This window comes from Frankia sp. AiPs1, from assembly GCF_023716945.1.
Classification (GTDB): Bacteria; Actinomycetota; Actinomycetes; order Frankiales; family Frankiaceae; genus Frankia.
In genome coordinates, this window is the sequence record NZ_JAMQQF010000002.1 from 1 (window position 1) to 57,671 (window position 57,671).

General features: G+C 69.3%; 44 protein-coding genes and 11 pseudogenes (1 of these 55 running past the window's edge). 26 read left to right on the forward strand and 29 right to left on the reverse strand.

The features are described from left to right. Window positions 1–357: 357 nt before the first annotated feature. The 6 genes from ND748_RS00520 to ND748_RS00545 all read left to right on the forward strand — a co-directional run bounded on the left by ND748_RS00520 (window position 358) and on the right by ND748_RS00545 (window position 9,242). Entirely contained in the window at window positions 358–1,056 is a 699-nt protein-coding gene (locus tag ND748_RS00520) for a TetR/AcrR family transcriptional regulator (protein ID WP_251743311.1), read from the forward strand. 66 nt (window positions 1,057–1,122) lie between these two features. Then, entirely contained in the window at window positions 1,123–2,307 is a 1,185-nt protein-coding gene (locus ND748_RS00525; RefSeq protein ID WP_251743312.1) for an acyl-CoA dehydrogenase family protein, read from the forward strand. 39 nt (window positions 2,308–2,346) lie between these two features. Further along, the gene (locus ND748_RS00530; protein WP_251743313.1) at window positions 2,347–3,615 is read left to right on the forward strand and encodes an acyl-CoA dehydrogenase family protein; all 1,269 of its coding nucleotides are present in this window, start codon (window positions 2,347–2,349) and stop codon (window positions 3,613–3,615) included. A 110-nt stretch (window positions 3,616–3,725) separates the two neighbouring features. Next, window positions 3,726–6,158 carry a CaiB/BaiF CoA transferase family protein gene (locus ND748_RS00535; RefSeq protein ID WP_374215816.1) on the forward strand — a complete coding sequence of 811 codons (2,433 nt, stop codon included), beginning with the start codon at window positions 3,726–3,728 and terminating at the stop codon, window positions 6,156–6,158. Between the two features lie 51 nt (window positions 6,159–6,209). Further along, window positions 6,210–7,136 carry a LysR family transcriptional regulator gene (locus tag ND748_RS00540; protein ID WP_251743315.1) on the forward strand — a complete coding sequence of 309 codons (927 nt, stop codon included), beginning with the start codon at window positions 6,210–6,212 and terminating at the stop codon, window positions 7,134–7,136. Between the two features lie 561 nt (window positions 7,137–7,697). Beyond that, window positions 7,698–9,242: a carboxylesterase/lipase family protein gene (locus ND748_RS00545; protein ID WP_251743316.1), complete on the forward strand. Its 1,545-nt coding sequence runs from the start codon at window positions 7,698–7,700 to the stop codon at window positions 9,240–9,242. A 126-nt stretch (window positions 9,243–9,368) separates the two neighbouring features. On the opposite strand, the gene ND748_RS00550 is transcribed toward ND748_RS00545, so the two are convergent. The 3 genes and pseudogenes from ND748_RS00550 to ND748_RS00565 form a co-directional block, all read right to left on the reverse strand. Further along, window positions 9,369–9,899: a hypothetical protein gene (locus ND748_RS00550; protein ID WP_374215813.1), complete on the reverse strand. Its 531-nt coding sequence runs from the start codon at window positions 9,897–9,899 to the stop codon at window positions 9,369–9,371. A 445-nt stretch (window positions 9,900–10,344) separates the two neighbouring features. Next, a pseudogene (locus ND748_RS34830) lies at window positions 10,345–10,889 on the reverse strand (kinase). Between the two features lie 155 nt (window positions 10,890–11,044). Continuing rightward, window positions 11,045–11,376 (reverse strand): annotated as a pseudogene (locus tag ND748_RS00565) (hypothetical protein); the annotation flags it as partial. 180 nt (window positions 11,377–11,556) lie between these two features. On the opposite strand from ND748_RS00565, the gene ND748_RS00570 reads away from it, so the two are divergent. Continuing rightward, window positions 11,557–11,817, forward strand: a complete 261-nt coding sequence (locus ND748_RS00570; RefSeq protein ID WP_251743319.1) for a hypothetical protein — start codon at window positions 11,557–11,559, stop codon at window positions 11,815–11,817. Between the two features lie 486 nt (window positions 11,818–12,303). Next, window positions 12,304–12,714: a hypothetical protein gene (locus ND748_RS00575; protein WP_251743320.1), complete on the forward strand. Its 411-nt coding sequence runs from the start codon at window positions 12,304–12,306 to the stop codon at window positions 12,712–12,714. A 91-nt stretch (window positions 12,715–12,805) separates the two neighbouring features. Here the strand turns inward: ND748_RS00575 and ND748_RS00580 are convergent, their stop codons facing one another. Beyond that, the gene (locus tag ND748_RS00580) at window positions 12,806–13,123 is read right to left on the reverse strand and encodes a hypothetical protein (RefSeq protein ID WP_251743321.1); all 318 of its coding nucleotides are present in this window, start codon (window positions 13,121–13,123) and stop codon (window positions 12,806–12,808) included. A gap of 289 nt (window positions 13,124–13,412) precedes the next feature. Here ND748_RS00580 and ND748_RS00585 point away from each other — a divergent pair. Next, a pseudogene (locus tag ND748_RS00585) lies at window positions 13,413–13,675 on the forward strand (transposase); the annotation flags it as partial. Window positions 13,676–13,842: 167 nt separating this feature from the next. Here ND748_RS00585 and ND748_RS00590 read toward each other — a convergent pair. After that, entirely contained in the window at window positions 13,843–14,310 is a 468-nt protein-coding gene (locus tag ND748_RS00590; protein WP_251743322.1) for a hypothetical protein, read from the reverse strand. 288 nt (window positions 14,311–14,598) lie between these two features. On the opposite strand from ND748_RS00590, the gene ND748_RS00595 reads away from it, so the two are divergent. Then, entirely contained in the window at window positions 14,599–15,018 is a 420-nt protein-coding gene (locus ND748_RS00595; RefSeq protein ID WP_251743323.1) for a hypothetical protein, read from the forward strand. Here ND748_RS00595 and ND748_RS00600 read toward each other — a convergent pair. Beyond that, on the reverse strand, window positions 14,985–15,683 hold the full coding sequence (locus ND748_RS00600) for an SDR family NAD(P)-dependent oxidoreductase (protein WP_251743324.1): 699 nt from the start codon (window positions 15,681–15,683) through the stop codon (window positions 14,985–14,987). The two genes, ND748_RS00595 and ND748_RS00600, sit on opposite strands and share 34 nt — an antisense overlap. A 103-nt stretch (window positions 15,684–15,786) precedes the next feature. On the opposite strand from ND748_RS00600, the gene ND748_RS00605 reads away from it, so the two are divergent. Together ND748_RS00605 and ND748_RS00610 are read left to right on the forward strand one after the other, a co-directional pair. Beyond that, window positions 15,787–16,617, forward strand: a complete 831-nt coding sequence (locus ND748_RS00605) for a helix-turn-helix transcriptional regulator (protein WP_251743325.1) — start codon at window positions 15,787–15,789, stop codon at window positions 16,615–16,617. Between the two features lie 75 nt (window positions 16,618–16,692). After that, a pseudogene (locus ND748_RS00610) lies at window positions 16,693–16,842 on the forward strand (transposase); the annotation flags it as partial. Between the two features lie 340 nt (window positions 16,843–17,182). Here the strand turns inward: ND748_RS00610 and ND748_RS34835 are convergent. After that, a pseudogene (locus ND748_RS34835) lies at window positions 17,183–17,284 on the reverse strand (transposase); the annotation flags it as partial. 757 nt (window positions 17,285–18,041) lie between these two features. Here ND748_RS34835 and ND748_RS00615 point away from each other — a divergent pair. Together ND748_RS00615 and ND748_RS00620 are read left to right on the forward strand one after the other, a co-directional pair. Further along, entirely contained in the window at window positions 18,042–22,982 is a 4,941-nt protein-coding gene (locus ND748_RS00615; RefSeq protein WP_251743327.1) for an RHS repeat-associated core domain-containing protein, read from the forward strand. Between the two features lie 129 nt (window positions 22,983–23,111). Next, window positions 23,112–24,134, forward strand: coding sequence for a hypothetical protein (locus tag ND748_RS00620; RefSeq protein WP_251743328.1), 1,023 nt, complete (start codon window positions 23,112–23,114; stop codon window positions 24,132–24,134). 343 nt (window positions 24,135–24,477) lie between these two features. Here ND748_RS00620 and ND748_RS00625 read toward each other — a convergent pair whose 3' ends face one another. The 9 genes and pseudogenes from ND748_RS00625 to ND748_RS33675 all read right to left on the reverse strand — a co-directional run bounded on the left by ND748_RS00625 (window position 24,478) and on the right by ND748_RS33675 (window position 30,304). Then, window positions 24,478–24,717, reverse strand: coding sequence for a helix-turn-helix domain-containing protein (locus ND748_RS00625; RefSeq protein WP_251743329.1), 240 nt, complete (start codon window positions 24,715–24,717; stop codon window positions 24,478–24,480). 609 nt (window positions 24,718–25,326) lie between these two features. Then, entirely contained in the window at window positions 25,327–26,211 is an 885-nt protein-coding gene (locus tag ND748_RS00630) for an alpha/beta fold hydrolase (protein ID WP_251743330.1), read from the reverse strand. After that, window positions 26,208–26,711 (reverse strand): His/Gly/Thr/Pro-type tRNA ligase C-terminal domain-containing protein, encoded by a 504-nt coding sequence (locus ND748_RS00635; protein WP_251743331.1) that lies wholly within the window; start codon window positions 26,709–26,711, stop codon window positions 26,208–26,210. Before ND748_RS00635 ends, ND748_RS00630 begins: the two co-directional genes overlap by 4 nt. Window positions 26,712–27,024: 313 nt before the next feature. Then, window positions 27,025–27,219, reverse strand: a pseudogene (locus ND748_RS00640) (DDE-type integrase/transposase/recombinase); the annotation flags it as partial. Between the two features lie 43 nt (window positions 27,220–27,262). Beyond that, window positions 27,263–28,012 (reverse strand): DUF6461 domain-containing protein, encoded by a 750-nt coding sequence (locus ND748_RS00645; RefSeq protein WP_251743332.1) that lies wholly within the window; start codon window positions 28,010–28,012, stop codon window positions 27,263–27,265. Between the two features lie 28 nt (window positions 28,013–28,040). After that, on the reverse strand, window positions 28,041–28,391 hold the full coding sequence (locus ND748_RS34840) for an integrase core domain-containing protein (protein ID WP_374215814.1): 351 nt from the start codon (window positions 28,389–28,391) through the stop codon (window positions 28,041–28,043). Further along, window positions 28,291–28,818: pseudogene (locus ND748_RS00650) on the reverse strand (transposase); the annotation flags it as partial. The pseudogene ND748_RS00650 and the gene ND748_RS34840, both read right to left, overlap by 101 nt. Window positions 28,819–29,309: 491 nt before the next feature. Further along, complete coding sequence (locus ND748_RS00655; RefSeq protein WP_251743334.1) at window positions 29,310–30,185, reverse strand: NAD(P)-dependent oxidoreductase; 876 nt, start codon at window positions 30,183–30,185, stop codon at window positions 29,310–29,312. Beyond that, window positions 30,182–30,304, reverse strand: a complete 123-nt coding sequence (locus tag ND748_RS33675; protein ID WP_285901410.1) for a hypothetical protein — start codon at window positions 30,302–30,304, stop codon at window positions 30,182–30,184. Before ND748_RS33675 ends, ND748_RS00655 begins: the two co-directional genes overlap by 4 nt. 351 nt (window positions 30,305–30,655) lie before the next feature. On the opposite strand from ND748_RS33675, the gene ND748_RS00660 reads away from it, so the two are divergent. Next, window positions 30,656–31,459, forward strand: coding sequence for an aminoglycoside adenylyltransferase domain-containing protein (locus tag ND748_RS00660; RefSeq protein WP_251743335.1), 804 nt, complete (start codon window positions 30,656–30,658; stop codon window positions 31,457–31,459). A gap of 155 nt (window positions 31,460–31,614) precedes the next feature. Here the strand turns inward: ND748_RS00660 and ND748_RS34845 are convergent. Continuing rightward, window positions 31,615–31,728, reverse strand: a pseudogene (locus tag ND748_RS34845) (MerR family DNA-binding transcriptional regulator); the annotation flags it as partial. A 431-nt stretch (window positions 31,729–32,159) separates the two neighbouring features. Then, window positions 32,160–32,834 carry a peroxiredoxin-like family protein gene (locus ND748_RS00670; protein WP_251743337.1) on the reverse strand — a complete coding sequence of 225 codons (675 nt, stop codon included), beginning with the start codon at window positions 32,832–32,834 and terminating at the stop codon, window positions 32,160–32,162. 101 nt (window positions 32,835–32,935) lie between these two features. On the opposite strand from ND748_RS00670, the gene ND748_RS34400 reads away from it, so the two are divergent. Continuing rightward, window positions 32,936–33,892 carry an AraC family transcriptional regulator gene (locus tag ND748_RS34400; RefSeq protein WP_251743338.1) on the forward strand — a complete coding sequence of 319 codons (957 nt, stop codon included), beginning with the start codon at window positions 32,936–32,938 and terminating at the stop codon, window positions 33,890–33,892. Window positions 33,893–33,937: 45 nt separating this feature from the next. On the opposite strand, the gene ND748_RS00680 is transcribed toward ND748_RS34400, so the two are convergent. Then, entirely contained in the window at window positions 33,938–34,447 is a 510-nt protein-coding gene (locus tag ND748_RS00680) for a CGNR zinc finger domain-containing protein (protein WP_251743339.1), read from the reverse strand. A 244-nt stretch (window positions 34,448–34,691) separates the two neighbouring features. Between ND748_RS00680 and ND748_RS34850 the strand changes: the two are divergent. The 3 genes and pseudogenes from ND748_RS34850 to ND748_RS00690 form a co-directional block, all read left to right on the forward strand. Then, a pseudogene (locus ND748_RS34850) lies at window positions 34,692–35,051 on the forward strand (GNAT family N-acetyltransferase); the annotation flags it as partial. A gap of 75 nt (window positions 35,052–35,126) precedes the next feature. Then, on the forward strand, window positions 35,127–36,089 hold the full coding sequence (locus ND748_RS00685) for a GNAT family N-acetyltransferase (RefSeq protein WP_374215817.1): 963 nt from the start codon (window positions 35,127–35,129) through the stop codon (window positions 36,087–36,089). Between the two features lie 597 nt (window positions 36,090–36,686). Next, on the forward strand, window positions 36,687–38,990 hold the full coding sequence (locus ND748_RS00690) for a WD40 repeat domain-containing serine/threonine protein kinase (RefSeq protein ID WP_251743341.1): 2,304 nt from the start codon (window positions 36,687–36,689) through the stop codon (window positions 38,988–38,990). Here ND748_RS00690 and ND748_RS00695 read toward each other — a convergent pair. Then, window positions 38,956–39,456, reverse strand: coding sequence for a hypothetical protein (locus ND748_RS00695; RefSeq protein WP_251743342.1), 501 nt, complete (start codon window positions 39,454–39,456; stop codon window positions 38,956–38,958). The two genes, ND748_RS00690 and ND748_RS00695, sit on opposite strands and share 35 nt — an antisense overlap. A gap of 43 nt (window positions 39,457–39,499) precedes the next feature. On the opposite strand from ND748_RS00695, the gene ND748_RS33690 reads away from it, so the two are divergent. The 3 genes from ND748_RS33690 to ND748_RS00715 all read left to right on the forward strand — a co-directional run bounded on the left by ND748_RS33690 (window position 39,500) and on the right by ND748_RS00715 (window position 44,557). Continuing rightward, window positions 39,500–43,075 (forward strand): CHAT domain-containing protein, encoded by a 3,576-nt coding sequence (locus ND748_RS33690; protein ID WP_285901411.1) that lies wholly within the window; start codon window positions 39,500–39,502, stop codon window positions 43,073–43,075. A gap of 119 nt (window positions 43,076–43,194) precedes the next feature. Then, complete coding sequence (locus ND748_RS00710; RefSeq protein WP_251743343.1) at window positions 43,195–43,620, forward strand: hypothetical protein; 426 nt, start codon at window positions 43,195–43,197, stop codon at window positions 43,618–43,620. A gap of 7 nt (window positions 43,621–43,627) precedes the next feature. Beyond that, window positions 43,628–44,557 carry a hypothetical protein gene (locus ND748_RS00715; RefSeq protein ID WP_251743344.1) on the forward strand — a complete coding sequence of 310 codons (930 nt, stop codon included), beginning with the start codon at window positions 43,628–43,630 and terminating at the stop codon, window positions 44,555–44,557. A 169-nt stretch (window positions 44,558–44,726) separates the two neighbouring features. Here ND748_RS00715 and ND748_RS00720 read toward each other — a convergent pair whose 3' ends face one another. Together ND748_RS00720 and ND748_RS00725 are read right to left on the reverse strand one after the other, a co-directional pair. Then, entirely contained in the window at window positions 44,727–45,479 is a 753-nt protein-coding gene (locus ND748_RS00720; protein ID WP_251743345.1) for an SDR family NAD(P)-dependent oxidoreductase, read from the reverse strand. A 107-nt stretch (window positions 45,480–45,586) separates the two neighbouring features. Continuing rightward, on the reverse strand, window positions 45,587–46,420 hold the full coding sequence (locus ND748_RS00725) for a helix-turn-helix transcriptional regulator (protein WP_251743346.1): 834 nt from the start codon (window positions 46,418–46,420) through the stop codon (window positions 45,587–45,589). 519 nt (window positions 46,421–46,939) lie between these two features. Here ND748_RS00725 and ND748_RS00730 point away from each other — a divergent pair. Continuing rightward, complete coding sequence (locus ND748_RS00730; protein WP_285901412.1) at window positions 46,940–48,364, forward strand: NAD-dependent succinate-semialdehyde dehydrogenase; 1,425 nt, start codon at window positions 46,940–46,942, stop codon at window positions 48,362–48,364. A 108-nt stretch (window positions 48,365–48,472) separates the two neighbouring features. On the opposite strand, the gene ND748_RS00735 is transcribed toward ND748_RS00730, so the two are convergent. Together ND748_RS00735 and ND748_RS00740 are read right to left on the reverse strand one after the other, a co-directional pair. Next, window positions 48,473–49,645, reverse strand: coding sequence for a zinc-dependent alcohol dehydrogenase (locus ND748_RS00735; protein WP_251743348.1), 1,173 nt, complete (start codon window positions 49,643–49,645; stop codon window positions 48,473–48,475). Window positions 49,646–49,747: 102 nt separating this feature from the next. Further along, window positions 49,748–50,701, reverse strand: a complete 954-nt coding sequence (locus ND748_RS00740) for an SRPBCC family protein (RefSeq protein WP_251743349.1) — start codon at window positions 50,699–50,701, stop codon at window positions 49,748–49,750. Between the two features lie 559 nt (window positions 50,702–51,260). On the opposite strand from ND748_RS00740, the gene ND748_RS00745 reads away from it, so the two are divergent. Then, window positions 51,261–52,517 carry a Vms1/Ankzf1 family peptidyl-tRNA hydrolase gene (locus ND748_RS00745; RefSeq protein ID WP_251743350.1) on the forward strand — a complete coding sequence of 419 codons (1,257 nt, stop codon included), beginning with the start codon at window positions 51,261–51,263 and terminating at the stop codon, window positions 52,515–52,517. Between the two features lie 14 nt (window positions 52,518–52,531). Here ND748_RS00745 and ND748_RS00750 read toward each other — a convergent pair whose 3' ends face one another. Then, window positions 52,532–54,244, reverse strand: a complete 1,713-nt coding sequence (locus ND748_RS00750; protein ID WP_251743351.1) for an FAD-dependent oxidoreductase — start codon at window positions 54,242–54,244, stop codon at window positions 52,532–52,534. Between the two features lie 402 nt (window positions 54,245–54,646). Next, window positions 54,647–54,910 (reverse strand): UBP-type zinc finger domain-containing protein, encoded by a 264-nt coding sequence (locus tag ND748_RS00755; protein ID WP_009739177.1) that lies wholly within the window; start codon window positions 54,908–54,910, stop codon window positions 54,647–54,649. A gap of 120 nt (window positions 54,911–55,030) precedes the next feature. Here ND748_RS00755 and ND748_RS00760 point away from each other — a divergent pair. Continuing rightward, window positions 55,031–55,321 (forward strand): annotated as a pseudogene (locus ND748_RS00760) (transposase); the annotation flags it as partial. Window positions 55,322–55,487: 166 nt separating this feature from the next. Here ND748_RS00760 and ND748_RS00765 read toward each other — a convergent pair. Together ND748_RS00765 and ND748_RS33695 are read right to left on the reverse strand one after the other, a co-directional pair. Beyond that, a complete protein-coding gene (locus tag ND748_RS00765; RefSeq protein WP_251743352.1) occupies window positions 55,488–55,661 on the reverse strand; it encodes a hypothetical protein in 174 nt (57 codons plus the stop codon). A gap of 135 nt (window positions 55,662–55,796) precedes the next feature. Further along, window positions 55,797–56,072: a S1C family serine protease gene (locus tag ND748_RS33695; RefSeq protein WP_285901413.1), complete on the reverse strand. Its 276-nt coding sequence runs from the start codon at window positions 56,070–56,072 to the stop codon at window positions 55,797–55,799. Between ND748_RS33695 and ND748_RS00770 the strand changes: the two are divergent. Beyond that, a pseudogene (locus tag ND748_RS00770) lies at window positions 56,051–56,715 on the forward strand (IS701 family transposase); the annotation flags it as partial. The gene ND748_RS33695 and the pseudogene ND748_RS00770 sit on opposite strands and share 22 nt — an antisense overlap. Window positions 56,716–56,920: 205 nt before the next feature. Here the strand turns inward: ND748_RS00770 and ND748_RS00775 are convergent. Continuing rightward, window positions 56,921–57,671, reverse strand: the 3' portion of a protein-coding gene (locus ND748_RS00775) for an acyl-CoA dehydrogenase family protein (RefSeq protein ID WP_251743353.1). The gene runs 440 nt beyond the window's last position; 751 of the gene's 1,191 nt are visible here — the last part of the coding sequence; its start codon lies beyond the right edge, outside the window — the gene reads right to left on this strand; its stop codon occupies window positions 56,921–56,923.

The following is a 57,671-nucleotide window of genomic DNA, read 5'->3' on the forward strand; positions in this document are numbered from 1 at the left end:
CGATGCCGGCGTCGGTGACCGCCCGCCGGGCCGCCGCCGCCGCCAGTTCCACCGCGGACAGCCGCGCGTAGCCGGGCTGGTCGGGCTGCTCGGCGTGCTGGCCGACACCGACCAGCACCGGCGTCGCAGGATCGAGATCATTGAGGGCGCTCATAATGTCTGCCTGACCTCACTGGATGGGTGGCCGTACAGGTGCGCGACGGCTTCGGGTGGCGTGCCCTCGAACGTTGGTCGACCTTCGGCGGCCCGAGGACGGGTGAGGTTCGACAGCGACCACAGCAGGATAACTTAGTGCACCTGCACGCCCGAGGGCTCGGACCTCGAGGTGGATCTTTGCTGGACGATTAGCCTTGGGCGATGGTGAACGGTCGGTTGCCGCGGGGGTCGCTCGGCTCCGAGGTGATCCTGATGGCGGCGGAGCGGTTGGCCGCGGAGGCGGGTCTGGCCGAGGTCACCATCCGCAAGGTGGCCGCGGTCCTCGGGGTGCAGCATCCCGCGGTTCACTACCACTTCCCTCGGCGGCACGATCTTGTCGACGCGCTGCTGGGGCGGGCGGTGCGGCGGTTCAACGAGGCCCTGCCGGTGATCGACTCCGACGACTGGGAGACGCACCTGCGCGGCTACTGGGAGGGCTACCGGGCGGTGCTGCGTTCCGATCCGGCGCTGTTCGAGCTGGTGGTGGGCCAGTGGGCAACCATGGGCCGGTCACAGCAGGCGCTCGACTCCAGTTACGGGCGGATCGACGCGCAGCTCGGGGTGCTGCTGCGGGCGGGCTTCACGCCCGAGCAGGCGGGATACGCCTATCACCTGCTCTCGACCTACACCCGTGGATGTCTGGCGAGTGAGCACCAGTTCGCCCGGGTGCTGGGCTCGACCAGGGACGACGCGCTGGAGGGGTCGCGAGTGAACCTGCCCGGCGACCTCGACCAGTTCCCGAACCTGCATGCGGTCACCATGCGCGGCTGGTCCTACACGTTCGCGACCGACGCCGACTTCGACCACGGTCTCACCGTCATCATCGCGGGGCTGCGGGCCTGGTTGCAGGCAGCGGACTGACGAGCCGAGCCGGCACGGCCGTTCACTGGACATCCTGACCATCGGTCAGTAACGTCCGTCCCGAAGATGCTGACCACTGGTCAGTACCTGGGTTCGACCGGTCGTCTGGAGGCCACCGTGGGCACGTTCGAGTTCACCGACGATCATGAAGCGCTGCGGTCGACGGTGCGGGCGTTCGTCGAGGAGACCTTCCCCGAGGCGCAGGTGCGTCGGCTGATGGCAGCACCGTCGGCGCTGGAGCGTCCCGTCTGGGAACGGATGGCCCGCGAGCTGGGGCTTCAGGGGCTGGTGGTGCCCGAGGAGCACGGCGGCGCGGGGGCCGGCCCGGTGGAGTTGGCGATCGTGCTGGAGGAGTTCGGACGCCGGCTGGTGCCGGTGCCGTTCCTGTCGACGGCACTGGCCACGATCGCGCTGACCGGCGGCGACCGGGCGGTGACCGCGGGCTACCTCGAGGCGGTCGCCGAGGGCCGGGTGGTGGCCACGGTCGCCCTCGCCGAAGACGACGGCGGCTGGGACGCGGCCGGGGTGCACTGCGCCGCGGTCAGCGACGACGGGGACGGGGGCGCCGGGGACAGGGGCGGGTGGCGGCTGACCGGGACGAAGTCCTTCGTGCCCGACGGCATGGACGCCGATCTTCTGGTGGTGGCGGCGCGCACCCCGGCGGGTGTCGGGCTGTTCGCCGTCGACGGTGCCGCGGACGGGGTGTCGCGCAGCGAGCTGGAGGTCTTCGACCTCACCCGGCGCCTCGCCCGGGTGCGCCTGGACGGTGTGGCCGCGACCCCGCTTTCGGCCCCGGCGGACACGGCCGCGTTCGACCGTTTCCTCGACGCCGCTCGGGTCGCGGTGGCCGCGGAGCAGGCCGGCGGCGCCGATTTCACGCTCGCGATGGCCGTCGGCTACGCCAAGGAGCGGGTGCAGTTCGGCCGGGCGATCGGGAGTTTCCAGGCGATCAAGCACCTGTGCGCCGACGCCCTCGTCGACGTCGAATCCGCCCGCTCGGCCGCCTACTACGGCGCGTGGGCCATCGCGCAGGACAGCCCGGAGGTCGCCACGGTCGCGCCGTTGGCCAAGGCGTTCTGCTCCGACACATTCTTCGCCACGGCCCAGACGAACATGCAGGTGCACGGCGGAATCTCCTTCACCTACGAGCACCCGGCCCACCTGTACTACCGGCGCGCCAAGTCCGGCGCGCAGCTCTGGGGCAGTCCCCGCGCAAACCGTGACCTGCTGGCCACCCGGATCGGTCTCTGACCAGAACCCCGGGTTGACGCGAACGACGAGGAGGACCCGATGACCGCGAGGGCAGGGGCGGACGTACCGGTGGAGGCGTCGGTGGAGCAGGTGCGCGCGCAGGTGGCGGCGTGGCTGGCCGAGAACTGGCAGCCCGGCGGCGGCGGCCCGCAGTGGCGGGAGCGGCTCGTCGACTCGGGGTGGGCGGCGCCGACCTGGCCGGTCGAGTGGTTCGGGCGCGGCCTGCACCGCGATCTGCGCCGGGTGGTCGCCGAGGAGTTCACCCGGGCGGGGGCGAAACCGGCCGCACTGGATGTGACGCAGCTGTTCGCCAACACGATCCTGGCGCACGGCACCGACGAGCAGAAGAGGTCGTTCGTGCGGCCGCTGGCCCTCGGTGAGCAGCAGGGCTGCCTGCTCTACAGCGAGCCCGGCGCCGGCTCCGACCTCGCGGCGCTGCAGACCCGGGCCGAACGCGACGGCGACACCTGGGTGGTCAACGGACAGAAGGTATGGACGTCGGGAGCCCGCGAGGCGACCCACGGCTTCCTCGTCGCGCGCACCGACTGGGACGTGCCCAAGCACCGCGGACTGACGTTCTTCTGGCTCCCACTGGACCAGCCGGGGGTCGACATCCGGCCGATCCACCAGGTCACGGGCGGGTCGGAGTTCAACGAGGTGTTCCTCACCGACGCCGTCGTGGCCGACTCCCACCGCCTCGGCGAGGTCGACGGCGGCTGGCGGGTGCTGCAGACCGCGCTCGGCTTCGAGCGGCTGATCATGGGGGCCGCCGCCGGCGGCAGTTCCCGTCAGCGCCGGCCGGCCGGCGGGGGCGAGACGACCCTGGCGGACCGGCAGTCGCCGTGGACCCGGCAGATCGGCGGCGCCGACTACGTCGAGCTGGCGAAGAAGGTCGGCAAGGCCGACGATCCCGTCACCCGCCAGGAGATCGCCCGGCTGTACACGCTGGAGAAGGTCAACGCCTGGAACGGCCTGCGGGCGCGGGCGGACGCCGGGCGCGGTGCGTCGTCACCGCTGGCGTCCATCGGCAAACTCGCCATGTCCCGCATCGTCCACACCGGCGTGAGCGTGACCACGAACCTGCTCGGCACCTCGTCCGTGCTCGACGGCGACACCGACCCGGTCGCCGCGGAGGTCAACCGCTCGTCGTTCGCCGCTTTCGTCACGTCGATCGGCGGCGGCACCGACCAGATCCAGCGGAACATCATCGGCGAGCGGGTCCTGGGCCTGCCCAGAGAACCCGAGGTCGACAAGCTCGTTCCGTTCCGCGAGGTCCGCAAGGCCCAGGCCACCAGGCGGTTCAGTTGAGCACCGCCGACACCTCGACCACCTCCGTCGCCTCGGCCACCCCCCTAGGGTCGACCACCCCAGTTGCGTCGACGACTGCGGAGCCCGCCGGGACGGGCGAGCCGCTCGACCTGCCCCTGTCCGGCGTGCGGGTCCTCGATCTGACCACCGGGCCGCTGGCGGCGATCGGCCGTCACCTCGCCGAATGGGGCGCCGACGTTCTACGCGTCGAGCCGCCCGGCGGCGCCGCCGACCGTCGCACCGGGCGCCGGGTCGCCGGGGTCTCGCTGGGTTTCGCCGCCGCGAACCTCGGCAAACGCGCCGTGTCGCTCGACCTCTCCCGGCCCGCCGACCGGGAGAGGTTCACCGCACTGCTCGCTGACGCCGACATCCTGCTGGAGAGCACGCCGCCGTCCGGCCCGGAGGCGACGACGCTGGACGTCGAAGGGATCCGGCGGGAGCATCCGTCCCTCGTCGTCCTGTCCGCCACGCCGTTCGGCCGGACCGGTCCCCATGCCGGCTGGCAGGCCACCAGCCCGGTGCTGCACGCCTTATCCGGCGAACTGTCCCGCTCGGGCATCCCCGGCCGCGAGCCGCTGCTGCCGCCCGGCGACCTGCCCTACGACTGTGCCGCGGCGCAGGCGGTGTTCGTGGTGCTCCTCGCCTACCTCGAACGTCTGCGCACCGGTCTGGGCGACCACCTCGACTTCGCCGTCCTCGACGGCGCGGTCGCCGCACTCGATCCCGGCTACGGCATCGCCGGCAGCGCCACCGCGGGAGTACCCGCCAGCAAGCTTCCCAGGGGCCGCCCCGAGGCCCGCCACCAGTACCCGATCATCCCCTGCGCCGACGGGTTCGTCCGCCTGTGCATCCTCGCCCCGCGCCAGTGGCGCGCCATGTTCGGGTGGATGGGACGCCCGGCGCAGTTCGCCGACCCCTCCTACGACAAGCTTTCCACCCGCTTCGCCTCCACCACCCTCCTGCCGGCCATAGCACGGTTCTTCGCCGACAAGACACGAGCGGAACTCGAACAGGCCGGGCAACGCCACGGCGTCCCCACCGCCGCCGTCCTCGACCTCGCCGAGGCACTGGATTCCGAGCAGGTCCGCGCCCGAGGCGCCTTCACCCCCGTCGAACTCGCCCCGGGGATATCGGCCCCCTTCCCGAACGGCGTGCTCGAACTGGACGGACACCGCGCCGGCATCCGAGGCCCGGCGCCCACGCTTCCCCCCGACTCCGCAGCGGCGCGGAGCTGGGCCACTCGACCGGCCCCGGCCCCGGCCCCGGCGCAGGCGCAGGCCCCGATATCGGGCCCGACTCCGGGTTCGGGGGACGCCGCCGCCGATCCGGGCGGCCGGCCGCTCGCCGGGCTGCGTGTCCTCGACCTCGGGGTCATCGTCGTCGGCGCCGAACAGGGACGCCTGCTCGCCGACCAGGGCGCCGACGTCATCAAGGTCGAGAACAACGCCTTCCCCGACGGCAGCCGCCAGGCCCGCGACGGCAGCGCCATCACGGTGACCTTCGCCGCCGGCCACCGCAACAAACGCAGCCTCGGCCTTGACCTACGGTCGCCACGGGGCAGGGACCTGTTCCTGCGGCTGGTCGCCGACACCGACGTCGTGCTCACCAACTACCGTCCCGGCACCCTGGAATCCCTCGGACTCGGCTACGACGTCCTGGGGAAAGCCAACCCGGCCGTCATCGTCGTGGACAGCTCGGCGTTCGGTTCCACCGGACCGTGGAGCCGCCGGCTCGGCTACGGACCGCTGGTCCGCGCCTGCGCCGGCCTGACCGCGCAGTGGCGCTACCCCGGCGAGGCGGACGGATTCTCCGACGCGCTGACCGTCTACCCGGACCACGTCGCCGCCCGCATCGGCATCGCCGGCGTCCTCGCGCTGCTGATCCGCCGCCGCCGCACCGGCACGGGCGGAACGGTGAGCGTCAGCCAGACCGAGGTCATGCTCGGCCACACAGCCGCGACAGCCGCCGACAAGGCCCTCCTCCGCGCCGGCGCCGAGGTCGACGGGCCCACCGGACCCGATGCGCCCTGGGGTGTGTTTCCCACCGCAGGCGACGACGACTGGTGCGTCGTCACCGTCCGCGGCAACGATGACTGGCAGGCCCTGTGTCGCGTCCTCGGCCGCCCCGACCTCGCCACCGAGCCCGCCCTCACCAGCGCGAACGGACGCGCCGGCGCCCGGGATCGGATCGACGCCGCCCTCACCGACTGGCTCGCCCAGCACAGCGTCGTCGAGGCCATGACCCGACTGCAGGCGGCCGGCATACCCGCCGGAGCGATGCTGCGCGTCTCCGAGCTGCCCTCGTTCCCCTACTACGCCCAGCGCGGCGTATTCCGGCTGTCCGGACACCCGCATATCAGACAGACCTTCTACCTGGAGAACGCACCCGTCCATTCCGACCGACTGCCCGACCCACCCGACAACCCCGCCCCCCTGCTCGGCGAACACACCGAACAGATTCTCCGGGCGGAACTCGGCCTCACCGACGCCGAAACAGCCGAGCTGCTGTCCGCCGACGATCGGATAGCCGGCGCCTCCCGCTGATCCCGCCCTGGTCGGTTCGACCGGAGGAGGCGCCGGCCGCGGAAGGGGGCGGTGTCCATCGATATACACAACTTAAAATGCTTTATTGCTGTCGCGGAGGAGGCGAGCTTCAGCCGGGCGGCCGAGCGCCTGCACCTCACTCTGTCGCCGGTCAGCCGGGCGGTGAAGGACCTCGAACGAGAGCTGGAAGCAGATCTGTTCGTCCGGAGCTACCGCCGGGTCGAACTCACACCGGCGGGACGGGTGATACTTCGGCGGGCCCGGAGCCTGATCGACGAGTGGGATCAACTGCGGTCCATCGCGCACGCCGGCACGAGCCCCTCCGTCCGGATCGTCCGGATCGGTGGAACGCATCTGGCGCCGCCGGTCCTGTTCGACCGGGTCCTGACCGTGGCGGGGGAGGCGTTGCTCGGGAATCAGGTCGAGGCCCGTTTCGCTGCCTCCTCGGAACTGCTGCCCGCTGTGCGATCCGGTGCCCTCGACCTGGCCCTGGTTCATCCGCCGGTAGAGGTGCCGGAGTTGGACACCCTGATGGTGGCCCGCTACCGATTCTTGATCGCGATGCGTTCGGACGATCCGTTCGCCCGGGCCGCGGAGCTCGACCTCGCCGAGCTTGCGCATCGTACGGTCGTTCTGGTGCCGCCGAAGCTGCAGCCCCTCGCTGTCGGTCGACTGCACCGGCACCTCGCCGGGGCCGGTATTGCCGATATCGTCCATCTGTCCGAAAACGATTCCATACTGCTGGCGACGCACGTACGCCGTAACCGGAGCCTCACCCTCACCCTTGCGCCGGGGGCCGGCGGCGCGGCGTCAATCTTCGTCCCCCCTGATTTCGCGGTTGTTCCCCTGCGCGACGATGGATTCACCTTCTCCGTCGGTGTGACCTGGCGGCGCGACCGCGTCGAATCCGAGGTCGAGGTTGCCGCGATGGTATCGGCCATGCGCGAGGTGTGGGAGGGCCGGACGGAGGTGTTCTGAACCGCCCGGCCACCGGCGGCAAGCACTTTCGGGCCTGTCGCCGACGCCGACGGCTCCGAGATGGCCGGCGCTTTCGGGTGATCGCGGCTGCCGTCCAGGAACTGACCGGCGCTGGTGCGCGAGTAGTCCGGTCGAGGGTCGAGGGTGGCCTGGTATGAGCCCCTCGCTGTTCTCTCGCGTCGTCGCTCTCTCGCCCTCCTCGGCTGTCGTACCGCCAGAAGTCAAGACGGGGGGCGTTGCCGAATACGGCGGGAACACCTCGCGGAGACAGCAATGGTCCTCCGGGTGATGGTGGGTGTTCGCTTCGACGTGGCTGGTTACCGCCCCCTGCACCGCGACGCGGTCCACACCGGTCGGAAAAGCGTCTCTCGCCGTGGTCTCGAGTCCGGACCGCTGATCGGCGGAGCGGACGGTCCGAGGTACTGAGAGAGGTACGCGATGAAACGCGTTCTACGGAAACTGGTCACCGTGCTCGATGATGCCCGGCCCCGAAAGCCGTGGTCGCCCGGATGTCGGCGGTCGGCATCACGCCGGCCGGGCGTGGCCTTATGGGTCCTACCGGTGTCCGTGATCCTGGCCTTCTCGGCCGCCGCGCTGATGGTCGCCGGGCCGGCGGAGGCGACCGGCCCGGCCGGCAGTCCGACAGTGCGCGTCCGGCAGGGGTCGCTGGCGGGCAGCGTCGTGGCGGGAGTCGACCGGTTCGCGGGTGTGCCCTACGCGGCGCCGCCGGTGGGTGCCCTGCGGTGGCAGCCGCCCAAGCCGGCTCCGGCCTGGACGGGGGTGCGCGGTGCCACGGCCTTCGGCAGCCAGTGCCCGCAGGCCACCGGCGGGGTCGAGGACTGCCTGTACCTGAACGTCTACACCCCGCCGGACGCGGCGGCCGGGCGCAATCTCCCCGTCATGGTCTACCTCCCGGGTGGCGCGTTCGTCGTCGGCGCGGGCTCGGACTACGACCCGACACCACTGGTGACCCGCGGGGACGTCGTGGTCGTGACCATCAACTACCGGCTCGGCCTGCTCGGCGCGCTGGCACTGCCCGGCCTCGACGCCGAGGCCGGCCCGGCCGGGTCCGGGGCGTACGGCCTGCTCGACCAGCAGGCCGCGCTGAGCTGGGTGCGGCAGAACATTCGGGCCTTCGGTGGTGACGACCGCAACGTCACCCTGTTCGGAGAGTCGGCCGGAGCCACCTACACCTGTCTGAACGTCGCCTCGCCGACCGCCGCGGGCCTGTTCGACGCGGGCATCTCCGAAAGTGGCTGCGGGCTTCCGACCACCCCGATGGCGAAGGCCCAGCAGTTCGGGCTCGCCCTGGCTCACCAGCTCGGCTGCACGACCGCGGACGGTGCCGCGGACATCGCCTGCCTGCGGTCAAAGTCATCCGACGCGGTCAACGCGGCCGCGGCCGCGGTGGGCGGCAACCCGTCCGCGGTCCAGCTGGCTTCGATCCCCGCGGTCGGCGGCGGCGCGCTTCCGCTCAGCGTGGACGCGGCGTTCCAGCAGCGCAAGGTCAACAAGGTGCCGCTCGTGATCGGAACCAACGCCAACGAAGGCCGGCTCTTCGTCTACGGTCAGGTCTCCGGGCCCATCCCGACCGACCAGGCCAGTTATCTCGCCACCCTGCAGATCGTGGTGACCAGCACCTTCGGCGTGCCCGCCGCCACCGTCGCCGCCGAATACCCCCTGGCCAACTACTCCAGCCCGGCGGAAGCCGTCTCCGCCGTCATCGGTGACTCCAGCTTCTCGTGTAACTCGCTGCGGGAGGACGGCCTGGCCGCGGCCGCGGGGGTACGCCTGTTCGGCTACGAGTTCACCGAACCGCACGCCTCGCCGCTCGGCGCCAGCCACGGTTCCGAACTGCCCTACCTCTTCGCCATGCCAGCGACCGCCCAGTTCGACGCCACCCAACGGAACCTCGCGAACCAGATGATCGACTACTGGACCTCGATCGCCCGGACCCACCAGCCCAACCGGCCCGGACTTCCCGTCTGGCCGCCGTACTCCCCGGCCACGGTGCTGCAGAACATCGCGGCCGGCGCGATCGGACCCGTATCGACGGCGACCTTCGCCCAGAACCATCACTGCGACTTCTGGAAGAACGTCACCTGAGGACCGCCGGACCACGCCTCGCGGGCGCCATCGCAGCAGCGAGGCGCCCGCCGGGCTCCGGAGTCAGCGACCCGTGCCGACCGCCTGTGGGGTGCCAGAGTCGGCCGCCGGCGTTGACCTTGAGGCTTACGCAGAAGTCTGATTCACCTTCAGAACATCGGGATGCGCCCGAGTTGGAGAGCAACGGCTTCTACCCCCTGACTGCCACCTCCGAAAATGCCGGACGGGCATGACCTGTTGCGGGCGCAGCTCGGCTCCAGATGGCCGACGTCGGAGCCTGCTTCTCGCGGCTCGCGGTGACCTGCAGGGCTTGAAGGAGATCGGGTCCGATGTGGGACAGCCGATGAGCAGGCAGCAGCCGACGGCGTCGAAGGCGGCGCGTCCATAGTGGCCTTCGATGATCGGTTCTGCGGTGTTGAGGGCGAAGGTGGCGAAACTGCAGAAGATCAGGAGGCGTTGTGCGGTTCGGATCTGTGCTCGGTTGGCGCCGGAAAGGGCGAGCTGGCGGGTGGCGACAAGTAGGGCTACGACGGAGAGATCAACGGCGGGGGCGACCAGCGGGGCGATGTAGGCGGGGACGCCGAGCCGGATGCCCAGTGCCCAGACGTTGCCGAGCCCGAACAGGAAGCTCAGCGCGACGACGCTTGCGATCAGCATGGTGACCGCGCGAAGCGCGAATGGCCGTGCCTTCTGGCTCGCAGGTGGAGTGGCAGGCGTGTCGTTCACTGGTCCATTCCCGCGTGGCCTGCGAGAATGAGTTCACCGGACAGGGTGACCGGTGGTGGGGTAATGGTTCGAGTCCCCTCCCGGACACAACCTAACAAGATCAACATGGTCTCTGAGCTGCGCATATGGGGCGTGGGGGTTCACCTACCCCGGTCGATACGTACCATCACCCCACACGCGCCCTACCTGCACTTTTGCGAGTTCAGGTACATGTACCGCTTCGTAATGGCGCTGCTGCCCACCCCCGGGCTGTGAGCGACTCGCTACTGGTGACGTCCGCTGGCGAACTTGCGCCGCGCCGGAACGAGACCGGCAGCCGTGACCTATGGGAGCCGAGCGTGTCCGCCGCTGCCGCCGACTGTTCCCGCTCGCGGGATCAGCGTGCGGGAGTGTGCGCTTCCAACCCGCCGGTGGAAGAAGGCACCAGTCCGGTGACGGCTTCAATGAACGCGACGGTCCGATCGAGCGAGAAGTGCTCCGGGACGACCTGCTCGCAGTCGACCCCGAGCAGGTCCCGGGGCAGGTACCAGCCGCGCATGTCCTGCCCACTGAACTCGGCCGACTGCGGGCGGGTCGCGTGCCGACGCAGAGTCTCCTCCAGCGACACGTCAAGGTAGAACACGAAACTGCGGCCCCGATGGGCCCGAAGCAGACTGCTGATCATGGCGTCGTGGCGAGGATGCCCTCCAGCACGACGTGATAGCCATGATCAAGACAGAACCGGACCGTCTGATCGATCAGCGCAGGAGCAACACCGCCTGGCTGATCCCATTCCCGCAGGAGGATACGGCGCAGATAGTCCTGTTCCACCAGCGCGACACCACGCCCGGACCGCGCCCGCACCGCCCTCGCGACCGAGCTCTTTCCCGCGCCCGAGTTACCCCTGATCACCACCAGTGTTGTCGCCGTCGACCCGACCATCGAACCATCCGGCATAGACGCCGATGCTGCCAGCACGGGCCGCGACAGCGTGCGAACCGCCGAGCCAAGTTGCGTCTCTCCGCACGGCGAGCCCCGCGGTTCAACTCGTGCTCGCCGGAGCCAGCGTGCATTCGCTCCCTGCCCTCTGGGATTTCAACTGACGTGCCCGCGTGTGGCCCCGGCGGACCGTCGTCGCGGCGGTCCGCGATGTTCAACGCGAGGGTCACCGTGCTGGAGAAGATGAGCAGACGTCGCGCCGACCACACCACCTCAGCCGGCCCGCCGTGCAGCGCGAGGTGGCGCGCGCCGAGCAGAAGGCCCACGACCGACAGATCGACCGCCGGCGCCACGAGGAACGCGACGTACGTCGGAACTCCCAGACGGACACCGAGCGTAGCGACGTTGCCCAAGCCAAACAGAAACGTCAGTCGACCACGATCCCCACGATCACGGTCACCAGGCGGACCGCAGCATCCGGACCCGCCAGGTCTGCGGAACATGCGTTCGAGTTGGTGGCTGATGTTGCTCACCGGACATCGTCTCTGGTCTGGACCCGCGTGGAGACCGGGCGGATGGTGATTTCGGGGCCTTTAACCAAGATCAAACGGTTCTTATTGTGTTGCGTTAGGTCCAGCTCTGCGCCGCCGCCGTCTACACCGAAGCCGGCATGCCCGACCGGGCCGCCGGAATCTTCGCTGACATCCTGGCCAGGGACGCCTTGTCGCGGCGGGATACCGCGCTGTTCAGCGCCCGTCGGGCTGCGGCGCTGGCGCTGAGCGGGCATCCCGACGAAGTTGCTGCCGTCGCCCTCAACGCCTTGCAGATCGCGCGGGCCACCAACTCTGGACGCACTTCGGCCATCCTGGCGGACGTGGCGCAGAGCCTTGGCGCCGTGGCGCTCGCGGCCGGGGCCGCGGGAGTTCCGTGAAGCGATGCTGGCGTAACAGGCAGCGCACGTCCTGCTACCTGGGTGAGTCTCGTATGTGGCTCCAGGTCAACAGCGTATACGGGCCGTATCCGAAGGTGCGGTGTACTAGCTTGCTTAATCAACGGATAGCCAACTTGGCTATTGCTTGCGTAGCGCATCGGAACGGACGCTCAGTGCATGGTCCGGTTCAGGTGTGGAGGGACTACCCAGCGCGGCACGAGTTGTAGAAATCCCGTCAAGGAGGCCGGTCTGCGCTGTAGGCATCACCCGTCGTGGTCGGCAGTTCAGGCCCGTCCGCGTCGTAGCACGGCACGCACACCAGCGGCGCCTCGCCCAAGAACCGCGTCATCAGCGCCACGCCGTTCAACGTCGCCGCCTCCGAGCCGTGAGGAGCTGCTGGGGGTACGCTCCGCCGCCGAGGCGTGCATCGGCCTGATCGCCAGCTCCAGTTCTCAGGAAGTCGTCATCGGGCGCGCGACCGAGTACGTGAGTGACGAGATGTGGCAGCGGCTTACTCGTAGCTGGTCAGGACGCCGGTGCAGTGCCCTCGCCAAGCTGGCGCGGACCATCCTGGATGCGCAGGACCGGCTCCGGGAAGGGCTGGTTGAGGTCACCGACCGGACGCTCAAGCTGCTCAATCGGCCCTCCGTCGAGCGGCAGTTCGCGGCAGAGCTGGTGAAGCGGTTGCCACTGCCGGCGGTCGGCGAGAACTTGATCGTTACCGCCCGAGGGCTCCAGGTGACCGGCATCGTGGTGTGCGTGGCAGAAAGTCGCCCGCTGAAGGATTGCGCATGCTTTACCGACGTCGTGCGCGTGGAGGGCCAGGCCAAGGTCAAGTCTTTGATCACAGCCGGGACGGCGGACTGGGCGGGGTTGGGGACGCTCGACGCCCGCTGAGCGCCGCCGTCGCGCTGCTGCCAAATCACGCGCATACCTGGTCCGCGTACTGCCCATACCTCGGGCGCATAGCCCCACTCCCTCTCCGCGGTCACCGTTGCCGTAGGCGTCCCGGGCCGGGTCGAGCCGACTCCTCGGTTCGGGACGTCGCCACCTCGACGGGATCGAGGGGATCTATGTCCGCCACGTGTTCGGTTACATCCGGCTGGAAGACGACGATGAAGCAGAAGAAGACCGCCTCCACGACCGCCTCGTAACTCCTGCCGTAGCCGAGGGTATGGCCCTGGCCGACGTGCACGTGGACCGGCACATGCCACCGGCCCGCATCATGCGCCCCTGCCTGATCGAGCTGCTGGCGAGGCTCCAGCGCGCCCAGGGAAGCGGCGTCCTGGTCGCCACGGCGGACCATCTCTCCACCCCCTTGCCGGTACGCGAGGCCATCGAGGTGGAGATCGGCAACGCTGGCGGCAGGGTGCTCCCCAGCAGCTGCGCGACGCGCTCGCGCGCGCCCTCGGCGAAAACCGCACAGCCGACATCCTCGGCCGCCCTAACACCCAAGACACGCCGAAGAAAAAGCCCGGCAGACTCGTCGGACCACACTGAGGCGAGACAACCCAGCCACGTCGAGGACACCGTCCTCGACGCATCGCCCCAGCACAGAATGGTGATCATTTCGCTGGCTAAAGACAACCGAGGACGACTTCACCCAGAACCAGATCTGGTGCCAGATCGTCGCGCTCGCCTGCGACCTGGTCGCCTGGACCCGGATGCTCGCCCTCGCCGGCCAGCCCGCCCGACGCTGGGCACCGAAACGACTACGCCACCGGCTGTTCTGGATCGCGGGCCGGCTCGCCCACCACGCCCGCCGAACCACTCTGCACCTGCCCGCCCTCCACCCTTGGGCGCCGGACTCGCCCTCCAAGCGATCACCATCCTGCGCGCACTACCCGCCCCCGGATAGCCCGCGGCCACAGACCTCCCACCCCAGCGACCAGAAAGAAACACCGCCCCGGACGTGGACCGGGCGCCTACCCGCGCGACAGCAGGGGCACTCCGCCACGGCCACACCCAGACCAGCGACACAACTCAACATCAACAAGGGTGGGAGGCTGCACGTCGACCGGGTCGTCAGCCGATGCGATCCCATTCCTCGAAGTAGTCGTAGACGATCCCATCAGTGTTGGAACGGCCGTACAGCTGCATGTTGTCGCCGCTCAGCACGAAGTGTTCGGAGCCGTGATAGAGCCCGTTCGGTTCGTAGAACGCATCGGAGACGAGGTCGTCGCGGAGCAGAGAGAAGGCGATGTACAACGCGGGACTGCCGTCGTCGTCCCAGATCATCGGTCGAGGCCTGCCGTCAAACGCCCCGTCGAAGGTGAAGCTGCGCTTCTTCCCGTTGCCGAACGTCTGCGCGATCCGGAAATTCAGCCTGTCCCCGTCAACCGTGACCACTTTGAGCTGGGCTGCCCAGGCGTTCTGGTGGACCGGATTGTCGAACCTCGCTGTCGCTGCGTTCCACTGCCACCGTCCCGTCCAGGCGTCCACGTTCGCCGGAGGCGCGGCCACGGATCGGGCTGTCGGGTTCTCGGTCGTCATTGCATCTCCTAGCGGAAGCGGGAGCGTGGTGGTTTCGCACGCCGACGTCGTTGCCTCGCTCGCGACGAGCGACCCTGATGCGCATGAGGGCGCGGCGAACGGCCAGCGTGGTGGCCTGCGGTGTGACTGCCGCGGTGATGCGCGCCGAGCCGGATGTGGGGCTGGCTGCTGGTTCGGGATCACTGCCTCCGCAACCTACGACGGCGAGTCCAATCGCGAGCATACCAACAGCGGCGGTGTGTGTTTCATATTTCCCCCTGGTGAGGGGGCCACGGCAGCGAGTTGCCTTTGGCAACCTTGCGGGACTGCTTCGCGCTCCTGGTCACCGACCCCAACCCACTCGCCCTGGACGGCGCACCGGTGCCCGGCCTGCCCGACCGGCTTGTGGCGCTGGACGAGCTGCGCGACCGGCTGCTGGCCCGCTCCTGCCCGCAGACCACCAGCGACACCGTCTGGAAGGCGGTGATCCGCCGCTCCCGCGCCCGTGGCGGCGCGTGGACGGTCGGCGCCGCAGGGATGGCGCTGCCCGCACTACGGGCGGTGGCCTCCCGACTCGGCGAGCACATCAACCTCGACCCGGCCGACGTGCAGGCGGAGGTCCTGACCGGCTTCCTCGCCGCCCGCACGAAACTCTTGCTCCACTGTGGACGCATGCCGGGTGCACGGGCTGGTGGTCACCAGGGGACGACGCCGTGTCGGTTGACGTAGGCTCCGGTCGGGCCGTCCGCGGGAAGCGTCGCCAATTCGACGATGGCGTCAGTGCCCTCTTGCACGGTCTGGATGCCCTGGAAGTTGTTGAGGTCGGTCGCCGTCCAGCCAGGATCGGCGGCATTGACCCTCATATCGGGCAACGCGTGCGCGTAGAAGACCGTCAGTTTGGTCAATGCGGTCTTGGTCGCCGCATAGATCGGGGGCACATACTCCGGATCCCACCAGCTGTTCTTCTCGGTCAGCGCGAAAGAGCCCGTTCCGCTGGAGACGTTGACGATGCGCGGGTTGTCGCTGGCGCGCAGCAGCGGCAAAAAGGCGGTTGTCACCCGCACGACGCCCAGCAGGTTCGTGTTGAAGACACCCGCGACGTCGGCCGCGGTGGCCTGGTCGATCGGAATCGACGGCCCGTTGATGCCCGCGTTGTTCACTAGTACGTCGAGTCGTCCGTATCGATCGCGGACCCAGGAGGCGGCCAGCGCCACGCTGTCCTCGTCGGTGACGTCGAGATGTACGAACGGGACGGCCAGCTCTCCTGCGGCAGCCTGGCCGCGTTCAGGATCGCGTGCGGCGAGCAGCACCGTGTGTCCCGCCTCGCGCAGTCGGCGGGCACTTTCGTAGCCGAGGCCCTTGTTGGCCCCCGTGATCAAGGTGATTGTGTCCATGCCGGTGAGTCTGTCGGGATCGGCCGCACCCGAGGAAGGTGCGGCTCGTGGGTGGGACTGACAGCACCAGTCAGCCGGTCCGCCGTAGCGGCATACTGGTTCCGTGTCGAGTGAGTTCGGGTCGCTGCTGCGCGGATGGCGGGACCGCACCAGTCCAGCGTCCGTCGGCGCGATCGAGACGAACCGGCGCTCGCCGGGGCTGCGCCGCGAGGAACTCGCCGCGCTAGCCGGTCTCTCGGTGGACTATCTGGTGCAGCTGGAGCAGGGCAGGGCGGCTCGGCCCTCACCGCAAGTGGTCGCGGCGCTGTGCCGAGCGCTGCGCCTGGCCGAGGACGACGCCGCCTTGCTGCACCAAGCCGCCGGTCTCGCTATACTGAAAGGCGCGGTCAGCACCGAAATGCCGTCCGGAATCGAGCGTCTACTCCAGCGCCTCGACGACCTGCCAGTCGCCGTCTACTCCGTCGACTGGTGGCTGCTGCGCTGGAACCGCCTGTGGGCCGCGCTTCTCGGTGACCCGGGCGCTTTGCTCGGCCGAAGCCGCAACCTGATCTGGCACGAGTTCACCGACACTCCGTCTCGGGTCGCGTTGGCCCCGCCCGAACGTGACGCCTTTCGCGATGCCCTGGTAGCCGATCTTCGGGTAGCCTCCATCGAATATCCTCACGACCCTGGTGTGCGGCAACTGGTAAACGAACTTCGCACCCGCAACTCCGACTTCGCGAGTAGGTGGATCGCCGGTCGCCCCGTCCGACATCAAACCGCCCGCAAACGCATCGAGCAGCCTCACGTCGGTCACCTCACGCTCGACAGCGATGTTCTACAAACCCCCGGCAGCGCTCTCCGAATCATCGTCTACTCCGCCGAGCCGGACAGCCAGGACGCCAGCCGCCTCGACCTACTCCGAGTGCTCGGTACCGAGGCTTTCGCTCACTAAGTTTGTCGTTTAACCTCCGAGCGTCACTCTGCGTGATAGCGGTGGGTGGTCCGCGATATCCCTGCCATCAAGCAGCTGGAGGTGCTGTGTCGGTTCCGGGAGGAGCTCTACGGCTGCCTGACCCGGCGGGCGGACGCGCTGTTCGAGCTCGCCGACGCCGTGCTGTGCACGGACGGTCCGGTACGTGACCTGGTCGGGCTGTCGCTGGCACCGGAGCACCGCCGTCGGCGACTGTGGTGACCGGTCGTCGACAGCGGCTCCGGTGTCACGGCGCAGCTGCGCGACCAGGGTGCGTGCTGTGCCTGTGCCGACGTGAAGTCGCTTGCGGAGCCTCTCGGCCGAGATTGGGCGTCGGTGGTGTTGCCAGTGGAGGACGTCTGTGTGCCCAGGAGACGGGAGGTGACGCCGGGTAGGCGGCTGATCCATCTGTCGTAAGCCCGTCGTCGCTTGCCGGTGAAGGTCCGGTCCGGGTAGCTGCCAGGAGGCCCGGTAGCGGGCTGGCGGCTTCGTCTGGAAACGGGCGGGGTCGAAGCCCAGCGTCGAAAGCCCTGTGAGGGGGAGCGACAGTACGGTCCGTAGCATCACGCAAAGCCTGCGGAGTCGTCAGGACCCGGCGGATCGTGGCGGCGCTGACCCGGTGGCCGAGTTTGAGCAGCTCGCCCTGGATCCATCGCGCCGGCAGCCCGCTCCGCCGCGTCAGCCCAGGTCACTGGCCCAATCCGACTTCTGGCACCCCACCGGCCGCTGCGCGCCCACAGGGCAGGTCACGCCGCTGTTCCGGGGCGGACGGTGCGAGGTTCGCGCCCGCGGGCCACCGCGTTGGCCGGGCCGACGCTGTCCATCGCGACACGGGACGGGGCCAGATCGCTGACGGCTGTGCCCGCGCCCCGCAACGTCACCGCACACAGTCCGGTTGCCCGGAGATATCCCGAGAAGGGACATGACCCACCGCATCCTGCTACACTGAAAAACGTCACAAGGAACGTGTAAGGCGGCCCGTCGGGCGCAGTGCGCTTTACGGGTCCGTATCACCATCATCGGGCTAAGCTGGCATTGGCCGGGCAGCTCACCACTGCCTCCCGTCAGGCCATCCAGTCGAATCGCCAAATCTGTCGTACTCCTATGAATCCGTCGGATTCCACGCCTCCGTCGAAGCCCGATGACACTGTTTGACGTGATGACCTGTCAAATGTGATGACTCCGCGAAAATTCGATGACCGCAGGATCGCGAGTGGCGCCCGCGATCGCCGGCGGGGCGGAATCGCGTGATTTCCGAGAACCTCCGTTGGTAGTCGCGAGAGGGGTCGGGACCAGGCGAGTGCGGCCGGGTGGTCGGCATCCGAACCAGGGGGGAGCGAAGCATGCCGTCAGTGTCCTCTTTTTTCACGCAGGCGACAAATTTTGAGAGTTCGGTGTCGGGTGGCGTGGATTCCCGCACGGGCTTGTACAACACGCAGATCTCGCTCGGCGGTCTCGTGGGCAATCGGAATCTGGGCCCATCGCTACCGCTGGTGCTGAGCTATTCGCCGCTCAACGGTGCCGACCTGGGGTTCGGGCTGGGTTTTGCGCCGGGGCTGACCGTGTATGACACCGACGACGCCCTGTTGGTGCTGTCCACGGGCGAGCGCTACAAGGTGTTCGAGACCGATACGGACGTGATTCTGCAGCAGCAGAGCCTGGACACGGTTCGCGTCACCAGGGACGAGGACGGCAATCTCTACAGGATCGTGCACAAGTCCGGCGACGTGGAGATCCTGACCGGGCCGCAGAACGCGTTCAGCCGCAAGGTGCCCACCGTGCTGCTGACGCCCGCCGGCCGCAGTCTGAGGCTCGGGTGGGACTTCGGCGACGCACAGCCGCGCCTGCAGGAGATCCAGGATGAGAACGACACGCTGCTGACCGTGGACCTGTCGGATGGCGCCAGGCACATCATGCATGTCCTGCCTGACAGCTCCGAGGGCTTCGACGTGGAGTTCTGGTTCCAGAACGACCGGCTGTGGAAGGTGCGCCACCTCGGGCTCGGCGCGGACGAGCCGCTGGAATGGGTCCTCTCCTACGATCCGGTGGGTGAGCAGGGGGAGTGGGGTTCCTGGCTCACCGGCGTGAGCAGGCCGGGCGGGATGTCCGAGACGGTCTCCTACACCAGCAACGGCCACCAGTTCCCGCAGAGCTGCGACCTGCCGCCGCTGCCCTTCGTGGTCCAGCTCGAACAGGATCCGGGCGGTGGGCAGCCGGCGATCGAGGCGACCTACAGCTACACCTCCAACAACTTCGTCGGCGGCTTCTCCGGTGCGAGCTGTGATGCGGGCTCGGACAACCTGTACGGGGTGCTGACCGGCTACACGTATGGTTCCACGGAATCCCGGGCCTGCCAGGGGCAGACCAGGACGATCACCCGGACCTACAATTCGTATCACCTCCTGACGGACGAGACGACGGCCCAGAACGGCTCGTCCCGGCTGGTTCACACCGACTACTACGCGCAGATCGGTCAGTCGTTCGACGAACAGCCGGCCCAGTTCCAGCTCCCGCGGCAGTGCACGGTCACCTGGACCGATCCGGCGAGCAACAGCCGCAGCGAGGTCACGAAGACCAGTTTCGACGAGCAGGGCAATCCCGAGAGCCGGACCGATCCGGACGGAGGCCGGACCGACTGGACTTTTTACCCGGCGGGCGGGAGTGGTTCGGCCTGTCCGCCCGACCCCAACGGGTTCACGCGTTGGCTGAAGAACGTCACCCGGACGCCGCCGACCACCGAGTTCGACGCGCCCACCCTCGCGGTTTTCTACCAGTACACGTCGTTCACCACCCCGGATCCGCGGGTGAGCACCGTCGTGCTGAAGTCCGGCGAGACGCGGTCCGCCGGCACCCAGGAGCTGTCCGCGGCGGACTTCCGCTATGTCACCTCGGGTGCCGAGTTCGGCCGCCTCCAGACCCTGGACGGCCGCGAGACGCTGGGCGGCGACGGCGGCAACCCGTCCGTGACCGTCGGCTCGACCCACACCTTCGCCTTCTCGACCGATGGCGAGGCACTGTCCCAGAACCACACGCTGGCGACCGGGGCCGGGCTCACGGTGACGCGGTCGGAAAGGCGTTCACGGTTCACCGGACGTCTGTGGTCGGCCACCGACGCGCAGGGCAACGGCGTGACCGTGGCATATGACGGGCTGGGCCGCCTGCGCAGCCGCACGGTGAATCCGGGGACGTCCTACCAGGCGGAGGAAACCTGCACCTACGAGCTGGGCGGCGCCGCGCCGTTCGTAGTGACGTCCACGTCCCCGATGATGTCCGCCGACGGGGATGAGCCGGGCTGTCAGATCCGGGTGGGTCTCGACGGCGCGGGCCGCCCGATCCAGCGGGAGCGCAAGGCCGTCGACGGTGACGGCGGCTGGTACGTCGTCCAGCGGATCACCTATGACGAGCAGGGCCGCACCTCGTCGATCAACGACCTGGACCACCTGCCCGACGGCAGCCAGGGCGGCGCGCTGACCGAGACTTTCGGCTACGACGACTGGGGCGAGATGTCGGCCGCGGATTCCTCCGACGGCTCCACCCACCTCACCCGTACCGATCCGATCGCGCTGACGTCCACGGCCCAGCTGATGGGCAACGGCAGCCCGGTCACGGGGACGGCGGTGACGACGCACAACCTGCGCGGCGAGCCGGTGAAGATCGAGCGGTTCGACCTGCGGGGGGTCTCCAGGGGTTCCCGGACGCTGGACCGCGACGGCTGGGGCAGGGTGCGCCGGGAGACCGACGAGGTCCAGAACACCACCCACTACGACTACAACCCGCGCGGCCTGCTCACCCTGACCACGCTGCCGGACGGCACCCAGGTCTCGCGGACCTACGACGTCTCGCGCGGGGCCGGCGGTCTCGCCTCGGAACTCGCCGTCGGCCTGGCCGTCTACGGCGAGGAGACCTTCGACGAGTTGGGCAGGCTGATCGGCACCAGTTCCGGCGGCCGCACCTGGCGCTACGACTACGCCCGCGACAGCGACGTCATCCCGGCCGTGGCCACCATGCCCGACGGGCAGCGGCGCAGCTACACGGTCATCCCCGCGCTGGGCGACGCCCTGGCCCAGGTCCAGGCCGATTCCCTCGCCCAGTACCTCACCCCGCACGCCGTGACCGGCTTCCTGACCCAGGCACGGGAGGGCGAGGTCACCATCACCCGCGGCTACTATCCGTCGGGGCTGCCGCGGACGGAGACGATCACCCGGTCCGGCCAGCCCGACACCACCGCGACGTGGCAGTTCACGCTGGGCGGCGACGAGTGCGGCTACACCGGGGTGGACGGCGTCACCCGGCAGACCGCCCGGGACGCACTCGGCCGGTTCCAGGAGATCACGGACCCGGACCTGCAGGTGTCGGAGCCGGCCTACGACGCCGCGAGCCGCCTGACCGGCTGGTCCGTCAGGGACCGCCGGTCGGGCTTCACGCTGACCACCGCGCTGACCCTGGACGACCTCGGCCGCGAGGTGGAACGCGACCTCACCTGTGGCCCGGTCGACACGGGTGGCACCGAGGTCTGGAAACAGACCCAGGAATGGCAGGACAACGACCTTCTGCGCGCCAGGAAGTCGTTCCGGGGCTCCGCGCTGGTCCGCGACGAGACCTTCAGCTACGACAGCCGTAACCGGCTCACCGGCTACACCTGCCAGGGGTCCCTCCCGCCGCTGGACGAGCACGGCCGCCAGATCACCGCGCAGACGTTCAGCTACGACGGTTACGGCAGCATCACCGGCTGCCAGACCCAGTTCTCCGGCGGCGGCGCCGACACGGCCACCTACCACTACGGCAACGCTCTCGACCCGTGTCAGCTGACCGGTATCAGCCGCAGCAACCCCGCCACCGAGACCGACCTGGCGTACGACGCGGCCGGGCGGCTGACCGTCGACGACGCCGGGCGCGCCCTGCGCTACGACCCCCTCGGCCGCCTCCAGTCCACCGACCAGGCCGGCACGTACGGCTACGACTCACTCAGTCGGCTCCTGACGCAGACCACCCAGGACGGCCGCACGAGCGTCCTGTCCTACCGCGGCGAGACTCTCGCCACCGTCGTCGAGGACGGCCAGGCGGCCCGCCTCCTGCACCTCGGCGACGTCCCCGTGGCCCAGCACCGTCCGGGAGATCAGCCGCCGACCCGCCTCCTGGGGGCGGACCGCACCCAGACCGTGCGGCTGGCGGCCTCCAGCGCGGAACGGGACCCGTACGCCTACACCCCCTACGGCCAGCGCCCGGCACAGTCCACCGCCAGCATCCTCGGCTTCACCGGCCAGCGCACCGACCCGGCGACCGGCTGCTACCACCTGGGTAACGGCACCCGCACCTACAACCCCGTGCTGCTGCACTTCACCACGCCCGACCCGCTCAGCCCCTTCGGCGGCGGCGGCATCAATCCGTATGCCTACTGCGCCGGCGACCCCATCAACCGCATCGACCCGTCCGGCAACCTCAGCTGGCAGGCCTGGCTCGGCATCGGCCTCGGCGTCGCGGGGCTCGCCCTCACCGTCGTCACCGGCGGCCTGGCGATCGCCGCGGCGGGCGGCGTCCTTGCGGCACTCAGCGCCGCCTCCACCGCCACGCTCGTCGTCGGTGCCCTGGGTGTCGCCTCCGACGTCACCGCCATCGTCAGCGGCGCCCTGGAGGAGGCCTCGCCGGAGGCCTCGTCCATCCTCGGCTGGATCTCGCTGGGCACCGGCCTGCCCGGCCTGCTCGAAGCCGGCGCCACCCTGGCCCGCACCGCGGGCAGGCTCGGCGAACGCGGCCCGGAACTCGCGGGAGAGATCGAACGGGGCGGCCGCGCCCCCAACCCTGCCTTTTCCCGGCACCTCCGTCGTACCTACCCGACGATCGTGGACTGGCCGGAAGGCGGGCCGCCGATCGTACAGGCTCCCCGCCGGATGCAGGAGGAATACAGCGAAATCAGAGGGTTCCGGCGTATGCCCCTCTCCCGATACCGGAACGCGATCTGGACCACCGAGTTCCGGGTCACCGCGACGACGGTCGAGGACGCCGCCAGACGGGCGCGGCGGCTGGCCGACACGGAGGAAATCCACATCCTGTCCGGGACGCACGGTGAACGAGCCGGGAACCGAACCGCCGAGCATCTCGACCGGAGATTCCTCAGGGAGGACAGAGCCACCGCGGACGCGATGAACGGAGAGCACAGGGGCGCGACCGTGCAGGTCCACAACATGCACCAGATGAGAGCGGACCAGCTGAAGGAAATCCTGCGGCGTCCCAACGCAGAGATCATCGTGGGATTCTGCTACAGCCGCAACGACCGGCAGATCCGGCAGATTCTGGGCCTGGGCCCCACGGTCTCGTTCACCAGGACGAGGACGCGCTGGGGGCGTTAGGGCGTGGGCTCGCCCCGCCGCCTCGGCTGTTCGCCTTCTCGTGCGCCCTGCCGCGGGCGAGCCGAGAAGAAAGCCGTACGCACGTCACCAGCAGAAGCAGCCCTATCCGTCAGCATGAGGAGAGCGCACATGACCACATGGGCGGGAGTGTCCAAACTCTCGGTGATCCTGGAGACCGGTGGCCAGACAGCCGCCATCTACGCGAACGGCCGGAACCAGGTCGCCGTGACCATCAGCATCAAACCGACCGACGAGAAAAGCAACACGTACTACGGGGACATCTACTGGCCGGACAAGGTGAACCTCGTCGACTACGTCACCGGGGCGAAGCTCAACTGGAAGGGTGACACCGGCTGGTGCTTCACGAACGACGAGGACCCGAACTTCCACCACGTCCCCGGCGGGAGCCGGGCGACTGAACTCGAGCTGCTGGGCGACGGGACCCAGCAGTTCACGTTCTACGTGACCGCCCGGCCGGGGGTCAGCCAGAAGTCGATCGCCGCCTGGGTCAAGACGGACACCGGAAAGATCTACCAGACCACGCAGGGATCGGGTTCCTTCGAGGGGAAGGTCGTGCTCAACCCGCTGGTGGCCCTCACCCACCGGAAGTCGGCCGTCAACTGGGACTACTCGACGACATCGACCCAGTACGAGGGCAACACCAAGTACGTGACCACCAAGGCCTGGAACTACTATCTCTCGCTGAATTCCTCGGACAACTACTTCGTCACCTTCTCGGTGTCGGGCTACTGGAGTGACGACGGTTACGAGGGGTTCTTCGCGTGTGACATCACGCCGGGCAGCCGCCACAAGAACTTCTACGGCTCCTACGTCTGGTTCCGGGAGCCGCACGAGAGCGCGTACTACTCAAGTGACGGGTACGCCGGGAAGATCGTCAACTTCCCCGTCGGGAACAAGTGGTGGGACTACGCCAGGATCTACGACCGGCCCTATCCCGAACGGTACCTGTGCTTCACCTGGGTGCACGCCACCACCGGCGGCGACGGCTGGCACATCCCCAATGGGCCGCTCACGACGTGGCGGGAGTACTTCAACCCGACGATCACCGCGTGGGACATGTACGGCAACATCGGGGAGTTCAAGATAGCCGGCAGTGGTGTCGACGACGGGATAGAACTCGACGACTGTTAGTACTGCGGATGTTCTGGACCAGGGCATGTCCCCGCATCCGGTTCGGCAGGGAGGCCGACGGTCACGTCCAGCGACGTGGTGTACGGAGGGTGACTCCGCGTGATCCTTGGTTGGATCTCGGTGGACCCAGAGGGGCCGGTAGGCGCCGGTGCTGGCGATCTCGAGCAGTACGTCGCGTGCCCTGCTGGGGACCAGAACGCAGGTGTCGAGGAACGCGCCGAACCACCCGGGTCAGCCTTCCGTCGTCGTGCGGGCATCCTTCAACGCGGCTCGGACCTCGTCAGGGTCGGCGTCGTACCGGCCGAGGCGCTCCGTGTCGGCGATCATGTCGATGAAGGCAAGGTCAGCCGCGATGCGTTGGCGTCTGCGGTATTCGATCAGGTCGGCGAGGCGGACTCTGCGGTGGCGGCTGGGTTTCCCGAAGGGGATGGCGCCGGCCTCCAGCCAGCCGTACCAGCGTGGTGCGCGCGATGCCCAGCAGATCGGCTGCCTCCTGGGTGGACAGCATCAGGCGGTGCGGTGCCACGGTCACCGCCAGGCCTGCCTTCATCGCGGCGGCGACCTGCAGGAGTACCTCGAACATGGGTTCCGGTAGTTCGACGCTGCGTCCGTCGGGACCGGTCAGCCGGGGGCGGGGCTCGGCTGCCTGTCGTCCGCGCTCCCGCAGGGCGTCGAGAAAGTCGATGACGTCGCCGGCGTCCTCGCGCGGGAGGTAGGTCTCGTCGCGCAGCTACTCGTTTCGTGCTGGTGAGGCCGTGGCGCCGGCGGCGATCTGGCGTCCGGCGGTGCGGGTGACCTGCTGGTGGGCCCAGCGGATCGGGTTGCGGGCGGCCTTGTGCGCCTGGTCGAGGGCGACCGGGTCACTGAGTAATGCGACATCTGGCAGGCGGTCCCGCCCACCGCCTGCGACCGAGTCGGAGTCAGATCCGCCAGTACCTTCGCGGATCATGCGTCGCCGGCGGCGACCGCCACAGCGCTGACTCGGCCGACCGGGCGAGCTTGCGAGTTGGTGTAGCCGCTCCTCGATTCCCTGTGGCGGCCATGGGCCTCGCCGTCGCTCTCAGCAGTGCGAGGCCGGCGCGCGATGCCGGCAGCGTCGTGCGCTGCAGCGGGCACAAGACTGGTGCGGCCACCGGGCGGGTGATGACGGAGCCCGACGACGCGCGCCTTCAGGCAGGTGCGGGCGCAGGCATCACGTCGTTGCGTCAGGTGCCAGGGCGGCGGCGAGGGCGTCGGGGCGTTGCAGTTCGGGGAAGTGCCCCGTCCCGGGCAACCGGTGGATACGAACGGAGGGGACGTGGTCGCGCAGCGTTTCCGGATCGCTGGCGCGGTGGGACCGGTCGGCGTCGCCCCACAGCAGGGTGACCGGGACGGCCGGCGCCAGGGTCGGCGTGGGGCCGCTGAGGTAGGCCTGGAAGGCGGTGGCGAGGGCGAACATCGCCCCCGCGGCGAACGCGGTGTCGCTGTGGCGGACGAGCGCGCCGGTCAGCGTGGCGTCGGCCGTGGCGGCGCGCAGCCAGGAGCGGGCGACCAGCGGCGCGCACGGCCGCAGGAGGAGCTGGCCGACCCCCGGCCACCGCAGCGGCGACCGGCGGGCGACGGCGTCCCGCCAGGCGATCTCCTGCGCCCAGCCCGGGGCCTGCGTGAGCACGAGACGGTCGACCAGGTCGGGGCGGCGGGTGGCGATGTCCAGGCCGAGGTAGCCGAACGCGCAGGGAAACACCAGTCCCATCGGCGCACCGCCGAGGTCGGCCAGGAATGCCTCGACGACCCGGGCGGTCGCGGCGAAGGAGCCGTCGAAGCCGGCCGGCGGGGTCGAGAAGCCGAATCCCGGCGGCTCGAGGACGACCACCCGGTGCCGCCCGGCGAGCCGGCTGATCACCTCGGTGTACGCCTCCACGGTGACCGGCGGATCCGCGACGAACACCAGCGTCCGCCCACGTCCGACGTCGCGGACGCGCAGCAGCGCACCGGCGGCCTCGACGACGCGCACCCCCGGTGACCGGGCCGACGCGGGCAGCCCGCGCCGTAGCGGCCGAGCGAACCGCTCGTCGATCCGAGGTCCCCATCGCGTCACCGGCACCCGTCCATGTCATCAGACCGGTCTTGGCCAGCGTCGACCGGAGCTGGTAACGGCGAGACTAATCCGGCCGCCGGCGGGACTTGGCTCGCCGCGGACGCCGGCGATACCGTCTTGTCCGCTGACGCCGCCCCGCGCCCAGGCCCGGGCGGCCCTGCTCGACGAAGGCGATTACCTCTGTCGAGCGTCCTCAAGTTTCTTCCCTCCACCCGGAGAGCCTCCATACCGAGACATTTCACGAGTCGGCCTGGCCGCCGGGTCCTGAGCTGCCGGTTGGCTAGGCCGACGGGTGGAGGAGTCGCTGCACTGCCCTTCGGGAGGTCTGCGATGTCGACGTCGAGGGCGGTCGACCGGTCGCGGGTCCGTACTTCGACCACTCCCTCGGCGAGACGTCGGCCGCCGATGACCTGGACGGGGCAGCCGATCAGGTCGGCATCGGCGAACTTGACCCCGGCCGACCCCGGCCGACCCCGGACGGTCGTCGACGAGAACGTCAAGGCCCTTGGCCTCCAGTGTCCCAGCCACGCTGGTGACTGCCTCCGGGTCGATGTACTTGCCGGGCGGGATGACCTCGGCGTCGTAGGGAGCGAGCTCGGTGCCAGGGCGCCCGGACGGCGGCGCCGACCTTCCGGCTCCTCCTTGCTGCTGTTTTTGCCTGTGGCATAGCGGCTCTGCGCGGATCAATGCCATTGAGCGCCGGGGATCGCGTCACGGCCCGGCACCCGAAGCCGTCGACATTCGATCTTCGTGGGCAGATCGAATGGTCCCCGTTCTCACCTGCATCTGGCTCCCGTTCTCACCTACGAAGCCAAACGGGCGGGTGGCGGCCAGGTCACGGTTCTGGGAGGCCGCCACGTCGATGTTCTGGCCGTACTGGTCGATCGTCCGGTACAGGTAGTATCACCGCCCTGCGATCGTGACGTGGGTCTTGCCGGTGAATCGCCTGTCACTCGGGCTGTGACGGTAGGGCCGGGCGGCGTCGATCAGTAGCGGAGTGAACCGGCGCTACTCGGGTCATGATCTGGCTTGCTGATGATCCACGAGTTCGTCACGATCCTTCTCTGTCTGTTCGCGGGAGGCCCGGGCCAGACAGGTCTACGCGGCTGTGCAGGGTCGTCGGCGTCGGGTCCGCGTCGAGGGGGTCGAGGGCGGCGAGGCGCCGGCCGAGCTTCGAGGTGGATTGCGGCGGGTGCACGAGTGGGAGGGGGGCTGCGGGTGACGGGGGCCGCGAGCGGGGCACGGTCAGCACGGTCGTGAGGAGCGGAGCCGTGAGTGTGCGGACGGTGAGGCGGCCGCCGATGTGGTCGCCTGCGGCCCGCAAGGCGGCGACGACGTTCCTCTGGTCGGGGTGGAGGGCACGGTGACGCTCGGTGGCATCCCAGAAGGGATGGGGGCCGGCGGCGCGAAGGGTGGAGGGTGCCCCGGGCTCGAACTCCTCTTGGGGTTGCCCGTCGGCCCAGTGCGTCAGGTAGTGCATGGCGTTGGCGTCGTTGTTGACGGCGACTGACTGCGTGCCGTGGGACAGCGCGGCGAGGGTCGCGGACATGATGCCTTCGACTCCCAGGGTCTCGAAGCAGAAGGCCCATTCCCCGAGGGTGCCGGTGGCGAGGATGCACTGGTCCGGGCGAGGGTCGAGGACGGGACCGGTCTCGGCGAAGGCGACGGGATGGGCTGTCGCGGGATCGGCTCCGTAGCGTTCCAGCAGGTTCTGGGGTGTCACGTCAAGGGTGAAGGTGAGGCAGAACGGTCCGTATCGGCCGATCGTCTCCCAGTCCTGCTCTAGGGGAGGACGGGTCATGTGCTACTCCAAGTCTGCTCGGTAGGTGTCAAGTCAAATGAGACGCTTGGTCGTTGCTCGGCTGGCTCGGAACTGGCTGGTTGATCCACACGGTCTCGGGTAGCCGGGGTGGCCGTGGCCGGCGGGCGAACCGTTCAGGGTGCGTGGCGTGGGCGCGGTCGAGGGTGGCCTCGCGGTGGGCCTGGACATCGTCGGCGGTGCCGAAGTGCACCGAAGCGGGCGTGTGGAACCCGATCCCGGAGTGGCGGTGGTCGTGGTTGTAGGCCGTGAAGAACCCCTCACAGAACGCCCGCGCGTGGGTCAGCGACCCGAACCGGTCCGGGAAATCGGAGCTGTACTTGAGCGGTCTTGAACTGCGCCTCGGAATAGGGATTGTCATTCGACGTTCGCGGCCGGGAACGCGACCGGTGGACGTTGAGATCGGCGAGGAGTTCGGCTACCTGCTTCGAGACCATCGCCCCGCCACGGTCCGCGTGGATCGCCCGGGGCGCGGTCCCGTTGCGCGCGATGGCGTCGGCGAGGAAATCCTTCGCGACCACGGCGTCCTCGCCGGCGGCGACGAGCCAGCCGGTCACATACCGGGAGTAGCTATCGAGGATCACGTAGAGCTTGTACCAGATGCCTTTCGCTGGTCCTTTCAACGCGGTGATGTCCCACGACCAGACCTCGTCCGGGCCGGTCGCGGTCAGCTCCGGGCGGAGCCGCGGCGGGTGGGTCGCCTGGGCGCGGCGTTCCCGGGTCCGCCCGGCCGCGCGGGCGATGCGGTACATCGTCGACAGCGGGCACCCGTACCGGCCGGCGTCCAGCTCCCGCGTCTCCGAGCATTACGTTACCGAGGCTGACACTCGGCTTCGTGTGCCACCAAACCAGTGGATAAGTACAACACTTAGTACAATCGCAGAGCATTCTCCGGGGTTGCCCTGCCGGTCATATTCGGAATTTTGTTTACCAGTGATACCCCTAGTAAAGCGGAGATTGGTGCGGCCGTAATTTTGAGCATCATAGGCGTTCCTTTCCTGGTGATAGGCATCATGGCGGGCAGGTAGATTGACCTGCAGTTCAAGCTTGCCGCCAACATTGAGCGTTACTTGCCCTGATCGCAAACTGCCTTCGGCGATCATCCTCTGGCCAAGGAGGCTGCGAGCGATCCCCAAAATACGTTCCGCCCTGGAGCCCCAGGAGCGTGCTGCTCTACCGTCACATCGACGTTGACGCCTGACTCGCCGAGCATCTGCGGCTGGCCGGCGCGAACGCGGCTTTGGCTGTGGAAACTCATCCGCCGCCGACCGCGCGGCCTTCAAAGCGCGCTACTCGGGGGGTTGGCGACTTCTCTTCGGAGGCGGGTGAAGAGCATGTCGACCTCGTCGGGTGGGGCGTCGCGGTAGGTGGACCAGGCATCGAGGATCTTTTCGGCACCGAGGATCATGGTGTCGGGTAGGCCTGCGGCGCGTAGCGCGGCAGCGGCTTCGGCGAGTTCGGGTGACCATCGCCAGGCGCGGGCGGCGACGGAGGGAAGATAGTCGGGTTCGGCGAGGATGGGTCGGCTGCGTCGGCGTCCTTCTTCGGTGAGGGCGTCGGCGACGCCGTAGTGGTCGGCGAGGGCGTGGGCGAGTCCGGCGAGGGCGCGGCTGGCTTTCTGGAACACGGCTTGTGCGGTCTTGAGAGCCGAGGCTGCGCCGAGGCGGGTGGAGATCGGCTTCGCTTCCAGGGCCGATCCGGCGAAGAGGTTCACGACGGTGGTGGTGTCTTCGGGGGCGCCGGCGAGGTAGAGGCGGGTGGTGCCGGGTTCGGTGGGTGGTGGTCCGATGATCGAGCCGTCGACGAGGCGGACGCCCGCGGCGGTGAACGCCTCGCCGATCGAGGTCATCCGTTCAGGGGTGATCGCGTCGGCTTCGACGAAGAGCCCTCGATGGAAACCGGCTGCGAGCACTTCTGCGGCCACCTGGTCGGCGAACTGCGGTGGACACAGGGAGATCACGATGTCCACGTCGCGGACAAGCTCGGGGAGGTCCCGGGCCGGCTGGAATCCGGCGGCCGTGGCACGGTCCGCCGTTGCGGCGCTGCGTCCGTCCGGCAGCCACAGCACACGGGCAGCCAAGGTGTCCTGTCGGCCGACCGCTGCTCCCATCGCCCCCGGATGCAGCAGGCCGACGGTCGGTTGCGGCAGGCTCATCGGGCTGCGGTGTCGCCGGTGCGGCCAGACGCGTCGACGGTGCTGGCGCAGATGGTGAGGATTTCCTCGCGGAGATGCTGGGCGGGGCGTAGTTGCTGGTAGTCGGGGCGGTCGGTCATGGTCGCGAGTTGTCGGTGGCGGCGCAGGACGCTGTCGGTGGGGCGGCGGGTGGCCGTGTCGAGAACGATCCGTATGGTCTGCGGGCGGCGTGGGTGTTGATGTGGGTCGCGGCCTGCTGCTGGGTCCAGCCGCGCGAGGCGGTGGGCGATGCGGGGGCGCAGCTTGAAGCGGCGAGGCCCGCGGCCCGCCGCTCACCGGCCTGCCGCCGGCTCGGCATGGTCTCTGGCCGCCGTCACGTCGTCCGATGGCCGTACCCTGCTCGAGCGGCATGGCGGTCGAACGCGGCCCGTCGGCCGTCGCAGGAGCCCCGCCTCGCAGGGCACCTCGGCACGGGCCGAAAATCATGGGTCATGACCCTGCCTGCTGCGGTGCGTGATGCCGTGGGCGCCTACCTGCTGGCGGTCGATGCCCTCTATCCCGATCTCGTGGAAGGCTTCTACGTGATCGGGTCCGCGGCCCTGGACGACTTCCGTCCCGGGGCCAGCGACATCGATTTCGTCGCCGTCACCACCACGGCCCCGGCCGACCAGCAGGTCGCGGCGCTGGCCCGCCTCCACGCCCACCTGTCCCGCCGCCCGCTGTTCGACGGGATCTACACCACCTGGCTCGACCTCGCCCAAGACCCAGGACAGCCATCGCCGGGACCGCATGCCCACGGCCGACGGTTCCATCCGCGCTGCGACCACCAACGCCACCCGGTCACCTGGCACAGCCTGGCCCGCCACGGCGCGGCCATCCGCGGCCCCAAGCCTGCCGAGATCGACATCGCGGCCAACCCGGCGGACCTCGCCCGCTGGACGCGCGGCAACCTCGACGGCTACTGGCGGCGATGGTGGCACCGCGGCTCCCGGCTAGCCATGCCCGCCGGCCTGGCCTGCCTCACCTCGTCCGGGTCGGCCTGGGGCGTGCTCGGTGTCAGCCGACTCCACCACACGCTCACCACCGGCGAGATCATCTCCAAGGCGGCGGCAGGAGAACACGCACGGACCACCTTCGAACCACGGTGGCATCGCATCATCGACGAATGCCTACGCATCCGGCGTGCCGATCATCGCCGGTCCCTCTACCGCAACCCCCTCACCCGACGGACCGACGCGCTGACCTTCGTAGACATGGTCCTCAACGACGTGTCCCGACCCACGGACACCGCCTAACCGCCCGCCGCGCCCTCAATCCACAGGTATTGACAGCTTCTCCCGTCCGCATCCTGGCTGCCGAAGCTGAGAGGCCCGGAGCGATCGACCGGTTGGCGGGCATCGCCCCAGTTCAGGGGCATCGGGCGGGACGAACAGTTTCTTCACTGTGATGGGAATGTCCGACGTCCTTTCTCGGACGATCGTGGTGACGGCAGGCCTTGCTCTTCGTAGTACCGCAATGAGCGCGGACTCACGCCTGTGCGCTTGGACAGCTCGCCGATCCGCATCCCTAAAAACCTACGCCCGCGTGCTCCAGGTTCAGACCGCCGACGAGTCATGGACACCGGCGGACACCGCCACGGCCGCCCGGGTTGCGGCCTGGTCCCGCGACTGAGCACGTTCGTCTGTACGCGCCTGGGCCCGGACCAGCTGGCGTACCTCGCCCAGAAGCGGCAGTGGTGATCAGGTCTTTCTGCTCTGGCCGGACTCGTCCGATCAGCAGGCGCGCACGAACCTGCGCCATGTCCTGCCCTGCGGCGGATCGTCACGCCTCGCACACCGCGTGACGATCGCAGGCGGACGGCGATTACCGCACGGTTTGAACAGCAGCACTCTGCCAGTCACAGGAGCTTTAGTTGTGCGCTGCGTTCACCGCCGCGGGTCGGGCGGCGGCGCGGGCGTGGCCGGGATTCAGGTCCGGCCGCGCCCGCGCCAGGTGTCACCGGGTGAGCGCGCGCAGTGCGGTGAGGGCCTCCTCGGGGCCGACACGCCAGCGGTAGTCGGCCGAGATCGACCTGAACCGGATCACGGCGTCGGTGTCGACCACGAAGGCGGCGGCGGCGGGCAGCTCGTGGCTGTCGTCCCCGTTGACCTCGGTCAGGTCGATGCCGAGCGCCTTCTGCGCGGTGGTTGAACCGTCGGCCTGGCGAAACACCAGCCCGTAGGCGCGAGCGACGGTGTTCCGGAGATCGCTGAGGATGGTGAAGCCGAGGCCTTCCTTCTCGGCGAACGACAGCGAGTTGTCGGGTGTCTGGGGGGACACGGCGACCAGAGTGGCACCGGCCGCCTCGATCTCGCCGAGTGCGGCCTGAAACGCGCGCAACTGCAGGTTGCAGTAGGGGCACCAGGCGCCTCGGTAGAACACCAGCACCACGGGGCCCGCGGCCAGCAGCTCGGTGAGCGCCCGGCTCGTGCCATGGATGTCTGGCAGGGCGAAGTCGGGCGCCGTGGTCCCGACGGCCGGGGCGGCGGAACCGACGCCGTCGGCGGCCATCGCCGCCGCGTCGTTGTCGAAGGGGGCCAGCGCCTCGACGCCGTACGCATCGTGAAGCTGGGACCGTAGGGCGACCGTCGCGTCGGTCAGGGACGTGGACTCGGTCTGAGGTGTGGACATGCCTCCACGCTAGAAAGCCACCGCGAGTTTATCCATACGAGAAAAGCTCAATAACTTAGCCGATCGGCTCATCCGGAAGGCGAACTCGATAGTATCGGACAGTGGATACCCCGGCCGACCCGCTCGCCGACGTGTTGCAGCTCGCCCGCGTCCGCGGCGCCGTGCTCGCCCAGCTCGTCGCGCACGAGCCGTGGGGCGTCGAGGTCGATCCGCAGCCGGGCGCGACCTTCCATGCGGTGTTGGCCGGATCGTGCTGGCTGCGCACGGCGGGTGCCACCCCGCGCAGGCTCATGCCGGGTGACGTTGTCCTGCTGCCGACCAACCTCAGCCATGTCCTGGCCAGCGGCCCGACGACCGCGGCGATGGCGCTGACTCAGGCGGCGAAGATCGGTCTGCGCGCCGACGAGGGGGTCGTCGAGCTGCCGGGCGACGGCGCGGTCACCCGCATCCTGTGCGCGTCGTACGACTACGACCACGAGGTCGCCCAGCCGCTGATGTCGCTGCTGCCCCGCGTGCTGCACCTCGCCGCCGGTGACCCGGCCGACGACGGCGCGGTCGCCACCGCCCTGGCGTTGCTGCGCTACGAGCTCAACGGTGTGCCTCCCGGCTCGCGTGCGGTCGTGGCCCGGCTGCTCGACGTGCTGCTCGTCCACGTCGTCCGGGCCTGGCTGCGCGCCCGGCCGGCGGGTGAGGGCTCGTGGCTGCGTGCGCTGCACGACCCCGTCACCGCGCGGGCACTCTCCCTGCTCCACGAGGTGCCGCAGCGAGCCTGGACCGTCAACGACCTGGCGGCCGAGGTACATGTCTCCCGGGCCACGCTGACCCGCCGTTTCACCGAGCTCGTCGGAGAACCGCCGCTGACCTACCTGACCCGGTGGCGGATGGACGTCGCCGCGCAGCGGCTACGCGAGACCGACGATCCCGTCGCCGCCATCGGGGCCGCGGTCGGCTACGCCAGCGAGCACGCCTTCTCCCGTGCGTTCAGCCGCGCACGGGGCGAGCCACCACGGCGCTACCGGGTCTACGCCCGAACCGCCGCTGCCGCGAGCGGTTCGTAGCGGCGCCCCGCCAGCTCGCGGGCGTGCACGAAGACGCCGGCGTGTTCAGCCAGCCGGCTCGGAGGCGTTGCGGCGGGCCCGGAAGGACGCGCTTTTGGCGCGGTTCCCGCACGCGGCCATGTCGCACCAGCGCCTCGAGGTGTTGCGGGAACTGTCGACGAAGACCCATCGGCAGTCCGTGCCCCGGCAGGCCTTGAGCCGGGGCCAGCCGGGTCGAGCCGTGGCGCGCAGAAGCGCCGTGACGGTGGCGGCACAGACGTCGCGAACGAGGCCGTTGGGGCCGTCGGCGAGCAGGGACGGGCTGCCGCGCAGATCCGGGCGCAGGGTGAGACGGTCGAGTCCGACCGCGTCGACCCGGACGTCGATGCCGTTGTTGCGCAGTGCGAGGCCGCGGACCACGGCCCGCAGGGCGCGAAGCGTCACCAGGTCCTCGGCGGCGTCGGATCGTCCGGCTTCCAGGTCGGTCGGCGCGTCCAGGCCTGCCCACCAGGCCCGCATCGCGGACGAATCGGCGAGTTCGTCGTGCTCCCCGTGCCCGGTGTTCGCCACCGCCACGAGGAGCTCCTCGGCTGAGAGGCCTGGCCAACCCGGCTCCTGCGTCACCTAACCACCGTACGAGGTTAACCAGTTGACGGCCTAGGTAACCGGTGTAACCGTTACTACGGTTACGCCACCGGCGGGTGGCGCCAGGAGAGCAACATCCGCTCGACGACCTGACGGGTCGCACCACCGGCGAACCCCCGGCCAGGGCCGAAGTCCACGCCGGTGCGTGTCGACGTCACGAGAAAGTGTCATGATCATGTCTTTGTGCTGTGTCCCGGTGTCCGGGGCCGAAGCGGCGAGGCTGGTGCCGATCCTGCACGACGCCGAGGAGGACGACGGGCGCATCCGGGCCGCGATGCGTGATCCCGCCTGCCAGACGTACGCGGCGTTCGTCGACGAGCAGGCGGTCGGGGCGGCGGTCGTGCGCTGGGGCGAGCCGGAGCCGGCCGAGATCCTGTACCTCGCGGTCGTGGCCGGCGAGCGAGGGAACGGCTACGGCAGGCAGATCGTCGCCGCGATACAGGCCGAGCTGCCCACCCACGGCCGGACACTCCTGGTCGGAACGGCGAACTCCGCGCTCGACAACATCGCCTTCTACCAGAGGTGCGGGTTTCGCATGCACGCGGTGAAACCCGACTACTTCGCCTACATCCAACCCCCGCTCCGCGAGCAGGGGATCGTCCTGCGCGACATGATCGTGTTCGCCTACGACCTGGGCGTCATGCCGCCGCTGGCGTACCCGGTTGTGCTCGCTTCTCCGACCGTCGGCGAACCGCAGGCCTTAGCCCTGGAGGTCCCTGTGCCACAACGTCCTGACGGGCGGCCGCTGTTCTGCGACGTCGCCCTTGCCGAGCGTATCGAGCGGGTCGAAGCCCAGCTCATCACCGAAAGCAGCGAGGCGTCCCGCCGCCGCCGACCGGGTGCAACCGGCTTCGCCACGCCCCTTGCCGGCGGCGTGGCGAGCTATGCCGACGAGGGCTCACCGCTGAACAAGGTCGCCGGGCTCGGCTTCGCCGGAGCGCCCGAGGCGGCCGACCTCGACGAGGTCGAGCGGGCGTTCGCGGCCTGTGGCGCCCCGGTCCAGGTCGAGCTGGCCCATCTCGCCGACCCGACGGTCGGCGAGCTGCTGACCGGCCGCGGTTACCGGCTCGTGTCGTTCGAAAACGTGCTCGGCTGTGTCCTGGCCGGCCGCCCGGAACAGGCGAGGCCACCGGGCGTCGAGGTCCGGCCGAGCGGCGACGACGAGTTCGAGCTGTGGCTCGACGTCGTCGCCGACGGCTTCGCCCACCCCGACACGCAGGGGGTGCCCTCGCACGAGGACTTCCCGCGCGAGGTACTCGTGGACGCCGTGCGCGACATGGCGGCGGCCGGTGTCCGACGTTACCTCGCGTTGTGTGACGGATCGGTCGCCGGTGGCGCCAGCATGCGTACGGCCGACGGCGTCGCGCAGCTCACCGGCGCGGCGACGGCGCCCGCGCACCGGCGTCGCGGCGTGCAGTCGGCGCTGCTGGCAGCCCGGCTCGCCGACGCGGTCACCGCCGGCTGCGACATCGCGGTCGTCACCACCCAACCCGGCTCCACGTCCCAGCAGAACGCGCAGCGCCAGGGATTCGACCTGCTCTACACCCGGGCCGTGCTGGTGAAGCGCACCTGAACAGCTGGTCGGGTGGTCCACGGACCGTCCGGGTGAGCGGTGACCCCCTCCTTCCCCATGTGCCCGCGCGTGCGAAGCGCCATCAGCCCGAAAGCGCTCCACGTTCCATGTCAGGGCGTCGGGAAACGACCACGCCACGACCTACCCGGCCGGCGCCGTCGCGCGACGCCTGCGGCTGCCCTTGCCTGGTGAGGTTCATCGCGGGAGCGGAGATCGACGAGGCCCGCCTGGCCGCGATCTGCGATCGGTACGGGATCGCCGAACTCCAGCTGTTCGGCTCTCAGGCCCCCGCCACCGCAATCCGCACCGGCCAGCGCCCGCTGCTCGCGACAACGCCTATCGCCCTGTGCGGGGCGGTCCCGCGAGTAGCCCGGCTTCCTGACATGTGCTGACCATCGGGCTTCGCCATGAAGCCCCTTCACCGAGACGACCATCGTCCCGATGGAGCACACCGCTCAGCACACGCGGAAGCCCGCGCCGGCCAGCATGGTGATCATGTCGTTGCAATCCTTCAGGTGGTCCTGCATCAGACAGTCCCCATGCCGTGGAGCACCGTATATTTCGGATTTGTGGTGGTAGCGGTAGGCGACGACGGCCTTGACGGCGCGGGGGCAGCGTGAAATTTCGGGGTGGCTTGCCGGCGCGGCCGCGTCCTCTGCCCGCGTGATCGTCGACCGGGGGCGGATAGCGGCGGCCCTTCCCGGCTACAAGCTGGGCGCGCAGCTCGGAGTCGGGGGCTTTGGTCTCGTAGTCGCGGGCCGGCATCGTCGGCTCCGACGCCAGGTCGCGATCAAGGTAGTGCCATCAGAGGCAGACGATGCATCCGCCTTCGTTGCCGAGGCCCGGCTACTCGCAGGCCTCGACCATCCGCACATCGTGCGCGTCTACGACTACCTGGAGTCCGATGGTCTCGGATTCATCGTGATGGAATTACTCGACGGCGGAACACTGACCCGGCGCCAGCAGGCGGGTATCAGCCCGCCGCAGGCGTGCGCCGTGGGCCTGGCGGTCGCCGCCGCGCTGGCGTACGTGCACGAGCGTGGAGTGCTGCACCGGGACATCAAGGCGGCCAATGTGCTGTTCGACAGCGCGGGTCTCGCGAAGGTCACCGATTTCGGGATTGCCCGACTGTTCGCCGGAAGCGGGGTAACCGGCACTGCACGCGGGGCTGGCACTCCGGCGTACATGGCGCCGGAACAGATCCGTGGTGGGCGCCTCGGCCCGACCGCCGACCTGTATGCCCTGGGGACCCTGCTCTACCAGATGCTGACCGGTGCCACCCCGTTCGACCCGTCTCTGCCGCTGCCGCAACTGTGGGCCCAGCATCTGTCCGTCGCGCCCGCGCCGCCCATCGGCACGCCCGCCCCCTTGGCCGACGTCATTCTGCGCGCTCTGGCAAAGGATCCCACCGATCGTCAGCCCGACGCCGACGCGTTCGCCCGTGACCTGGCTGCTGCAGCGGTCGACGTCTATGGGCCGCGCTGGCTGGTCTCGACCGGCCTCTCCCTACACCTGGGGGAGGAGATCCGCCGCATCGCGGCGCCCACCCTCGCTGAGCTTTCACCCTCCGTCCTGTCCGTCGCTGTGCGATCGGACTGTCTCGGAGAAACCTCCTCCTGGCAATCCACACACGCTGCAGATCACGAGTCGGTCTCATCACCCCCACGCCCCACGCCACACCATGATCTACGGACTGTCGACCGCTCAACCTCCATCGGCGCGGGGTCGATACCGGCCCAGCGTCACAGGGGACGACACGTTCCCCGACCGCCCGCACGGCGACGGGCCCGCCAGCTTCAGATACTCGTGCCGATCACCCTGGTGCTCGTAGCCGCCATCGCGGCCGTTTTGCTGACCACCCGGGCACCAGGCCCCCCTGCCGCAGGCACAGGCCCGCGGACAACGGCCAGCTCAGCAGCCCCAGGTTCCACCCCGGCCGCCTTTCGCGGGCTCACTCTCTCCGGATTCTCCGACGCGGTGTCCTCGGTGGCGTTCTCTCCGGACGGCCACACCCTTGCCGGCGGCAGCTGGGACACAACCGTACGACTCTGGGACGTGACCCATCGCGATCAACCGGCGCCCATCGGCAAGCCCCTGACCGGGCACAGCCTTTATGTCACTTCGGTGACGTTCTCCCCAGACGGTCGGACCTTGGCCGTCGGAGGTTGGGACAAAACAGTCCAGCTCTGGGATATGAATAATCGCAACCACCCCGAACTCCTTGGCCATCCCCTCACTGGAGCCGCTGGCCAGGTAAACTCGGTTGCCTTCTCTCCGGATGGACGGACCCTCGCCGTCGGCGGCTGGGGCCGAATGATTCAGCTGTGGGATCTTGCGGACCGCACCCATCCCCTACCCCTCGGCCAGCTTCTGGTAGCCGGCGGCGTGGCCTCCGTCGGATTTTCGCCAGATGGCCGCACCCTGGCCGGCGGCGGCGCCGACGGGGTCCTGCGATTGTGGGACCTGACTGATCGCACACGTCCCACGGTCCTTGGCAGGCCTCTGACCGCCGAGTTCAAGGCACTGACTGCACTGGCCTTCTCGCCCGACGGACACACTCTGGCGACCGCAGGATTCGATGACATAGCGCACCTGTGGGACCTGACCGATCGCACTCGACCGACCGACCTCGGCAAGATGCCAACCAGCAAAGGCGAATCGTCTGCCACGATCACTTTTTCTCCGAACGGACGTACGCTGGCCAGCACCGAAAGATGGGGAACCGTGCAGCTGGCGGACGCGGTCAGCCGCGCTGTGTCCGCGCCCCTGAGGGGACACTCAGACACCGTCAACTCGGTTGCGTTTTCCCCCGACGGACGGACGCTGGCCAGCGGCAGCGGAGACCGAACAATACGACTGTGGGATGTCACCGACCCAGCACGACCAGCAGCGATCGGGTAGCAACCCGCGGCCGGGAGTGTCCGACTATCGGTGTATCGGTCGTGGCGGTTGGTGATGGGTTGGTGGTGGTCGGGGTCAGGCGGCCCTCGAAGGTGCTCGCCAGGGCGTTGAGGGCGGGCTTCATGCCCGCCTTCCCGCAATGCAACAGACCCGCGGCAACCCGCCGTTCTGCCGACGCGGCCCAGCCGTCCGTGGTCCGGGTGAAGGTCAACGCCCGTGGCCGCATTCCGCGCGCGGCGGCCATCAGACCGTTCGTCCGTCGCACATCGACATGCCGCCGCAGCAGATCCCGACAGGGTTCTGGTCCGGATCCCTGCCCGTGATCGTTTGAAGGTATAGTGACTATCGCGATTGCCGATTGAGGGGGCAGCACGAACCTGCCACGGATGCGGAAGCGTCTTCTGCGCAGCTCCGGCCCGCGGTTGACCGAATTCGCGGCCGCCTCGAATTTCTTCGCGCCGTTCATCGAGCCAACCCGATCTCGACGCCGTTTCGGAGGAGTGCACGCCTTGTTCAGGAAGGCCCGGAACCGTTCGGCCCCCAGTCCCCAAGCCTCGGCGACCCGAGCGTTCGCTCTGCTGCGCGAGACGATGCGGACCGGTGGTGCTCGCGCGCTCAACACCGCGATCGATCTGCTCCGACAAGCCGTGGACGCCACCCCCGCCGACGACCCCGGCCGCGCCGCGATGCTGTCCGATCTCTCAGGCGCCTTACAGGTCCGGTTCGAGCGGGCCGGGCGGCTGGTTGACCTCGACGATGCGATTGAGATCGGCCGGCTGGCAGCGAACGCCGTCCCCAGGGGCCACCCTGACCGCGCCGATTACCTGTTCAACCAGGGCGTCTCCTTGGCGGCCCGCTTCGGACAGATTGGGCAGCCGAGGGATCTCGATGATGCGATAGAGGTCTACCGGCAGGCGGTCGACGCCACCCCCGCCGATCACCCCGACCGCGGCGCGACGCTGTCGAACCTCGGCGCGGCCCTGCAGACCCGGTTCGAGCGGGTCGGGCAGCTGGCGGACCTTGAGGACGCGATCTCGGTCGGCCGGCAGGCGGCGAACGCCACCCCCCGCGATCACCCCGACCACGCCATGTGCCTGACGAACCTCGGCGCCGCCCTGCGCACCCGGTTCGAACGGCTTGAGCGGCCGGCAGACCTGAACGACGCGATCGCGGTCGGCCGGCAGGCGCTCGACGTCGCCCCCGCCGATCATCCCGGCCGCGCCGCGATGCTGTCCAACCTCGGTGTCGCACTGCAGGCCCGGTACGCGCTGGTCGGGCAGCAACGAGACCTTGACGACGCGATTGACGTCATCCGAAAGGTGGCGAACGCCACCCCTCGCGATCACCCCGACTACGCCCTGTACCTGTCGAACCTCGGGGCCGATCTGCGCACCCGGTTCGAGCGGGCCGGACAGCAGGCCGACCTCGAGGGTGCGATCGAACTCGGCCGGCAGGCGCTCGACGCGAGCCCCGCCGATCACCCGGACCGGGCCGCGATGCTGTCGAACCTCGGCGCGGCCCTGCTGACCCGGTTCGAGCGGGTCGGGCAGCTGGCGGACCTTGAGGACGCGATCGAGGTCGGTCGGCAGGCCATGAACGCCGTCCCCGGCGATCACCCCGGACGTGCGGGGTATCTGTCAAACCTCGGGATCGCCCTGCGCACGCGCTTCGAGCGCACGGGGCAGCGGAGCGACCAGGACGAGGCGATCGAGATCGGCCGGCAGGCGGTCGAGGCAACCCCTGCTGATCATCCGTATCGCGCCGCGACGTTGTCCAATCTCGGCGCCGCGCTGCAAGCCCGGTTTGAGCGGGTCGGGCAGCGGGCCGACCTGGATGATGCGGTGGAGATCGGCCGGCAGGCGGTCGCCGCCCCGCTCGGTGACGACTTCCTCCGGGCCACGGCGCGGGCCAACCTGGCAATCGCCCTGCGTCTCCGGTTCGAGTGGGCCGGGTGGGCGGCGGACCTGGACGAGGCGATCGCCGTCGGCCGGGAGGCGGTGAACGCCGTCCCCGGCGACCACCCCTTCGCGGCCGGGATCCTGTCCAACCTCGGAAACGCCCTGCGTAACCAGTACGAGCGGGCCGGGCGGGCGGCGGACCTGGACGAGGCGATCGCGGTGGGCCGGCAGGCGCTCGACGCAACTCCCACCGGTCACCCCGAACGCGCCGCGCGGCTGAGCAACCTCGGTCTCGTCCTGCGTCTTCGGTTCGAGCGGGTGGGGCGGGCGGCTGACCTGGACGAGGCGATCGCCGTGGGCCGGGAGGCGGTGGACGCCGTCCCCGCCGACCACCCCGCCCGGGCCGCGATGCTGTCCAACTTCGGACGAGCGCTGCGCCGCCGCTTCGAGCGGGTCGGGCGGGAGACGGACCTGGACGAGGCCATCGAGGTCGGACGGCAGGCCTTCGCGGTAGCGGCGGCGTCGCCGCGGGTCCGGACGGTGGCGGCACTCGGCTGGGCGGGCGCGGCCGCGGCTGGGGGCCGGTGGCTGGACGGGGTGGCGGGATTCGAGGCGGCCGTGGAAATGCTGGGACGGTTGGCGCCGCGCAGCCTCACTCGCGCCGATCAGGAGCACCTCGTGGCTCAGGTGGGTGACCTCGGCGCTGACGCGGCGGTGTGCTGTGTGCGCGCCGGCCTGGCCGGGCACGCGGTGGAGCTGTTCGAGCAGGGGCGGGGGGTACTGCTCGGGCAGGCGTTGGACACCCGCGCAGACGTGACCGTCCTCGCCGAACAGCATCCCGACGTCGCGACCCGGTTCGTCTCTCTGCGGGACGAGCTCGACTCGGTCGGCGAGTTCGCCGGCACTGGATACCCGACGCCACTGCCGGTCGCGCCGGGCGATCCTCTGACCATCGAGTCGGCCGGTGCGATCCGCTCGGAGGGCCGGCGTCGGCAGACGGCGGCCGCCGCGTTCGACGGGCTGGTGAAAGAAATCCGCGAGCTACCCGGGTTCGGCGGGTTCCTCCGGCCCTCGCCGGTCGCGGACCTCCAGGCGGCGACCGACGGCGACCCGGTGGTGGTGGTCGCGGTGTCCTCGTTCGGTTCGTACGCGCTGATCGTGACCGGCGACGCCATCGAGGTGGTGCCCCTGGCCGGACTGACCCCGGAGACGGTCACCGACCGGGTCATCGCCTTCACCGAGGCGTTCGCGGCCACCACGCCAGGCGCGACGCTGGAGCAGCGGCTCGAGGACACTCTCGGCTGGCTGTGGGACAGCATCGCCGGCCCGGTGTTGACGCGGCTGGGGATCACCGGTCCGCCGGCGGCGGGCGAGCCGTGGCCGCGCCTGTGGTGGTGCACCTCGGGGCTGCTGGCGTTCCTGCCGATACACGCCGCCGGGCAGAGCGCCAGCCGGTTCGGCCCGAGCCCGGCGACCGTGATCGATCGGGTGATCTCGTCCTACACGCCGACGATCCGGGCGCTGGCCTATGCGCGGCGGACGGGCCCGCCCCGCGACGGCGAGCCCGAGGGCGACGGGTACGACCGGGTCGGCGTGGGCGACGGCCGGCTGTTGGCGGTGGCGATGCCCGCGACGCCAGGCGAGGCCGATCTACCCGGCGCCGGGGATGAGGTCGAGGCGCTCCGGAAGCGGTTCGGTAGCCGGGTCGACGTCCTGACCGGGCCGGACGCGACCCGCCGAGCCGTCCTGGACGTGTTGCCCGGGGCGCGGTGGGCTCATTTCGCCTGCCACGGGACCGCTGAACTCAGCGACCCCTCGAACAGCCGGCTGCTCCTGGCCGACCACCAGACCCGGCCGTTGACCGTGGTCGAGGTGGCCCGGCTGCGTCTGCACGACGCCGAACTGGCGTTCCTGTCCGCCTGCGAAACCGCCCGTCCCGGCGCGCGGCTGACCGACGAGGCGATCCACCTGGCTTCAGCGTTCCAACTCGCGGGCTACCGGCATGTGATCGCCACCCTGTGGCCGGTCGGCGACCGGCCCGCCGTCGAGATCGCCGCCGACATCTACGCCCGCGTGGACGCCACCGGCGACGTCGCCGGCGCCGTCCACGCAGCGACTCGCGACCTGCGTCGCCGCTGGCCTGGCCGGCCGTCGGTGTGGGCGTCCCACGTGCACGCCGGCGCCTGACCAGGCCGCTGAGGCGACGCGACGAGGAGGCTGACGGTGGTAGTGCCGTCGATGTCGAGGGCTTTGTCGGGCTGGATCATGATGGGGATGGAAAACGACGTCGACGTACGGGGGAGACCATGGCCGGCGATGAAGACGGAGTGGTGGAGGCGGCTCGGGCGATCCGCCCTTACCTGGAAGCCCTGATCGGACCAGCCGCTGCGGGGGACGTGGATGCGGCGATCGTCGAGGCGTTCGCGGCCGACGCCGACGCCGACGCCTCGGCGATCGCGTCCCGGCTACGGCTCGTGCTGGACGCGGACGACGACACTGCCTGGTTCCTGGCCCAGGTACTGCACGACGCGCCCGACTACCGGCCGCCTTACGAGCAGCTCTTCATCAGCCGTGGGATCGGGGCGGCCGCCCCCGCTGGTGACCTCGCCCCGGTGGCCGCCGACCGCTACATCTGTCCGGCCGGCGACTTCGTCTGGTACCGGCCTGACCTTGGCACCTCGATCCCACCGTGCCCCACCACGGGTCACCTCCAGCCGCTGACCCGGAGCTGACCCGCCGATGCTGTCGGCGTTCTGGTCCTCGGTCGGGGGGAGACTCGCCGACCGGTGGGCCGCCATCTCCGCCCCAGCGCTGCTGTTCTGGCTCACCGGCCTGGCCGCCTGGTCCTACCACAGAGGTGGCTTGCACACCCTGACCGTGCAGACCCGCTGGCTCGACCGGCAAACCGGCGCCACCCAGATCGCCGCGATCGTGACCGTCCTGCTGGCCGTGGCCGCCTCCGCGCTGGTCGTGGAGCGGCTCACCACCCCTGTGCTGCGGCTGTTGGAGGGCTACTGGCCGAGGTGGACCGGTCCGCTCCGTCGGCGGCTCGCCTCCTGGCTGTCCGACCGGGCCGCCGCGGACGCCCCGGCGTGGCAGGCCGCCCACACGCTGGTCACAAACACGGCGACCCCCACCGTCGACCAACTCGCCATGTACGCCCGGTTGGAACGCCGCCGCCGACGCCGCCCCTCGGCTCCCGGCTACTTTCTACCCACCCCGATCGGGAACATCCTGCGCGCCGCCGAACGCCGGCCCATCGACAAGTACGGCCTCGACACCGTCCTCTTATGGCCTCGCCTGTGGCCGGCTCTCCCCGAGACCACCCGCGCCGACCTGCTGGCGGCCCGCGCCGCGCTCAACAACGCCGTGGCCGCGACCCTCTGGGGCATCCTGCTGTGCGCCTTCACTCCTTTCACGCCGCTCGTGATCCCGGTCGGTCTCGGACTCGCCCTCACCACCGTGACCGCCGTGATACCCGGGCGAGCGCAGGTGTTCGGCGACCTCATCGAGGCTGCCTACGACCAACACCGCACCATCCTCTACGAGCAGACCCGCTGGCCGCTGCCCACCAATCCCCACGACGAGCGCGAGCGAGGACAAGCTCTCACCGCGTATCTGTGGCGCGGCTCCGACAACACCACCCCCACCTTCACTGTCGCTCCCTGATGGCGGGTGAACCCGATCGGCGGGAACAGGATGTCCGCCTGCTCGACCTCGTCGTCGACGGTTTGCGAACGCCCCGCACTGATGAGTCGGCAGCGGACGATCGAGCGGTGTTCCGGTGTTCCGGTGCCCCGACGCCCCCGGCGGGTCGGCGGTCCGGCTCAGGGCAGGTTCACCATGGCAGGTTCCCAAACCGGTCGATGAACTGTCCCGTCGGCCCGTCCGGGCCAATCGTCGCGAGGGTCACGATGGACTCGGCGCCCGCGGCGATGCTGTGTCCGAGGCCGCCGGTGAAGTCGGTTGCGGTCTGCCCGGGGTCGGCGGCGTTGACCTTCACGTCCTTCATTTCCCTGGCGTACTGTGCCGTGAGCATTGTGACCGCGGCCTTCGAGGCGGAGTAGAGGGGCAGGGCGTACTGGGACTCGATCCGCGCCGGGTCCTGGGTCAAGCCGAAGGAACCCATCCCACTGGACACGTTGACGATGACCGGGTTCGACGACTTGCGCAGCAGCGGGAGGAACGCGTGTGTGACGCGCACGATCCCGATGACGTTCACGTCGAGCACGGCGCTCACGTCGGCTGCGGTGTACTCCTCGACGGGGCCGACCCGGCCGAGGACGCCGGCGTTGTTGACGAGGACGTCGATCATTCCCTCGTGCGCGGCGACGTCGGCGGCCGCAGCTTCGACCGAGGCATCGTCGGTCACGTCGATCTGGACGAACCGGGCGCCGAGCGACCCGGCCGCAGCCGAGGCATCGTCGGTCACGTCGATCTGGACGAACCGGGCGCCGAGCGACCCGGCCGCAGCCCGGCCGCGTTCAGGGTCGCGGGCACCGATGAGGACGGTGTGCCCCGTCTCGACGAGGCGACGAGCGGTTTCCAGACCGAGAGACTTGTTGGCCCCCGTGATGAACGTGGTGGTCATGCTGACTCCTCCTGACTCCGAACGGCATCGTCGTGCGCTGTTCACGGACTCGATGCTGAGCCCCCGGGAGGCAGCCTGGTCCACCGGACGAGGCGGAACTCGGGTCCTCATCCCTGAGGCGACATCCTCTGGACACCGATGGCGGCAAGGAAATCGAGTCTGCTGCGGGCGTCGGTGTCCGGCTGCGGTGTGTACACCACCAGGCGTAGGTTCGTGTCCTGGGTGGTGAGGACGCCGGTGTTCAAGGCGATGTCTCCGACGTCCGGGTGTTCGACCAGTTTGTGCGAGCTCTCGTGGCCACCGACCGATCGGCGGCTCCACAACTGGCAGAACCGTGGGCTACGGTTCAACCTCGAGATCAGCGTCGCGACGTCGGGATCGTCGGGATACCGGCTCGTGGTAGCGCGCAGGTCGGCGACGATGGACTCCTCGAACGCCACCTGCTCGGCTGAGCTCTGCCGGACCCGGGGCAGCTCGCCCAGGAACTGCCAGACCAGGACGTTCCGGTCTCCCATGTCACGGACCGTCGGATCGCCGAATGTGGCCGCGAACAGCGGATTCCAGTGCAGCAACTGCCAGGTGGCGTCGTGGATCGCCAGCGGATTGCCGGCGAGCTGGTCCACGATCCGGTACAGGCTTCCCGGGATCATCCGTGGAACCCGGCTCGGGTCCGCGGCGTGACCGGCCATGCGTAGAAGGTGCGCATGCTCGTCGTCGGACAGGTGCAGGGCGCGAGCCAGAGCGGAACAGACCTGCGCCGAGGGGGTTGGCACCCGTCCCTGCTCGAGTCGGACCACGTACTCGACCGAGATGCCGGCCAGCGTCGCCAGCTCCGCGCGTCGCAGACCGGGAACCCGACGGGGCGAGCCGTGCGCGAAGCCCACCGCCGCGGGGTCCAGCCGGTCCCGCCACGCCCGCAGCGCGGCACCAAGTTGATCCATGCCCACCATCTTCCCGGACCTCTCGCACCACCGGGTGATACGCGCTACACCATGCACGCCTTCCGCCACGCCGCACAATCCACCGAAATGCACGCCCATGTTCACCACAGCAGCCGAGTTCGCCGCCCGCCTGCGGGAACTCGGCCTGCCCCTGACCACCCGGTTCAGAAAGACGTACCCGCCCTTGCCACTCTCACCCGGACCGGTGAGCACTCCGGCCAGGCCAGGGCTGCCTCCTGGTCACACCCCCCACCCACCCCAACGCTCCCACTCCCGGCATCGGAGGGGTAGCTACCAGGTGGACGCCGGCGGTCACGCCTGGTTCGACGTGGATCGGTGGCAGGTGTGCACGGATCGTCGCTACGGCCGGCTGAAGGCCCGCCCCCGCGCCGTCCTGTCGGACTACGACCAAGACCACCGGGTAAACCAAGCTAGGTCGTGCTGAGGATACACATTCGCCTTTGCCCGGTGTTCGCTCTAGGGACGCATGTGTCCGGAACGTCGAGGAGGGAACAGCTCATGCCTACGTCTTCCGCGGTCCATCATGGTCCAATCGCCAGCATCAACCCATATAATAACGAAATTATGTGCGAGTTCCCGCCGATGTGCGAGCAGGCCGTCGACCACGCGGTCCGAGAGGCACACCAGGCATTTCAGTCCTGGCGCGGTACCAGCGTTGACGAACGGGCCGCGCTGGTCGGTCGAGCCGCGCAGCTGGTGCGTGAGCGCACCGAGCACCTGGCCCGGCTGGTGACGCTTGAGATGGGCAAGCTCATCCGGCACAGCCGCGTCGAGATTGACCTTTCCGCGCGGATCCTGCAGTACTACGCCGACACGGCCTCCGTGCTGCTCGCCGACGAGCCGCTGGATTTCAAGGATGGTTCGGCCGCTATCATCAATGATCCGCTTGGGGTGATCCTTGGCGTCCAGCCCTGGAACTTCCCGGTTTACCAGACCGTCCGGTTCGCGGCGCCCAACCTGGTGTTGGGGAACACCGTTCTGCTCAAGCCCGCAAGTAATACGCCACAGTCGGCGCTAGCCGTCGAGGAGCTGTTCGCCGACGCGGGCGCGCCGCGAGGCGTGTACACCACCATCCTGGTTCCCGGCCGCGAGGTCTACCGGGTGATCGAGTCTGATGTCGTTCGGGGCGCATCGCTGACCGGAAGCGACCGGGCCGGTGTCAGCGTCGGTGAGACCGCTGGCCGAAACGTCAAGAAGAGCGTCCTCGAGCTGGGCGGCAGCGACCCGTTCATCGTGCTCGATGACAACAACCTTGACCGCACCGTCGAAGCGGCCCTGGTCGGCCGGCTGCACAACATGGGGCAAAGCTGCGTGAGCGCTAAGCGGGTGATCGTGATATCCGGGGTATTCGACCGGTTTGTGACCGCGCTGGCCGGACGGATGCGCGAGCTGGTTCCAGGCGACCCCGTCGACGAGGCCACCACGCTGGCACCGGTGTGCTCTGAGCAGGCCGCCCGGACGCTGGTGGACCAGGTCCGCGACGCGCTGGACAAGGGAGCGAGCGCGGTCGTCGGCGGCGGGCGCGTCGACCGCCCTGGAGCGTTCGTGCAACCCACGGTCCTCGTCGGCGTCACGCCGAAGATGCGCGCCTTTCGCGAGGAGCTGTTCGGACCGATCGCGGTCGTCTATCGGGTACAAGACGATGACGAGGCGGTCTCCTTGGCGAACGACTCGCCTTACGGTCTCGGCGGTGCGGTGTTCAGCAGCGACATCTCCCGGGCGCGTGCGGTCGCCAGCCGGATCGAGAGCGGGATGGTGTGGATTAACCATCCGACGTCATCCGAGCCGGAACTGCCCTTCGGCGGCATCAAGCGGTCCGGCTACGGCCGGGAGTTGTCCCACCTCGGCATCAAGGAGTTCGCCAACCAGAAGCTGATCGTGACGATGGGGACGGACGCGCCGATCACCGACGCTCTGGGCTGATGCCCGCCTCGGGCGGTGGTGGGGATCCCATGTTGGACACCGCTGGGCCAGCGGCACGGCCGCGTTCGGCCGATTACCCGTGCGTGGCCCAGCGAATGTGGTCGAGCGTCAGGGGGTCAGGACCACCTTGACGCACTCGTCTTCCTTGTTCTTGAACGTGGCGAATCCCTCGGGGGCGTTGTCGAGGCTGAGACGGTGCGTGATGACGAAGCTCGGATCAATCTGACCGGCGCGGATCCGGTCGAGCAGTGGCCGCAGGTAGCGCTGCACGTGGCACTGGCCCGCCCGCAACGTCAGTCCCCGGTTCATCAAAGATCCTATCGGGAACTTGTCGACCAGGCCGCCGTAGACACCGATGACGGAGACGATGCCGCCGTTCTTACAGTTCCGGATGGCCTCGCGAAGGGCGAACGGCCGGTCACTCTCCAGCCCCGTGACCTGCTTCGCCCGGTCATAGGAGTAGGCGGCCGGCGAGGCGTGGTGCGCCTCCAGGCCGACGGCGTCGATGCAGGCGTCGGGTCCGCGTCCGCCGGTCATCTCGAGCAGCGCTTCGCGGACGTCCGTCTCCTCGTAGTTGATGACTTCCGCCCCTGCCTTGTCGCGGGCCATTGCCAGCCGGTAGGGGAAGCGGTCGATGGCGATGACCCGCTCGGCGCCGAGCAGGTAGGCGCTGGCGATGGCGAACTGGCCGACGGGCCCGGCTCCCCAGACGGCGATGACGTCGCCGGGGGTGATGTCGCAGAACTCGGCCCCCATGTACCCGGTGGGCAGGATGTCGGAGAGGAACAGCACGCGCTCGTCCGGCAGGTCGTCCTCGATCTTGATGGGGCCGACGTCGGCGAACGGCACCCGGGCGTACTCGGCCTGCCCGCCGGGGTAGCCGCCGAGCATGTGGGAGTATCCGAAGATGCCGGCGGGGGCGTGTCCGAGGATTTTCTCCGCCAGCGCGGCGTTCGGATTCGAGTTCTCGCACACCGAGTAGTCGCCCGCGAGGCAGGTGTTGCACCGTCCGCACGCGATGGGGAACGGCACGACGACCCGGTCACCGACGCTGAGGTTCTCGACCCCTCGGCCCACGTCGACGACCTCACCCATGAATTCGTGCCCCAGTACGTCCCCCTTCTTCATCGTGGGCACGAATCCGTTGTAGAGATGCAGATCGGATCCGCAGATGGCGGTCTTGGTGATCCGAACGATCGCGTCGCGGCTGTTGAGAATCTTCGGCTCGGGTACCTGGACGACCTCAACCTCGCCCCGACCGAGCCAACAGTTCGCTCGCATGAATCAGCCCTCCGACAATTCAGGATGGTAGCGCTGGCTCTTTTTGGCGGTTATGCTGGCCCTCGACGAAAAACCGGGTGGCGAGGCCAGCCGAACGCACGATCAGCCGAGCGGTTGGGCTGGGTGCTGCCCGAGCAGATGCACGGCGTTGCGGGCTCCGGTCGGACTGCCTTCCGAACGGACGACCTCACCGGTCTCCATCAGCTGCTTGAAACGCCGCAGATCGTCGGTGATCTGCTGGCTCGGCTCCTCGCCGAGCAGCTTCGCCACCGCGTACCCCGGCGTGCCCCCGGGAATGTCGTATTGCAGGTCGACATGGACCTCGGTCCCACGATCGCCCGGTGCCGGCAGGAAGCGCACCGTCCCGGCGTTGTGGACTTTCGAGCCCTTCACCGACCGCCAGGCGATCAACTCGTCCGGACGGTCGTCGACGATCTCCGCATCCCATTCGACCTTCGTACCGGCGGGCCCCTTCGCCTTCCAGTGCGAGGTGCCGTTGGTCGTGTGCACCGAGTCGAGGTGGTACATGAACGACGGCAACGCATCGAAGTCATGCCACTGGCGGTACAGATCCTCGGGCGTGCGGCGGACCGTGGTGGTCGCCCGCGCCCGCGCCGTGTGCCCGGACACGCGTCGTGGGCCGGCATGACGCCGGGCGGCGATCACATCGAGTACCGTCACGCCGATGACCGAACCGGTGGCGAAGAGCAGTCGGGCCAGGCGCGTCGGCTCGTAGCGGTGCCGATAGACACCGGCGGTCAGCAGCGACAGATCGATGGCATCGCCCCCGACCCGTCCCCACAGCCAACGGCCCGGACGTTCGTCCCCGAAGATTCCGATGCCGGCCGCCAGCTCGCGCGCACCACACAGGGTCCGCGAGATGAACCGGTTCGTCGCCGAGTTGTCGACCCCGACGATTCGAGTGATCGCCCCCGGGGTGGCGATCTCGGCCGTGCCCAGTCCGACACTGAACCATCCCAGGGCGGTGCCGAGCCGATCTTCGTGGGCCGCCGGGCCCTCGTTCGCTCGCGTCCGTCCGTCATCAAGAATTGTCATCATCCCTCCAGAAAGCGCGCTTGACGACACATGTCAAACTTTCCGGTGCTTCCGGGGCCCAACTGTGTCTTGGGTATGGTGTGCGGCTCCCACCAGGGCCCGGACCTGCGCGGGAGGTTCAGACCCGGGCTGATTTCACTGATGCCGATTCTGCTGGCATTCCAATCTCATTGCCGTCGAAACCTCGCTGGTCCCCGGTGTTGTCGAGCTGGAACTGACCCATCAAAGGCGTTTTTCCCCCCGCTGCTCCGCTTCGGCGAGCGCCCGCACCGGAATGCCGCGAATGCCAGCTCTGTCCTTTTCCGGAGGCGGCGGCAGGTGTGGCCCGCGTGATCCGCGGCACCGGCAGGGGGGACCCACGACGCCAGCCGGGGCGGCCCGGGTGGCCAGGTTGCCGGGTGGCCGGGTTGCCGGCGTGGTGGGCAGGTTTGGGTCCGCGCCCAAGGCGCACCCCTTCAGGTAGGTGTCCGATGGGCCGCCCACGGGATGTCCTGGTCGAGGGGCTCGCCCGCGGCGTCGAATCGGTTCACCGCTTCTGTCACCTGCCGAGGAGCGCCTCATGGACATGAGCGAGCTGCGCAGCCTGTATGACTTCGATGGTCCGGTCGTGACCGTGTACGCCAGTACAGATCATGCCCGTGAGAACGCCGCCCGTCTCTACGACCTGCGGTGGACGGACATCCTCGCCGATCTCGAACGCCAGGGCGTCGGGCCGGCTACCCGCGATGCGCTGCTCGCCGAGCGGGGCGACTCCCATCACCGTGAGGGTGGGACGCGCGTGGTCGTGGCCGTCGGCGAGGGCAGATCCGCCCACGTCCCGTTCGCGCGATGGCTCCCTGGCCGGTCGGATGTCGACGTCGTCGCGGTCGGACCGCTGCCACACCTGCTGCCGCTGCTCGACTGGGCCGACGGCCGGATCCCGCACGTGATCGCCCTGGTCGATCGGCGTGGGGTCGACGTGCTCGCCTACACCGACGGTCCCCTGCCGGCCGGCGGCGTCTCCGAGGACACGACCCGGCCGCCATGGCACAAGACACGCACCGGAGGCTGGGCCCAGCGACGCTATGAGCGCCGCGTCGAGGAGCATTGGAAGCACGGTGCGAAGGAGGACGCCGATCGCATCGTCCGGGCCGCGCGCGACATCGCCGCCGAGGTGGTGATCCTGGCCGGTGATCAGAAGGAGCTCTCGCTGGTCCGCGAGGAGCTGCCGGTCGAGGTCGCGACCAGGGTCGTGGTCGTCGAGGGTAGCCGCGCCCAGGACGGGTCCGACGACCATCTGGCCGGTCGGGTCATGGACGTGCTCGCCGAGCAGCGGACCCGGCGGACGGCGAGTCTGCTGGCCGAGTTCGAGCAGTATCGCCGCCGCGCGACCTCGCTGGTCGGGGCGGCGAGTGGGACGGTTCCGAGATCCCTCGGATCGGTGTCCGCGGCGGGTGTCGGCCACCCGGAAGGGTCGGGTCCCGCGGACACGGGCGGTGGACCGCGATCCGGGGGCCGGATCGCGCTGGATGCCGCTGACGGGCCGCGGGCCACGGTCGCTGCCCTGCGCCTGGCCCAGGTGAGCGACCTGCTGCTGGCCGAGGGGATCCCGGCCGGCGCGCCGGCCTGGATCGGTCCGGACCTCAGTGAGGTCGCGCTGGATCCCGCGGACCTGCCGGCGGTCGCCCACCCGATCCGGGCTGGACGGGTGGATGCGCTCATCCGGGCCGCGCTGGGCACCGGAGCCGCCGTCCACAGCGTCCCGGCCGACGTGCCGGAATCACCGACCGACCGGGTCGGCGCGCTGCTGCGTTACACCCTTCCGACACCCGGCTGAGAAACGACGCCCGGCTAGGCGCGGTAGAGCCGTTCGTGGACCAGACGGACGGCCATGGCGCCCTCGCCGACCGCGGCGGCCACCCGCTTCACCGATCCGCTGCGTACGTCCCCGACCGCGAACACCCCGCGCCGGCTGGTCTCCAGCACCAGGGGGCAGGGATCGGGCGATCCGTCGCCGGCCATGTCCGGTTCGGCGGCCGGTTCGGCGTCCACCCCCGTCCGGACGAATCCCCGGTCGTCGAGGGCGACCTGATCGGCGAGCCAGTCCGTGTGCGGGCGGGCCCCGATGAACAAGAACAGGGCCCGGGCGGGCACCTCCTCCTGTGCGCCGGTCTGCTTGTCCTCGAGGATCACGGCCTCCAGAGTGCCCCCTCCGCGCAGGCCGCTGATCTCCCGGTGCCGGCGCACCTCAATGGACGGGCTGCGGACGATCTGGTCGACGAGGTACCGCGACATGTCGCGGCTCAGATCATCGTGGCGGATGCACAGGTGCACGAAGCCGGCGTGCCGGGCCAGATACAGCGCCGCCTGTCCGGCCGAGTTGCCGCCGCCTATCACGACGACGGGATCGCCTCGGCAGGTCTGGGCCTCGACCAGCGTCGCCGCGCGGAAGACGGACGTGCCTTCAAACTCCTGCAGGCCGGGCACGGTCAACTCCCGGTACCGCGCCCCGGTCGCGATTACCACGGTCCGCGCAGCCAGCGTCTCACCATTGTCGAGGGTCACCTGGTGCAGCCCGTCGTTGCGGCCGAGGGCCACGGCCCGGGAGGGCATGCTGAGGCAGGCTCCGAACTTCTCCGCCTGCAGCACCGCTCGTTCGGCCAGATCGCCGCCGGAGATGCCGGACGGAAACCCGAGATAGTTCTCGATCCGGGGGGAGGTGGCGGCCTGCCCGCCAGTGGCGAGGCAGTCCAGCGTGACGGTCGCCAGTCCTTCGGATGCCCCGTACACCGACGCCGCCAGGCCGGCGGGGCCGGCGCCCACGACGATCAGATCCCAGGTGGATCCCGCCTGGGCGGGCGCCGGCAGTCCGACCGCACGCGCGAGTTCCGCGATACTCGGGTTGCGCAGCACCCGTCGTCCCCAGCCGACCACCGGGGTGTCCGCCGGTTCGACGGCGAGGGTACGCAGCAGCTCCTCGGCGGACGGGTCGTTTTCCAGACAGACCCACTGGTGCGGCAGCCGGTTGCGCGCGGCGAAATCCCGCAGCCGGCGGGCCTGGGGGCTGTAGCGGGACCCGACGATGCGCAGTCCCGCGCCCAGGCCGACGAGGAGCCACCGGCGCACCAGGTAGGCCCGCAGTACCAGGTCCCCCAGGCCAGGATCGGTCGCCACGAGCCGCCGCAGCCGGTCCAGTGGGACGGCAAGGACCTCGCCGGATTTCCGGACCACCGCGGAGGTGAAGGCCGTCTGCCCGGAGAGCAGACTGAGCTCACCGAGGAAGCGACGTTCACCGTGCAGGCTGATCTGCCGTTCGCGCGCAGTCCCGTAGCCATCGACGGAAGCGACCAGACCGGACAGCACCACGAAGAAGTCGGTCGTCCGGTCGCCTTCCCGAAACAGCAGGTCCCCGACCGTGGTGGGGCGTCGTCGGCCGACGGCCTCCAGTGCGGCGAGCTGGTCGACACCCAGACGCGGGTAGGCCCCGTGGGTGTCCGGCGTCTCGGTGATCTGCCCGGCAGCCGCCGGCCCGGCGCCGCCGATGTCCTCCTGGCTGGGCTGCATCGGATCCTCCGTTCGCCATCAGGGTCGACGAAAATCGATGATCAGAGCTCGGACCCGGACCCGGAGCTGCCAGTGAACTGATCGCGGGAGGGCGAATCGGCGGAGGCGGTCTGGGTGCTGGACGCCCCGGCGTCGGACGCTTCGACCGCAGGGGCGCGTTGGCGAAATGGCCTACCCCCAGGTGGGTAGATTCATGATCCAGATCTTCCGAGCGTAACTCATGGTTGCTTGTTGACTACATAGACCATGCTTCCCTGGGCGTACCTTGATGGCAACCGCAGACTCGGGACGAAGGGGTGAACCTGCGCGGTCCGGGCACCTCAGAACAACCAGGCCGTTCGAGGTGGACGGACCGGAGAGTGCCGGACTGTCGGACGGGGTGTGCCGAAGTGGACCTCGTCGTCAGACGTAGACCTCGTCGACGTAGCACCACCGCCAGTCCTCGCCCGGCTCGAACGACTGCACGATGGGATGCCCGATTGCGTGCGCGTGGGCCCGGGCATGCCGCAACGGCGACGAGTCGCAGCATCCGACATGACCGCAGGTCAGGCAGAGCCTCAGGTGCACCCAGGGGGAGCCGATCCGCAGGCATTCGGCGCACCCCTGTGGGGTGAGCGGTTCGACGGGACGCACCAGACGGAGATGCGGATCGATGGCGATGGTCATCATGTTCTCCGAACATCGACTGTTCTACGTGACGGCGTTGTGGTCCGCCGTGAAGGCGGTCCGGCTCACCGGGCCCGCCGAGTCCAGCGCCACGTGCGGTACGGTCCAGCGTCGCGACGTCTGTCTTCGGGGGTACGTACCCCCGAGCGGCCGTCGGCGTGTCCGGATCTGTTGGGCTCGGTGTTGAAGGCGTTCGCGGAGGAGTTGATGAACGCCGAGGTCGACGGTGTCCGTCACGAGGTCGACGGGGTCTGTAACGCCGAGTACGGGGAAATATCACCGAATCGGCCGAAGCGTCGAAATGGGTACCGGATTCGGGAGTGGGCGACCCGCGCGGGAACGAGTGATCTGGCGATTCCGAAGGTGCGGACGGGGTCGTACTTCCCGGAGTGGTTACTGGCGCGCCGGCGGCTCCGTCGAAAAAGCAGCCCGCAGCGTAAACAGCTTAATAGCGACTGTCCGGATTCAACGGGGCACATCACCTCTACATCGCCGTCAAGATCGAATATGGGTTAGTCGGCGAGGTTGTCCCCGAGTGCCATCAAGGATCACTACCCGGCGCCCGTCTGCTGACCGTCTAACTTTCCTTAGCGGTCTGGCGGCGAGTGTCCAGGAGATGGTCGGCGAGCCAGACCAGAGCGGGGCCGTTCGCGTCCAGCCCCGGTAGCAGCCGGATCGCCTCGAAGGCGTCCTCGATGCAGCCGACCAACAGCTCACGTTCGTCCTCGAGGGTGTTTGCGGCGGCAGCCATGACTCTCCCTTTCGCAGCGGGTGGTCGGATGCTTCCCCTGCAGGTGTGCCCCGTCTGGCGCCGGCGAACACAGGCCGGCCCGGACAGTCAGATCGGCCGGTCAGAGGGCGTGACCGTCACCTGCCGGTCGCCTCCTCAGCCCCGGAGACCGAACGTGACCTTCTGTTCGGGCTGGAGGCCGCGAAGGTCCGCGAAGAAATCCTCGGTCGAGGTGACGGGTTTTCCGTTGAAGGTGCGGATGACATCACCCGGGCGGATTCCGGCATGGTCGGCGGGACCGCCTGCGACGACGGCGAGGACGAGGACGCCAGTGGTGACATCCAGGCCGAGTTGTCCGGCGATCTGCGGGGTCAGGGCGGTGACCTGAACGCCGAGAAAGAGTGATGCACCCCGCTCGAGCCTGGGAGACATATTCCTGCGCCGATGGTTCGAAAGGACCCCGGCTGTACGACTGGGCGCTGGTCGACACGATCGACCTCGCCGGACCGGACAACCGGCCCCAGCAGATCCTGATCCGCCGCTCACGCACCCGGAAGAAAGAACTCGCGTTTTTCCTCACCCACAGCCCACGGCCGGTCCCGCTCGCCACCCTTGTCACCGTCGCGGGACGCCGCTGGGGCATCGAGGAATGCCCCCAGTCAGGCAAGAACGAGATTGGCCTCGACCACTATCAGGTTCGGCTCTACCACGCCTGGTACCGGCACATCACGTTGGCGATGCTCGCTCACGCCTGGCTCGCTGTCACCGCGCGGAGAACCACGAGGAAAACCCGCCATCCGTCCGACCGACGATGACCGCGAGGGGATACCAGCGCCTTCCCCGCGGCCTCCCGATCGCCGAGCAGACGGAACCGGACAGGAACATGATGGCCCCGCTCACCCTCAACAAAATCCGTCACATCACCGCACTGTTCGGACAGGCCGTCATCCCACCAGCCGTGATCACCTGGTGGTCGGACTGGCGCCGCGGCCCCCAGGCACGCGCCCGCCACTACCACTTCCAGACCCGGATTCGCGCCGCCCAGCGGACCTCCAGCCCAGCAGCAGCCACATAGAGATCACTGCTGCTGTACTACTAGGCCTTCCGGTGGTTCGTGGCTAAGCGTGCGGAGGCCGTGGCGGATTCCAGCTCCTCAAAGCCTTCCGCGTACCCATCCCCATCCCCACCCCCGCCTTCCCCGCACCCAACACCCAACGCCCCGCCCCGCCTCGCCTCGCCTCGCCTCGCTTCCAGAGCCGGTACCCCAAAAAGCGAGAGGCTCATGGAGCCCCGCCGGCTGTCCAGGGGGCGAGGGTGATGTCCTTGCCGAGCAGGCGGGCGATCGTCGCGCGGTGGACCTCGTCGGGGCCGTCGTAGATGCGGGCGTAGCGGGCCCGCCGGTACATCGCTTCCAGCGGTGTGTCGGGGGTGAGGCCGAGTGCGCCGTGCACCTGGATGGCCCGGTCGACGACGTCGTGCAGCAGGGCGGCACCACGGGTCTTGACCATCCCGATCTCGAGGCGGGCGGGTGAACCACGGTCGACGGCCTCCGCGGCGTTGATCAACGCGGCCCGGTGGTAGAAGATGTCCGTCGCGGATTCGGCGATGTAACGCTGGATCTCGCCCTTGTCGATGAGGCGGGAACCGTGGGCGAAGCGTTCGTGGGCGCGGGCCACCATCAGTTCGAAGGCTCGCTGCATCTGTCCGAGCCACCGCATCGCGTGGAAGATGCGGCCGGGACCGAGCCGCTTCTGGGCGATGACGAAGCCGTTGCCGCGCGCGCCCAGCAGGTTGGTCGCGGGTACCCGGACGTCGGTCAGGCGGATCTCGCAGTGGTCGCCCGTGACGCTGTGGCGGCTGCCGAGTGTCGGCACGCTGCGCACGACGGTGTAACCGGGGGAGTCGGTCGGCACAATGATCGCTGACACCCGGCGGTGCCGGTCGGCGTCGGGGTCGGTGACGGCGAAGACGGTGGTGAAGGCGGCGATGTTGGCCCCGGTCGTGAACCACTTGTGCGCGTTGACGACCCAC

What these genes read in the sequence shown, in the direction of transcription:
- ND748_RS00660 (WP_251743335.1), top strand. Translation starts at nt 30,656, where the DNA reads ATGACCCTGCCTGCTGCGGTGCGTGATGCCGTGGGCGCCTACCTGCTG.
- ND748_RS00520 (WP_251743311.1), top strand. Translation starts at nt 358, where the DNA reads ATGGTGAACGGTCGGTTGCCGCGGGGGTCGCTCGGCTCCGAGGTGATC.
- ND748_RS00695 (WP_251743342.1), bottom strand. Translation starts at nt 39,456, where the DNA reads ATGAACGGCGCGAAGAAATTCGAGGCGGCCGCGAATTCGGTCAACCGC.
- ND748_RS00570 (WP_251743319.1), top strand. Translation starts at nt 11,557, where the DNA reads ATGCCCGACCGGGCCGCCGGAATCTTCGCTGACATCCTGGCCAGGGAC.
- ND748_RS00600 (WP_251743324.1), bottom strand. Translation starts at nt 15,683, where the DNA reads ATGGACACAATCACCTTGATCACGGGGGCCAACAAGGGCCTCGGCTAC.
- ND748_RS00715 (WP_251743344.1), top strand. Translation starts at nt 43,628, where the DNA reads ATGCTGTCGGCGTTCTGGTCCTCGGTCGGGGGGAGACTCGCCGACCGG.
- ND748_RS00655 (WP_251743334.1), bottom strand. Translation starts at nt 30,185, where the DNA reads ATGAGCCTGCCGCAACCGACCGTCGGCCTGCTGCATCCGGGGGCGATG.
- ND748_RS00550 (WP_374215813.1), bottom strand. Translation starts at nt 9,899, where the DNA reads ATGCTGATCGCAAGCGTCGTCGCGCTGAGCTTCCTGTTCGGGCTCGGC.
- ND748_RS00720 (WP_251743345.1), bottom strand. Translation starts at nt 45,479, where the DNA reads ATGACCACCACGTTCATCACGGGGGCCAACAAGTCTCTCGGTCTGGAA.
- ND748_RS00730 (WP_285901412.1), top strand. Translation starts at nt 46,940, where the DNA reads ATGCCTACGTCTTCCGCGGTCCATCATGGTCCAATCGCCAGCATCAAC.
- ND748_RS00750 (WP_251743351.1), bottom strand. Translation starts at nt 54,244, where the DNA reads ATGCAGCCCAGCCAGGAGGACATCGGCGGCGCCGGGCCGGCGGCTGCC.
- ND748_RS00645 (WP_251743332.1), bottom strand. Translation starts at nt 28,012, where the DNA reads ATGACCCGTCCTCCCCTAGAGCAGGACTGGGAGACGATCGGCCGATAC.
- ND748_RS33675 (WP_285901410.1), bottom strand. Translation starts at nt 30,304, where the DNA reads ATGACCGACCGCCCCGACTACCAGCAACTACGCCCCGCCCAGCATCTC.
- ND748_RS00745 (WP_251743350.1), top strand. Translation starts at nt 51,261, where the DNA reads ATGGACATGAGCGAGCTGCGCAGCCTGTATGACTTCGATGGTCCGGTC.
- ND748_RS00725 (WP_251743346.1), bottom strand. Translation starts at nt 46,420, where the DNA reads ATGGATCAACTTGGTGCCGCGCTGCGGGCGTGGCGGGACCGGCTGGAC.
- ND748_RS00740 (WP_251743349.1), bottom strand. Translation starts at nt 50,701, where the DNA reads ATGACAATTCTTGATGACGGACGGACGCGAGCGAACGAGGGCCCGGCG.
- ND748_RS00735 (WP_251743348.1), bottom strand. Translation starts at nt 49,645, where the DNA reads ATGCGAGCGAACTGTTGGCTCGGTCGGGGCGAGGTTGAGGTCGTCCAG.
- ND748_RS00710 (WP_251743343.1), top strand. Translation starts at nt 43,195, where the DNA reads ATGGCCGGCGATGAAGACGGAGTGGTGGAGGCGGCTCGGGCGATCCGC.
- ND748_RS00765 (WP_251743352.1), bottom strand. Translation starts at nt 55,661, where the DNA reads ATGGCTGCCGCCGCAAACACCCTCGAGGACGAACGTGAGCTGTTGGTC.
- ND748_RS33695 (WP_285901413.1), bottom strand. Translation starts at nt 56,072, where the DNA reads ATGTCTCCCAGGCTCGAGCGGGGTGCATCACTCTTTCTCGGCGTTCAG.
- ND748_RS00670 (WP_251743337.1), bottom strand. Translation starts at nt 32,834, where the DNA reads ATGTCCACACCTCAGACCGAGTCCACGTCCCTGACCGACGCGACGGTC.
- ND748_RS00530 (WP_251743313.1), top strand. Translation starts at nt 2,347, where the DNA reads ATGACCGCGAGGGCAGGGGCGGACGTACCGGTGGAGGCGTCGGTGGAG.
- ND748_RS00590 (WP_251743322.1), bottom strand. Translation starts at nt 14,310, where the DNA reads ATGACGACCGAGAACCCGACAGCCCGATCCGTGGCCGCGCCTCCGGCG.
- ND748_RS00685 (WP_374215817.1), top strand. Translation starts at nt 35,127, where the DNA reads ATGATCGTGTTCGCCTACGACCTGGGCGTCATGCCGCCGCTGGCGTAC.
- ND748_RS00625 (WP_251743329.1), bottom strand. Translation starts at nt 24,717, where the DNA reads ATGTTCGAGGTACTCCTGCAGGTCGCCGCCGCGATGAAGGCAGGCCTG.
- ND748_RS00580 (WP_251743321.1), bottom strand. Translation starts at nt 13,123, where the DNA reads ATGGTCCGCCGTGGCGACCAGGACGCCGCTTCCCTGGGCGCGCTGGAG.
- ND748_RS00755 (WP_009739177.1), bottom strand. Translation starts at nt 54,910, where the DNA reads ATGACCATCGCCATCGATCCGCATCTCCGTCTGGTGCGTCCCGTCGAA.
- ND748_RS00525 (WP_251743312.1), top strand. Translation starts at nt 1,123, where the DNA reads ATGCTGACCACTGGTCAGTACCTGGGTTCGACCGGTCGTCTGGAGGCC.
- ND748_RS00620 (WP_251743328.1), top strand. Translation starts at nt 23,112, where the DNA reads ATGACCACATGGGCGGGAGTGTCCAAACTCTCGGTGATCCTGGAGACC.
- ND748_RS34840 (WP_374215814.1), bottom strand. Translation starts at nt 28,391, where the DNA reads ATGACAATCCCTATTCCGAGGCGCAGTTCAAGACCGCTCAAGTACAGC.